The 56,920-nt window shown below is 40.2% G+C and carries 66 protein-coding genes (2 of these 66 running past the window's edge); 52 read left to right on the top strand and 14 right to left on the bottom strand.

Annotated features, from left to right (window positions below):
- The 3 genes from ACOSV2_RS04530 to ACOSV2_RS04540 form a co-directional block, all read left to right on the top strand.
- A protein-coding gene (locus ACOSV2_RS04530) for a hypothetical protein (RefSeq protein WP_428974089.1) crosses the window boundary here: on the top strand, positions 1-956 show its 3' portion. 166 nt of this gene lie to the left of the window's left edge; only the last 956 of its 1,122 coding nucleotides appear in the window; the start codon falls outside the window, past its left edge; it ends in the stop codon at positions 954-956.
- 112 nt (positions 957-1,068) lie between these two features.
- Complete coding sequence (locus tag ACOSV2_RS04535; RefSeq protein WP_113967737.1) at positions 1,069-1,275, top strand: hypothetical protein; 207 nt, start codon at positions 1,069-1,071, stop codon at positions 1,273-1,275.
- A gap of 158 nt (positions 1,276-1,433) precedes the next feature.
- Positions 1,434-1,622, top strand: a complete 189-nt coding sequence (locus ACOSV2_RS04540; protein ID WP_113967738.1) for a hypothetical protein — start codon at positions 1,434-1,436, stop codon at positions 1,620-1,622.
- A gap of 170 nt (positions 1,623-1,792) precedes the next feature.
- Here the strand turns inward: ACOSV2_RS04540 and ACOSV2_RS04545 are convergent, their stop codons facing one another.
- Positions 1,793-2,341, bottom strand: coding sequence for an RIO1 family regulatory kinase/ATPase domain-containing protein (locus ACOSV2_RS04545; RefSeq protein WP_428974090.1), 549 nt, complete (start codon positions 2,339-2,341; stop codon positions 1,793-1,795).
- Between the two features lie 586 nt (positions 2,342-2,927).
- Between ACOSV2_RS04545 and ACOSV2_RS04550 the strand changes: the two genes are divergently transcribed.
- The 6 genes from ACOSV2_RS04550 to ACOSV2_RS04575 all read left to right on the top strand — a co-directional run bounded on the left by ACOSV2_RS04550 (position 2,928) and on the right by ACOSV2_RS04575 (position 6,851).
- Complete coding sequence (locus ACOSV2_RS04550) at positions 2,928-3,599, top strand: hypothetical protein (protein ID WP_428974091.1); 672 nt, start codon at positions 2,928-2,930, stop codon at positions 3,597-3,599.
- A gap of 173 nt (positions 3,600-3,772) precedes the next feature.
- The gene (locus ACOSV2_RS04555; RefSeq protein WP_428974092.1) at positions 3,773-4,006 is read left to right on the top strand and encodes a hypothetical protein; all 234 of its coding nucleotides are present in this window, start codon (positions 3,773-3,775) and stop codon (positions 4,004-4,006) included.
- A 243-nt stretch (positions 4,007-4,249) separates the two neighbouring features.
- Positions 4,250-5,095: an aminoglycoside adenylyltransferase domain-containing protein gene (locus ACOSV2_RS04560; RefSeq protein ID WP_428974093.1), complete on the top strand. Its 846-nt coding sequence runs from the start codon at positions 4,250-4,252 to the stop codon at positions 5,093-5,095.
- A 61-nt stretch (positions 5,096-5,156) separates the two neighbouring features.
- On the top strand, positions 5,157-6,044 hold the full coding sequence (locus tag ACOSV2_RS04565; RefSeq protein WP_428974094.1) for a diacylglycerol/lipid kinase family protein: 888 nt from the start codon (positions 5,157-5,159) through the stop codon (positions 6,042-6,044).
- A gap of 12 nt (positions 6,045-6,056) precedes the next feature.
- Positions 6,057-6,368 carry an iron-sulfur cluster biosynthesis family protein gene (locus ACOSV2_RS04570; protein WP_428974095.1) on the top strand — a complete coding sequence of 104 codons (312 nt, stop codon included), beginning with the start codon at positions 6,057-6,059 and terminating at the stop codon, positions 6,366-6,368.
- 108 nt (positions 6,369-6,476) lie between these two features.
- A complete protein-coding gene (locus tag ACOSV2_RS04575; RefSeq protein ID WP_113967743.1) occupies positions 6,477-6,851 on the top strand; it encodes a nucleotide excision repair endonuclease in 375 nt (124 codons plus the stop codon).
- 90 nt (positions 6,852-6,941) lie between these two features.
- On the opposite strand, the gene ACOSV2_RS04580 is transcribed toward ACOSV2_RS04575, so the two are convergent.
- Positions 6,942-7,379 carry a hypothetical protein gene (locus ACOSV2_RS04580; protein ID WP_428974096.1) on the bottom strand — a complete coding sequence of 146 codons (438 nt, stop codon included), beginning with the start codon at positions 7,377-7,379 and terminating at the stop codon, positions 6,942-6,944.
- 238 nt (positions 7,380-7,617) lie between these two features.
- On the opposite strand from ACOSV2_RS04580, the gene ACOSV2_RS04585 reads away from it, so the two are divergent.
- Complete coding sequence (locus tag ACOSV2_RS04585) at positions 7,618-8,145, top strand: GNAT family N-acetyltransferase (protein WP_428974097.1); 528 nt, start codon at positions 7,618-7,620, stop codon at positions 8,143-8,145.
- A gap of 330 nt (positions 8,146-8,475) precedes the next feature.
- The gene (locus tag ACOSV2_RS04590; protein ID WP_428974098.1) at positions 8,476-9,177 is read left to right on the top strand and encodes a class I SAM-dependent methyltransferase; all 702 of its coding nucleotides are present in this window, start codon (positions 8,476-8,478) and stop codon (positions 9,175-9,177) included.
- A gap of 53 nt (positions 9,178-9,230) precedes the next feature.
- Here ACOSV2_RS04590 and ACOSV2_RS04595 read toward each other — a convergent pair whose 3' ends face one another.
- Positions 9,231-10,109: a LysR family transcriptional regulator gene (locus ACOSV2_RS04595; protein ID WP_428974099.1), complete on the bottom strand. Its 879-nt coding sequence runs from the start codon at positions 10,107-10,109 to the stop codon at positions 9,231-9,233.
- A gap of 115 nt (positions 10,110-10,224) precedes the next feature.
- Between ACOSV2_RS04595 and ACOSV2_RS04600 the strand changes: the two genes are divergently transcribed.
- The 3 genes from ACOSV2_RS04600 (at position 10,225) to ACOSV2_RS04610 (ending at position 12,434) form a co-directional block, all read left to right on the top strand.
- A complete protein-coding gene (locus tag ACOSV2_RS04600) occupies positions 10,225-11,310 on the top strand; it encodes a citrate synthase/methylcitrate synthase (protein WP_428974100.1) in 1,086 nt (361 codons plus the stop codon).
- A gap of 195 nt (positions 11,311-11,505) precedes the next feature.
- Entirely contained in the window at positions 11,506-11,862 is a 357-nt protein-coding gene (locus ACOSV2_RS04605) for a VOC family protein (RefSeq protein WP_428974101.1), read from the top strand.
- A 62-nt stretch (positions 11,863-11,924) separates the two neighbouring features.
- On the top strand, positions 11,925-12,434 hold the full coding sequence (locus ACOSV2_RS04610) for an NUDIX hydrolase (RefSeq protein WP_428974102.1): 510 nt from the start codon (positions 11,925-11,927) through the stop codon (positions 12,432-12,434).
- Positions 12,435-12,509: 75 nt separating this feature from the next.
- Here the strand turns inward: ACOSV2_RS04610 and ACOSV2_RS04615 are convergent, their stop codons facing one another.
- Positions 12,510-13,016, bottom strand: a complete 507-nt coding sequence (locus tag ACOSV2_RS04615) for a GNAT family N-acetyltransferase (RefSeq protein ID WP_428974103.1) — start codon at positions 13,014-13,016, stop codon at positions 12,510-12,512.
- 186 nt (positions 13,017-13,202) lie between these two features.
- On the opposite strand from ACOSV2_RS04615, the gene ACOSV2_RS04620 reads away from it, so the two are divergent.
- Together ACOSV2_RS04620 and ACOSV2_RS04625 are read left to right on the top strand one after the other, a co-directional pair.
- Positions 13,203-13,850 carry a pentapeptide repeat-containing protein gene (locus tag ACOSV2_RS04620; RefSeq protein WP_428974104.1) on the top strand — a complete coding sequence of 216 codons (648 nt, stop codon included), beginning with the start codon at positions 13,203-13,205 and terminating at the stop codon, positions 13,848-13,850.
- 230 nt (positions 13,851-14,080) lie between these two features.
- Entirely contained in the window at positions 14,081-14,530 is a 450-nt protein-coding gene (locus ACOSV2_RS04625) for a GNAT family N-acetyltransferase (protein WP_428974105.1), read from the top strand.
- A 106-nt stretch (positions 14,531-14,636) separates the two neighbouring features.
- Here ACOSV2_RS04625 and ACOSV2_RS04630 read toward each other — a convergent pair whose 3' ends face one another.
- Positions 14,637-15,122, bottom strand: coding sequence for a sigma-70 family RNA polymerase sigma factor (locus ACOSV2_RS04630; protein WP_428974106.1), 486 nt, complete (start codon positions 15,120-15,122; stop codon positions 14,637-14,639).
- Between the two features lie 332 nt (positions 15,123-15,454).
- Here ACOSV2_RS04630 and ACOSV2_RS04635 point away from each other — a divergent pair, with 332 nt between their 5' ends.
- The 3 genes from ACOSV2_RS04635 (at position 15,455) to ACOSV2_RS04645 (ending at position 16,529) form a co-directional block, all read left to right on the top strand.
- On the top strand, positions 15,455-15,754 hold the full coding sequence (locus tag ACOSV2_RS04635) for a hypothetical protein (protein WP_428974107.1): 300 nt from the start codon (positions 15,455-15,457) through the stop codon (positions 15,752-15,754).
- Between the two features lie 270 nt (positions 15,755-16,024).
- Positions 16,025-16,348, top strand: coding sequence for a DUF4181 domain-containing protein (locus tag ACOSV2_RS04640; protein ID WP_428974108.1), 324 nt, complete (start codon positions 16,025-16,027; stop codon positions 16,346-16,348).
- A gap of 13 nt (positions 16,349-16,361) precedes the next feature.
- Positions 16,362-16,529 carry a hypothetical protein gene (locus ACOSV2_RS04645; protein WP_428974109.1) on the top strand — a complete coding sequence of 56 codons (168 nt, stop codon included), beginning with the start codon at positions 16,362-16,364 and terminating at the stop codon, positions 16,527-16,529.
- A gap of 76 nt (positions 16,530-16,605) precedes the next feature.
- Here ACOSV2_RS04645 and ACOSV2_RS04650 read toward each other — a convergent pair whose 3' ends face one another.
- Positions 16,606-17,658 carry a serine hydrolase domain-containing protein gene (locus ACOSV2_RS04650; protein ID WP_428974110.1) on the bottom strand — a complete coding sequence of 351 codons (1,053 nt, stop codon included), beginning with the start codon at positions 17,656-17,658 and terminating at the stop codon, positions 16,606-16,608.
- 177 nt (positions 17,659-17,835) lie between these two features.
- On the opposite strand from ACOSV2_RS04650, the gene ACOSV2_RS04655 reads away from it, so the two are divergent.
- Positions 17,836-18,201 (top strand): VOC family protein, encoded by a 366-nt coding sequence (locus ACOSV2_RS04655; protein WP_428974111.1) that lies wholly within the window; start codon positions 17,836-17,838, stop codon positions 18,199-18,201.
- Positions 18,202-18,316: 115 nt separating this feature from the next.
- The gene (locus tag ACOSV2_RS04660; RefSeq protein WP_428974112.1) at positions 18,317-18,772 is read left to right on the top strand and encodes an NUDIX domain-containing protein; all 456 of its coding nucleotides are present in this window, start codon (positions 18,317-18,319) and stop codon (positions 18,770-18,772) included.
- Between the two features lie 143 nt (positions 18,773-18,915).
- Here the strand turns inward: ACOSV2_RS04660 and ACOSV2_RS04665 are convergent, their stop codons facing one another.
- Positions 18,916-19,098 (bottom strand): DUF1272 domain-containing protein, encoded by a 183-nt coding sequence (locus ACOSV2_RS04665; protein WP_428974113.1) that lies wholly within the window; start codon positions 19,096-19,098, stop codon positions 18,916-18,918.
- Between the two features lie 156 nt (positions 19,099-19,254).
- On the opposite strand from ACOSV2_RS04665, the gene ACOSV2_RS04670 reads away from it, so the two are divergent.
- The 5 genes from ACOSV2_RS04670 (at position 19,255) to ACOSV2_RS04690 (ending at position 24,439) form a co-directional block, all read left to right on the top strand.
- Positions 19,255-19,932, top strand: coding sequence for an HAD family hydrolase (locus ACOSV2_RS04670; protein WP_428974114.1), 678 nt, complete (start codon positions 19,255-19,257; stop codon positions 19,930-19,932).
- A gap of 174 nt (positions 19,933-20,106) precedes the next feature.
- On the top strand, positions 20,107-20,787 hold the full coding sequence (locus tag ACOSV2_RS04675) for a serine/threonine protein kinase (RefSeq protein WP_428974115.1): 681 nt from the start codon (positions 20,107-20,109) through the stop codon (positions 20,785-20,787).
- Positions 20,788-21,139: 352 nt separating this feature from the next.
- Complete coding sequence (locus tag ACOSV2_RS04680) at positions 21,140-22,351, top strand: MFS transporter (RefSeq protein ID WP_428974116.1); 1,212 nt, start codon at positions 21,140-21,142, stop codon at positions 22,349-22,351.
- Between the two features lie 143 nt (positions 22,352-22,494).
- Positions 22,495-23,568: an NAD(P)H-dependent flavin oxidoreductase gene (locus ACOSV2_RS04685; protein ID WP_428974117.1), complete on the top strand. Its 1,074-nt coding sequence runs from the start codon at positions 22,495-22,497 to the stop codon at positions 23,566-23,568.
- A gap of 181 nt (positions 23,569-23,749) precedes the next feature.
- Positions 23,750-24,439, top strand: a complete 690-nt coding sequence (locus tag ACOSV2_RS04690; RefSeq protein WP_428974118.1) for a hypothetical protein — start codon at positions 23,750-23,752, stop codon at positions 24,437-24,439.
- A gap of 35 nt (positions 24,440-24,474) precedes the next feature.
- Here ACOSV2_RS04690 and ACOSV2_RS04695 read toward each other — a convergent pair whose 3' ends face one another.
- Positions 24,475-24,954, bottom strand: a complete 480-nt coding sequence (locus tag ACOSV2_RS04695; RefSeq protein WP_428974119.1) for a hypothetical protein — start codon at positions 24,952-24,954, stop codon at positions 24,475-24,477.
- A gap of 94 nt (positions 24,955-25,048) precedes the next feature.
- Between ACOSV2_RS04695 and ACOSV2_RS04700 the strand changes: the two genes are divergently transcribed.
- From ACOSV2_RS04700 to ACOSV2_RS04775, 16 genes are all read left to right on the top strand, one after another.
- Positions 25,049-25,636 (top strand): vWA domain-containing protein, encoded by a 588-nt coding sequence (locus tag ACOSV2_RS04700; protein ID WP_428974120.1) that lies wholly within the window; start codon positions 25,049-25,051, stop codon positions 25,634-25,636.
- A gap of 324 nt (positions 25,637-25,960) precedes the next feature.
- Positions 25,961-27,139 (top strand): TraB/GumN family protein, encoded by a 1,179-nt coding sequence (locus ACOSV2_RS04705; protein ID WP_428974121.1) that lies wholly within the window; start codon positions 25,961-25,963, stop codon positions 27,137-27,139.
- Between the two features lie 337 nt (positions 27,140-27,476).
- Positions 27,477-27,788, top strand: coding sequence for a hypothetical protein (locus tag ACOSV2_RS04710; RefSeq protein ID WP_428974122.1), 312 nt, complete (start codon positions 27,477-27,479; stop codon positions 27,786-27,788).
- A gap of 69 nt (positions 27,789-27,857) precedes the next feature.
- On the top strand, positions 27,858-28,382 hold the full coding sequence (locus ACOSV2_RS04715; protein ID WP_428974123.1) for a histidine phosphatase family protein: 525 nt from the start codon (positions 27,858-27,860) through the stop codon (positions 28,380-28,382).
- A 206-nt stretch (positions 28,383-28,588) separates the two neighbouring features.
- Positions 28,589-28,774 (top strand): hypothetical protein, encoded by a 186-nt coding sequence (locus ACOSV2_RS04720; RefSeq protein ID WP_428974124.1) that lies wholly within the window; start codon positions 28,589-28,591, stop codon positions 28,772-28,774.
- Positions 28,775-28,944: 170 nt separating this feature from the next.
- Entirely contained in the window at positions 28,945-29,124 is a 180-nt protein-coding gene (locus ACOSV2_RS04725; RefSeq protein ID WP_044337098.1) for a hypothetical protein, read from the top strand.
- Positions 29,125-29,656: 532 nt separating this feature from the next.
- Positions 29,657-30,481, top strand: coding sequence for a M55 family metallopeptidase (locus tag ACOSV2_RS04730; protein WP_428974125.1), 825 nt, complete (start codon positions 29,657-29,659; stop codon positions 30,479-30,481).
- A 14-nt stretch (positions 30,482-30,495) separates the two neighbouring features.
- Positions 30,496-31,428: an ABC transporter permease gene (locus tag ACOSV2_RS04735; RefSeq protein WP_428974126.1), complete on the top strand. Its 933-nt coding sequence runs from the start codon at positions 30,496-30,498 to the stop codon at positions 31,426-31,428.
- Positions 31,428-32,381 (top strand): ABC transporter permease, encoded by a 954-nt coding sequence (locus ACOSV2_RS04740; protein WP_148969065.1) that lies wholly within the window; start codon positions 31,428-31,430, stop codon positions 32,379-32,381. The genes ACOSV2_RS04735 and ACOSV2_RS04740 overlap by 1 nt, the downstream gene beginning before the upstream one ends.
- Positions 32,382-32,386: 5 nt before the next feature.
- Entirely contained in the window at positions 32,387-33,397 is a 1,011-nt protein-coding gene (locus tag ACOSV2_RS04745; protein WP_428974127.1) for an ABC transporter ATP-binding protein, read from the top strand.
- A gap of 42 nt (positions 33,398-33,439) precedes the next feature.
- Positions 33,440-35,065 (top strand): peptide ABC transporter substrate-binding protein, encoded by a 1,626-nt coding sequence (locus ACOSV2_RS04750; RefSeq protein WP_428974128.1) that lies wholly within the window; start codon positions 33,440-33,442, stop codon positions 35,063-35,065.
- A gap of 91 nt (positions 35,066-35,156) precedes the next feature.
- Positions 35,157-36,095 (top strand): S66 peptidase family protein, encoded by a 939-nt coding sequence (locus tag ACOSV2_RS04755; protein WP_428974129.1) that lies wholly within the window; start codon positions 35,157-35,159, stop codon positions 36,093-36,095.
- On the top strand, positions 36,092-37,171 hold the full coding sequence (locus tag ACOSV2_RS04760) for a dipeptide epimerase (RefSeq protein ID WP_428974130.1): 1,080 nt from the start codon (positions 36,092-36,094) through the stop codon (positions 37,169-37,171). Before ACOSV2_RS04755 ends, ACOSV2_RS04760 begins: the two co-directional genes overlap by 4 nt.
- A 22-nt stretch (positions 37,172-37,193) precedes the next feature.
- Positions 37,194-38,117 (top strand): C40 family peptidase, encoded by a 924-nt coding sequence (locus ACOSV2_RS04765; RefSeq protein ID WP_428974131.1) that lies wholly within the window; start codon positions 37,194-37,196, stop codon positions 38,115-38,117.
- A complete protein-coding gene (locus ACOSV2_RS04770) occupies positions 38,114-39,118 on the top strand; it encodes an ABC transporter ATP-binding protein (RefSeq protein ID WP_428974132.1) in 1,005 nt (334 codons plus the stop codon). The genes ACOSV2_RS04765 and ACOSV2_RS04770 overlap by 4 nt, the downstream gene beginning before the upstream one ends.
- Before the next feature lie 14 nt (positions 39,119-39,132).
- Positions 39,133-39,942, top strand: a complete 810-nt coding sequence (locus ACOSV2_RS04775) for a serine hydrolase (RefSeq protein ID WP_428974133.1) — start codon at positions 39,133-39,135, stop codon at positions 39,940-39,942.
- Positions 39,943-39,990: 48 nt separating this feature from the next.
- On the opposite strand, the gene ACOSV2_RS04780 is transcribed toward ACOSV2_RS04775, so the two are convergent.
- Positions 39,991-40,815 (bottom strand): STAS domain-containing protein, encoded by an 825-nt coding sequence (locus ACOSV2_RS04780; RefSeq protein ID WP_428974134.1) that lies wholly within the window; start codon positions 40,813-40,815, stop codon positions 39,991-39,993.
- Between the two features lie 338 nt (positions 40,816-41,153).
- On the opposite strand from ACOSV2_RS04780, the gene ACOSV2_RS04785 reads away from it, so the two are divergent.
- The 4 genes from ACOSV2_RS04785 to ACOSV2_RS04800 all read left to right on the top strand — a co-directional run bounded on the left by ACOSV2_RS04785 (position 41,154) and on the right by ACOSV2_RS04800 (position 44,923).
- Positions 41,154-41,711, top strand: coding sequence for a helix-turn-helix domain-containing protein (locus tag ACOSV2_RS04785; protein ID WP_428974135.1), 558 nt, complete (start codon positions 41,154-41,156; stop codon positions 41,709-41,711).
- A gap of 188 nt (positions 41,712-41,899) precedes the next feature.
- Positions 41,900-42,211 carry a metal-sensitive transcriptional regulator gene (locus tag ACOSV2_RS04790; protein ID WP_428974283.1) on the top strand — a complete coding sequence of 104 codons (312 nt, stop codon included), beginning with the start codon at positions 41,900-41,902 and terminating at the stop codon, positions 42,209-42,211.
- 14 nt (positions 42,212-42,225) lie between these two features.
- On the top strand, positions 42,226-42,432 hold the full coding sequence (gene copZ, locus ACOSV2_RS04795) for a copper chaperone CopZ (protein WP_428974136.1): 207 nt from the start codon (positions 42,226-42,228) through the stop codon (positions 42,430-42,432).
- A gap of 73 nt (positions 42,433-42,505) precedes the next feature.
- Positions 42,506-44,923, top strand: a complete 2,418-nt coding sequence (locus tag ACOSV2_RS04800; protein ID WP_428974137.1) for a heavy metal translocating P-type ATPase — start codon at positions 42,506-42,508, stop codon at positions 44,921-44,923.
- Positions 44,924-45,527: 604 nt separating this feature from the next.
- On the opposite strand, the gene ACOSV2_RS04805 is transcribed toward ACOSV2_RS04800, so the two are convergent.
- A complete protein-coding gene (locus ACOSV2_RS04805; RefSeq protein WP_428974284.1) occupies positions 45,528-45,857 on the bottom strand; it encodes a DUF3889 domain-containing protein in 330 nt (109 codons plus the stop codon).
- A 282-nt stretch (positions 45,858-46,139) separates the two neighbouring features.
- Between ACOSV2_RS04805 and ACOSV2_RS04810 the strand changes: the two genes are divergently transcribed.
- Positions 46,140-49,217: a GNAT family N-acetyltransferase gene (locus ACOSV2_RS04810; protein ID WP_428974138.1), complete on the top strand. Its 3,078-nt coding sequence runs from the start codon at positions 46,140-46,142 to the stop codon at positions 49,215-49,217.
- A gap of 121 nt (positions 49,218-49,338) precedes the next feature.
- Here the strand turns inward: ACOSV2_RS04810 and ACOSV2_RS04815 are convergent, their stop codons facing one another.
- Both ACOSV2_RS04815 and ACOSV2_RS04820 read right to left on the bottom strand, forming a co-directional pair.
- A complete protein-coding gene (locus ACOSV2_RS04815; protein ID WP_428974139.1) occupies positions 49,339-49,530 on the bottom strand; it encodes a twin-arginine translocase TatA/TatE family subunit in 192 nt (63 codons plus the stop codon).
- A 377-nt stretch (positions 49,531-49,907) separates the two neighbouring features.
- The gene (locus ACOSV2_RS04820) at positions 49,908-50,234 is read right to left on the bottom strand and encodes a hypothetical protein (protein ID WP_428974140.1); all 327 of its coding nucleotides are present in this window, start codon (positions 50,232-50,234) and stop codon (positions 49,908-49,910) included.
- Positions 50,235-50,421: 187 nt separating this feature from the next.
- On the opposite strand from ACOSV2_RS04820, the gene ACOSV2_RS04825 reads away from it, so the two are divergent.
- Positions 50,422-51,003, top strand: coding sequence for an STM3941 family protein (locus ACOSV2_RS04825; RefSeq protein ID WP_428974141.1), 582 nt, complete (start codon positions 50,422-50,424; stop codon positions 51,001-51,003).
- 62 nt (positions 51,004-51,065) lie between these two features.
- Here ACOSV2_RS04825 and guaC read toward each other — a convergent pair whose 3' ends face one another.
- Positions 51,066-52,049: a GMP reductase gene (gene guaC, locus ACOSV2_RS04830; RefSeq protein ID WP_428974142.1), complete on the bottom strand. Its 984-nt coding sequence runs from the start codon at positions 52,047-52,049 to the stop codon at positions 51,066-51,068.
- A 267-nt stretch (positions 52,050-52,316) separates the two neighbouring features.
- Between guaC and ACOSV2_RS04835 the strand changes: the two genes are divergently transcribed.
- Positions 52,317-52,868 carry a 2'-5' RNA ligase family protein gene (locus ACOSV2_RS04835; RefSeq protein ID WP_428974143.1) on the top strand — a complete coding sequence of 184 codons (552 nt, stop codon included), beginning with the start codon at positions 52,317-52,319 and terminating at the stop codon, positions 52,866-52,868.
- A gap of 216 nt (positions 52,869-53,084) precedes the next feature.
- Here ACOSV2_RS04835 and ACOSV2_RS04840 read toward each other — a convergent pair whose 3' ends face one another.
- The gene (locus tag ACOSV2_RS04840; protein WP_428974285.1) at positions 53,085-54,044 is read right to left on the bottom strand and encodes a nucleoside hydrolase; all 960 of its coding nucleotides are present in this window, start codon (positions 54,042-54,044) and stop codon (positions 53,085-53,087) included.
- 173 nt (positions 54,045-54,217) lie between these two features.
- Between ACOSV2_RS04840 and ACOSV2_RS04845 the strand changes: the two genes are divergently transcribed.
- The 3 genes in view from ACOSV2_RS04845 to ACOSV2_RS04855 are tightly spaced (at most 2 nt apart) and all read left to right on the top strand, a layout consistent with a single transcriptional unit that may run on beyond the window.
- Complete coding sequence (locus ACOSV2_RS04845) at positions 54,218-54,598, top strand: MerR family transcriptional regulator (RefSeq protein WP_428974144.1); 381 nt, start codon at positions 54,218-54,220, stop codon at positions 54,596-54,598.
- 2 nt (positions 54,599-54,600) lie between these two features.
- On the top strand, positions 54,601-56,121 hold the full coding sequence (locus tag ACOSV2_RS04850; RefSeq protein WP_428974145.1) for a class I adenylate-forming enzyme family protein: 1,521 nt from the start codon (positions 54,601-54,603) through the stop codon (positions 56,119-56,121).
- Positions 56,118-56,920 carry the beginning of an acyl-CoA dehydrogenase family protein gene (locus ACOSV2_RS04855; protein WP_428974146.1) on the top strand. Its footprint extends 880 nt past the window's final position, so the window shows 803 of its 1,683 coding nt (coding positions 1-803); its start codon is at positions 56,118-56,120; its stop codon lies beyond the right edge, outside the window. Before ACOSV2_RS04850 ends, ACOSV2_RS04855 begins: the two co-directional genes overlap by 4 nt.

Consider the following 56,920-nt stretch of genomic DNA (forward strand, 5'->3'; position numbering starts at 1 on the left):
CGCATGAAAAGCAATGTTCAAATCAGGATTTTGACGACCTTCCGTGTCAATCAGTCGAAGGGGTGTTGAATTCAATGTTTCAGCTTGGAGATCATCTTGAAGTTTTCTTTGAAGATGAAATGATTGACAGCGGAGGAACATTTGTGGCAGTTTTCGACAATATTCTCATTTGGATGGATTATGATGCAAATGTCAATTTCACAGATTTATGCGGTCCGATCAGTGTAAGAAAAATAGGCTCCAAGAGAAAGAAAAACCAGAAACAAAACGAAAAAAACAAAAATTACCCTAAACATAAAGGCAATAACCAGATCGATAAGAAGAAAAAAGACAAACCGGATAAGAAAGAAAAAGGTCCCCGGAAAAAGGATGTAAAGAATGAACAGTCCGGCGTTAATGAAGAACTGCTGAACTTCGTAAAGCTTGAGAAAGAAGATCCTGAGACTGAGGGGATATCCCAGGAGACTCTAAATCTTCAACAAGTACACGAGGACTATGAAACCATTGAAAATGAGAGCAGCACTGTAGAAATTCTTGATTCCTCTGGTGGTGAAGATGAAAACTCCATACCCGATTCAGTTGATGAAAAAGAAGGGGTAATCCATTTGTACGTTGACGATTACTCTAACGATTCAGATGAAGAAGAAAAGGAAGAGGAATACACTCCGCAATTGGAACCAGGTGAAGATCAACCGGAGGAAAAAGAGGTAGACCCTGACATTGAAGAAAAAATTTCCGATAACGAAAGTGACTCTCAAGAGGTATTAGAGGAAGAACTAGCCATCAATATCCCAGAGGAGTACCTGGCTTCTTCATTAGTAGATGATGAAGGTAAAGATGTAGTTGATGAGTTCGAAAGCCAGGAGGAGACTTTATTCAGTTTGGAGGAAAGCTCTTCAGAAGATAGCACGGAACACCCACCAACCACCTCACTCCTTGAGGATAATAAAGAATAATTAATCTAGTAAATGACTAATTCGAAATATTTTTATGAAATCTAGTTATCTGCCTTTACGCATTTAACGGTTCAGCATAAAAATAGAGTAAACACCGAAAGGAGGAAACATAATGTCTAATTTGTTCAAAGATGGTAATATGGCTGATTTTCTTAATAAAATTTTATCTCTAGGTGATAAAATCGAGGTCCTATCTGGTGACGAAGAAATCGAAGAGGGTTCATATGTTTACGCAAGCGATAACTTCGTTGTATGGGCTGATGATAATGGCCATATGAACACGTCTAACTTAAATAATGTTACAGTTCGTAAAGTTTAGTTAACATTATTTAGAAACGAAAAAAATGACTGGACGCAATCCAGTCATTTTTTCTTTGAGGAAAAATAAAAATGATAGGTAATAGCCCTATCATTTTTCGTTTTTTTTAATATAAATATATAGACTGTTGAATGTTAAAAGAGAAAGGAGGAGGCATTATGGGATTTTCCGATAAACTTAATAAAGTACTCAAGCTTGGTGATAAAATCGAGGTTATTTCGGGAGCAGAAAAAATAGACTGCGACGGAACATTTATAAAAGCTGAAGATCACTATTTAGTGTGGTCTAATGGTAATGGTGACGTTTTATTCACTCACCTGGATAGGGTAACGGTGAAAAAAGTATAATCAATTTTAAAAAATTCTAGGGATAGTACTTTTACGGGAGTACTATCCTTTTTTTGATTTCAGGTGCTTGTCCTAAAAATTATTAATAAAACATTCTTTCCTTTTTGATTTTAGGAAAGAACGTTCTTGTTTCTATGATATTTTAGTGAGGAACTTCATCATGTATGGAACTACTTATATTTCTTCCAAGCATCATGGAGCTCAGGATTTAGATTCTTTACATGTTCCAGGAATTCGCCTGTTAAACCAAATTTCTTCATTCCTTTTAACAACTTTGTTGGAACAGGTGTGTCGGATGTAAATGCTCGCTTGTGATCAATCACTTTGAATTCGCCCTTTTCATCCATTAACATATGGCGAACCTCCGTATCCCATCGTGTGAAGCCTATCCGTTTAAATTCTTCTAAAACGAATAATATTTTTTGTGTCATTTCTTCATCAATATGGCCGTGTCGTTTCATATGACGGGCAAGGGATATCCCCTGAACAAACTCCATGACAATGTAATTGTCACCAAATTCATATAGACGAGGCATAATGGCCGAGTTCTGCCCTATTTTCATCGCTTCAAGTTCCCGTTGATGTGTTTCTTCCTTAAAGAAGTACTTAACAACTTTGTCCTCTGCTACCTTATAGATTTCACCATCTTTCCCATCACCAATCATTTCAAAGGCTTCCAGGTCTTTCTTTGAGATTTTCCCGTTAAAAAAGTTCTCCATTGATCATCACTCCTTTACATGGTAGACTTTCACTTTTTCTATATTGTATGGAAACAGTTTCATTTGTGTAACCGAGCCAAATGCTGAAATTTCATAGAACTTGGTTTAAAATAATGCTTTCTTACCAAAGTGTGTCGTGTTGTAACGCAAAATCCAGGGGTTCAGTCAATCAGTTTGTGCTTGAGATAAGAAATGTCTAAATTCAGCAAAGGGAGGCAGCAAGTTCATCAGCATTTACCCTGCCGCTATCTCATCAGAGGCTACTATACTATAGTATTCTTCCAATACTATAGACTATCGTTTATTTATAGAACCACAGGATGTTTGTCTACACGTACTATTCATAATTTTCATAAACTATAGTAATTCTGTTTAGTTATTCATCATTTGATTAATAGGATTAAAATATTGATATATGAAAAGTAGGTGAGTAAATTGGGATCTAAAAGAGGTCATGATAAGGAAGACAAGCATAAGAAATCAAAGAATGACGAATACGATGAAAAGCCTAAAGAGTGTAAGAAAAAAAGCGAGAAAAGCAAAAAACGAGGAAAGCGAGTAGCACAAGAAGAGTTGGAACCCCAAAATGTCCAAGTTATTCAAGGCGAACAAGGGCCCCAAGGCGAACAAGGACCTCGAGGTGAACAAGGGCTTCAAGGCGAACAAGGACCTCGAGGCGAACAAGGACCTCGAGGCGAACAAGGGCCTCAAGGCGAACAAGGGCCTCAAGGCGAACAAGGGCCTCAAGGCGAACAAGGACCTCGAGGCGAACAAGGACCTCGAGGTGAACATGGGACTCAAGGGGAACAAGGACTTCAAGGTGAACAAGGGCCTCAAGGCGAGCAAGGACTTCGTGGAGAACAAGGGTTTCAAGGTGAACAAGGCCCTCAAGGCGAACAAGGACCTCGAGGTGAACAAGGGCTTCAAGGCGAACAAGGGCCTCAAGGCGAACAAGGGCTTCAAGGCGAACAAGGGCTTCAAGGCGAACAAGGCCCTCAAGGCGAACAAGGACCTCAAGGTGAACAAGGCCCTCAAGGCGAAGAAGGACCTCAAGGCGAACAAGGACTTCAAGGTGAACAAGGCCCTCAAGGCGAACAAGGACCTCGAGGTGAACAAGGGCTTCAAGGCGAACAAGGACTTCAAGGCGAACCGGGTCCTCAAGGAGAGCGTGGAATTCAGGGTGTCAAAGGTTCTCAAGGGGAATGCACATGTAATCAGAGATATTGTAATGTGTATAGAATTGGCGGAGATCTTATAATACCTGACCAACCTGTTTCTTTTAACCATACTGGCATTAGTTCTGCCGGGGACTTTATTCACTTGGGGACCTCAATAATCGTAGTAAACGAAGGAGACTACAAAATAAACTATAACGTTATATTTACTAGTGGAAAAACAGGATTTAGTAGAGGAGGAGCATACGCATTATTCGTGAATGGTTTACTAGTAACATCCAGCAGGTATGGTAACCAACTAGGCATCTTCACAAGTGCCCCTGTGACCCTGGATTCCATTTTTCAAGTTAATGGAGAAGCGATTGTTACTATACCAGCAGGAGGAAAAGTAGAGCTTAGAAATATTGGGCATACGGCAGATAACCTCATTGGTAATGTGGATAATACCTCTATAAATAGTGCAGGATTAACAATGTTAAAGCTTAATTAATAAAAGAAATTAACTATCTAGAGGGCGCTGACCGGACATATGGAGGTCAGCGCTTTTTTTATACTGTTCCTTTTCCCTCACTGCTATCTTCCAATTCTTCATTAACCTTACACATTAATGGAATTAAATGTTAATATGTTTACTGAGTGATGATCTTTCACTCCTATTGATACGTAAAGCATAAATTAGAGACGGATAATAATGAGAATATCGTGTATTTAGTAATCTAAAGGAGGGAATTCAATGGCCAGGGTACCAAGGGTTGTCCAAACAGTATTAGATGACTACCTGATTTCATTTAATAAATACTTGCCAAATATGATAGAAGGCGTGTATTTACACGGTTCCATCTCGTTGGATGCGTATGTGAATAATTCCAGTGATATTGACTTTATCGCAGTTACCCGCCGCCGAATGACATCTAAAGATGCTGAGAGTTTATATCTTGTACATAATGAAATAGCGTTGACATACCCTAAGACGGAAATGGATGGGGTTTATATCATTCAAGAGGAGATAGGAAAACTTAGAACAACCGGCACAACCGAATATCAAGAAAATGCTTATTACAATAATGGTGAATTGAAATTTGGTGAGTATTTTAATTTCAACCCAATCACTTGGTATTTGTTTAAACATAAGGGGATTAGCTTGATGGGGCCGGCCACCGCTTCTTTTGATGTAAGCATTTCTTTACACCAATTAAGTTCCTATGTTCTTTCCAACATGAATGCGTATTGGACAGAAAGGATCCGTGGAATGGAAAATTCAATTGAGGACGTTATGAATTATCCGACGGAAATCATTGATAATGAGATAGAATGGTCCGTCCTTGGTTTGCTTCGTCAATACTACACATTAAGAGAATATGGAATTACCTCAAAGCAAGAAGCAGGGGAATATGGACTGCAACATCTTCATGATGAATGGCACAACATTATAAGGGAGGCCATGAATATTCGAAACGGTTTGAAAGTGAGTCTCTTCAACTCGAAAGAAGAACGGATTAAACATACCCTTGGGTTTGCAAAATATTTAATTACTTATTGTAATGATATGTTCTCTCCTGCCAATTTTAATCATACATAAGGTTCCAACGCTCTAAATCAGGGTAAAGAAACTGTATACATATTAAAAGGAGGATATCACTGTGAAACATGCCATGCTTATCGTTAACCCCTCTTCTGGGAAGGAAAAAGGGAAGGACTATAGTGAACATGCTCTTGAAACCATGTCAAAAATGGGGTATAAAACGGAATTGCGCATTACAGAAGGGGAAGGAGATGCCAGGGATTTCGCCAGGGAGGCATGTGAGCGAAAGTTTGATTTCGTCGCAGCCATGGGAGGGGACGGAACCATCAATGAAGCGATTAACGGAATAGCTGAGCAGGATCACCGTCCTCTATTTGGTCTGATCCCACTGGGAACAGTAAATGATTTCGCACGAGCTTTAAATATTCCTATGAAACCCGAAGATGCCATCGACATATTCAAGCATAATCATGTTCAGAAGACCGATGTTGGAAAGATCAATGACCGATACTTCATCAATATCGTCGCAGTAGGCGCGTTGGCAGAAGCATCGTTCTCAACACCCGTCGAACAGAAGTCGAAGCTTGGCCCCCTTGCCTATATAATAGAAGGAATGAAGAAAATGAAGGAGAAGCAGCCGTTCGAACTTAAGGTCCATTCCGACCATGACTGGGAAGGGGACGCGCTTCTCATGCTTGTTGCCCTGACCAATTCTGTCGGAGGCATGGAAACCATTGCACCCGAAGCCAAAGTAAATGACGGTAAGCTCCATGTCTTTATCATCAAAGACATTGCCCTTCCTCATTTTCTATTGCTCCTTCCAAAGATTCTTTCAGGAGAACTGGCAGAAAGTGAACATGTCCATTATATGAGAGTCACAAAGCTGGAAGCGTCATCGTCCTATAAGATGACTGCCAATGTTGATGGGGACGAGGGGGACGAGCTGCCAATCACAATAGAAAACCTGAAGCAGCATCTTGACATACTTGTTCCACTTACAGAATAGGAGGAACGTACAATGAAATTGGAAATCACCCAATCTGCAAAAGAAAAACTAAACGAAATCCCTGATGGGAAAATCATGCAGCTATCACTAGACCGCGGAAGCTGCGATATAGTGAACAATCTCTATGAAATAAAGGTAGTAGAAAATAGAGAACCTGATTCTAAAGAGAATATCATCCAATCCGATGATTTGACCTTCATTGTTGACGACGACTTCGAAGATTTATATGAACACGAACTCACGATTGATTTTAAAAATAATTTTTTTGTGTTTAAGAATAAGAATCAGACGTTTAATAATCGAATTGGACTCAGGTATGTATAAAAGGGCGAGGGGACCTCTCTTTTTTAATGGTAAGTGCTACGTTGTATAGTAATTGTATACTTTATGTGTTACCATTACCTCTTACAGCAAACAAAGGACGTGACATTCATGATAAAAATTGACATCCCACAAGCGGATATTTCCATTACCGAACGCAGACAACCAAGAGACTCAGAAGAACCGAAGATCAAAAGTATCCAAGGATTCATCGATCTTCACGAAATCCCAAGAGACAAAGGCGGTATCATCTTGTTTTACAACATCAACGACGAACTTCTCTTCGTTGGAAAAGCACGTAAACTAAGACAAAGAGTCAAGAAACATCTTGAAGATACCGTATCACCACTACGTAACCACAGAGGCGAAATCTATCGAATCGATGTTGCCATTGTTGAAGATGCGATGGATCGTGAGATTTACGAAACGTATATCATTAACAAGCTCCAATCGAAATATAACGTAGATAAAGTTTTCTATAAATAATATAAAAAGGAACCAGTGTCACAAAATAGACGCTGGTTTCTTTTGGGTTAAAAATTATTTGAACAGGTAGTAAAGGTCTTCTCATGTTTTTCACCTAATCACAAATTCAGGATTCCATCTAACAAGCAACTCTTCTCGAACCCCATAATATGTCGTATTAGTCCGATCCGTCACTCCATAAGACACTACATTTCCATCATCCGACCAGGCGATGTTGATTGTTACTATGACAGAAGGTCTCTTCACCCCTGCAATCTCAATATCCACTGACTGATTCAACTCAAAAATCGTCCGAAATCTAATCTCTTCCCGATGAATCGAAGGCGGGGAAGGAGCATCTTCTATATTTACGAACTTCTTATCTTGATCATGTATGTCATACGTAATAAATGATTTCCCTGGCTTTATCCAGTACGTTATTAATTCCACACGCCCTGCTCTTAAGGGTGTCCCCTTAAAAGTTTCGTGAAAAAGATCTTCATACTTGATGACTTCGTTCAGCTTAATGGGATTGATGGTTCCTTTCACAGGAGTACCTCCTTGGTATATGCTTATATATGGTCATAGTTATACATATTGGAGGTCGGGCTTCAATAGAACAGATAGTTAACTGCAGATATTCCCATAGCATAAGTCTATCCTGGGAAGTCGGCCAGGGAAAAGGTATAATTGAATGATGAGAACGAGTGACTAAATGAAAGTTACTTGTTGTAAATGATACTATTAATTCAGTGATTAAAATAAATGAGAAAAGAAAGGAAAAATAATGACTATTCATTTTATTAAGGTAATCGAACCAAATCCTATAATTATTGATGCCTTGAATCGTTGGGAAAACAATCCTGTCTTAATTCCATTAATTCGCCCTAATAAAAACAAGAAGGAACTGGAACAGGAGTGGCAGATAAATTTAGAAGAGTTCAAAAGCCGTTTAGACACTCAACATTTTTATCTTATTTACATAGATGACAAGCTTGTGGGAGAAATGAATTATATGGTGGATCCTAGTCATCTTCACAAAAGAGAACCCGGAACTGCCTGGATTGGTATTACAATAGGTGAAGAGGATGGACGTGGCAAGGGAATAGGTTTCAAGGCTATCCAATATTTAGAAGAAGAGATAAAAAAGCAAGGACTTACAAGAATTGAATTGGGTGTATTCGAGTTTAATACCCGGGCATATAAGCTTTATCAACAGTCGGGATATCAAGAAATTGCTAGAATTGCTGACTTCACCTATTGGAATCATACAATGTGGTCTGATATCAGGATGGAGAAGTATTTAGGAGAATGAGCGTAATAATGATGGTTGGTAGTAGTAAGTCACCAACTCTCTTTTGATATATTATTGAAATAAATGTAATGTTTTGTCATTATCATTTACTCTCACTACCCTCACTAACGCATTTAAAATAAGTCAAATTATCTCTAAATGCTTTTGTGTATCTCCCTATTAAAAGCGGGTTTAAGTATATCCTGAACCAACCTTGTCACTTCTCGGCGCATAATAATCATCGCTTTAACCTACCGTCACCATTCTAAAACACAAAATTGTAAAATCGTGGTAACCTTTCTTTCTTTGAAATCAAGTAAAATGAAATTAGCTTTAAAAGGGGGGAACCACATGCAAGAAAACATTCATAATTATGATGATTTACTGGAAATGCTGGATTCATTTCTAAGGGAACCTGCTCCATTTTGGGATGAGTTTTTTTCTGATCGTGACAGATCAGTACCCATATTTGTGAATGCACCTGACGAGAATTTAGTATCATACGTGGAAATGGGAAGGATTACACCTGGCAAAGTACTGGAACTCGGGTGTGGACCAGGCAGAAATTCAATTTATTTAGCGGAACAGGGTTTTGAGGTAGATGCAGTTGATTTATCGAAAACGTCCCTCGATTGGGCAAAGGAACGCGCAGATGAAAGGAATCTCACCATCAACTTTTTACACCAAAATATTTTCGACTTCAATAGTGAACAAGGGAAATATGATTTCATTTTCGATTCAGGTTGTTTTCATCATATAGCACCTCATAGAAGAATGAGTTACATAGAAATTATTGACAAATCGTTAAAGGAAGAGGGTTATTTCGGTATTACTTGTTTTCTACAAGGTGGAAGTCTAGGAGGCTCTGATATATCCGATTGGGAAGTATATCGAAAAGGCTCACTTATGGGTGGATTAGGTTATACAGAGGAACGGTTAAGGAAAATTTTTCATTCATTAAAACCTATTGAAATCAGGAGAATGATTGATAAAACACATTCAGAAAACCTATTTGGTGCCTCTGACTTATTGACTGGAATTTTTCAAAAATAGTAATCAATAAAAGGGACGACATGATCAGCAGATAATACATGTCATCCCTTTTTTCACACTCTGAATCGAGACAGGAAACGCAAAAACTCCTTATGTGTTTTATGTTGATATTTTGTAATGGCGAAGGTTTTAGCTTCCGGCATAGGAAAAGCATTTGTTTCAACCTCCAAGAGCCTTCCTTCCAATAGCTCTCTCCTGACTGTAGAGGAGGGAAGATAGGAAACCCCAAGCCCTTCTGCGATGAATCGTTTCGTAATATGTGTTTGTGAAACCCTCATCATCCTGGTTTTTGGATAGAGCTGCTTTATTGTATAACAGAGTTCATCCCAATAAGCAGGGTGATTGTGGGTCAATAAGTAATTCGATGCTAGTAAGTCCTCTTCTTCCAAAGGTGGGGCTGATTCGAAATCCCGTCCATCATGAGGAGCCACCAAAATGACTTTATCTGAAAACAATAGAGTATGTTCAAGTTCAGGACTAAAGCCAGGAAGGCAGGAAAGTCCAATATCGACTCTTTCCTCTAGAACAGCCTTCTCTATTTCAGCAGATTCAATAATTTCAACCGAAATCTCAACCTGAGGGTGAGTTTCTAAATATTGTTTTAAAACAAAAGGTAAAACATTATCAGCAATCAAGGGCGATATAGCCATTTTAAGTGTTGTCGTGTATCCCTGACTAAAGGATTGAAGAACAGAGATTCCTTCCTCATAGATCTCGATCAATCTTTTAGCATGCTGTAAATAGGATCTTCCCGCTTCTGTCTGTTTGATTTTCTTCCCAGCTCTCTCAAATAGGATAACTCCCAACTCTTTTTCAAGTTGTTTAATGTGTACCGTAACGGTCGGCTGTGATATAAATAATCGCTCCGCCGCTTTCCTGAAATGATTGAATTCAGCTGCTGTTATAAACGTTTTCACCACATTCAGATCCACTATTTCCACCCTACCCTTATTAATAAATGTAATCAATTGAATTAAAAATATTTAATTTTCATAATTATAAATCCATTATACAATAATTGTAACGAAGAAAAAGGGGATGATACGAATGTTTAGTGAAGGACTAAAAGGAATTATCGCAGCACAAACAATGATCAGTCATATCGATGGTAAGGAGGGTGTCCTCATCTATAGGGGATATGAAATCGGAGAACTCAGTCATCTGTCATTTGAAGAAGCTGCTTTCTTATTATGGTATGGGCATCTACCAACGGTGGAGGATGCAGTGGAGATCAAAAAGAAACTGGGCACCTACCGATTCCTGACACCTGTAATGAGGGACATCCTTCATTCGCTACCACAAGGAATGGACATGATGAGTGTATTAAGGACCGTCATCTCCTCTGAAGGAGGAACAGAATACAAATGGAAGCCAACTATTGAGCAGTCAATGCGATTGACGGCCGTCATTCCGACCATCATTGCCTACCGATTCAATATGATGATGGATAAACCTTTAATCGTTCCGGATACCCAGCTGAACCATGTGGAGAATTATCTCTATATGTTAACCGGAAACAATCCCTCAAAGACAGTTGCGGATGCGTTGGAAACGTATATGGTCTTGACCCTTGAGCATGGAATGAATGCTTCTGCTTTCTCGGCAAGAGTCACAGCCTCAACGGAATCCGATCTGGTTTCCGCCATCACTGCAGCCATCGGAACAATGAAAGGGCCACTTCACGGAGGAGCACCATCCGGGGTCATTGATTTACTGAACGAAATAGGCATGGCTGAAAAAGCCGAAAGTGTCATCAGAAGAAAATTGCTGAAAGGTGAGAAGCTGATGGGATTTGGACACCGTGTCTATAAGACTCATGATCCAAGAGCCATCGCTTTACGAAAGAAACTCTTAGAAAACATGGGGGATGATCACTCTCTGGATCTAGCACTCTATGTGGAGAAGAAGGCGATTGAACTTTTAGCTGAAATTAAGCCGGGTAGATCCCTATACACAAATGTAGAGTTTTATGCTGCTGCCATCATGAAATCGATGCATCTACCATCAGATCTCTTCACACCGACATTTACGGCCAGTCGAATCGTTGGGTGGACAGCTCATGTGATGGAGCAGGCTGAAAACAATACCATATACAGACCTCAATCCGAATATATAGGAAAACGAAACTGCTAGTGAGAAAAAACCTGCTTGACTACACATAAGGGGTTCTGTTTTGAAATACAAAATATGATTTAACATTTGGGAATCTTCATTTTAATGGAGGGTAATGGGAAATTTTGTCGAATTGAAATAATACGTATTTGTATAAGAGCAAATATATAAGAGTGCTCAATTTTTCATGAATAAAGGAATATGGAGGGAACGAACATGAAAAATCAAAATGGAAAAGTAGTTGGCTTTGAATTAAGTAGTCAGGATCCAGAAAAAGCAGCAGCATTTTACTCAAGCGTATTCGGCTGGGAAGTGGCCGAACCCCAATGGGACTACTGGGCAGTTTCAACGGGGCAAGGTGACGGAATGAGTGGGGGGCTAGGCAAAGGACCTCATGATCATCCACACGGTACACGTATTCAAATTGAAGTAAACTCCATTGAAAAAACCATTTCATCAGCTAAAGAAAATGGGGCGATGGTGGTCAGGGATAAGATGGAATTTGATGATTTTTTCCTTGCGTATTTAGTGGATCCTACCGGGGTGGGAATTGGGTTAATTGAAAAGAAATAGGGGAAGAAAATTTTAGTATGGCAAGGATAATGAAACTACTTATAGGAAGAGGAGCGTCAACTTTGTTTGAAACTGTTTTAGGAAAACCCAGAAGCGACATAACTGAATACAAAATGAAATATAGAACCGCCGTGAAAGCAGTCATCATTCAAAATAATAAGATTCTCCTTATACACTCAAACAGAGGAGATTATAAATTTCCTGGAGGCGGAGTTGAAGAAGGTGAAACCTTGCCTGGTGCCCTGATAAGGGAGGTCGCTGAAGAAACAGGCTTTATACATTGTGTTGTTAATGAGCCCCTTGGAATTGTGATTCAAAGACATTTGGATGTGTTTGAAGATGATGTCTTATTCGAAATGACTTCCCACTATTTCCAATGTGAATTAACAGACAGAGAAAGAATACCACAACAATTGGAAGGGTATGAATCGGAACTGAATATGATACCAAAATGGGTTACATTGGATGAAGCGATTGAGTGGAATGAAAAGTTGATGGACCAGTTTGATAACAACGGCTGGATTAAACGGGAGAACTATGTATTGGGAGAGTTGAAGAAGTTATATAAATAATGACAGGAACACTCTAGAAAAAAGAGCTGCGAATTCCAGATCTCAGCTCTTTTCAATATGAACATAGTTTTATACCTAGAAGTTCAGCCCGTACTTTTTCAGTTCTTCTGTATCATTGGGCAATGTCACATATCCTTCTAATTGCATATCAAGTTTTTCCAGAAGTTTAGATGAGGATTCATTGTCCTTCGTCGTAATCGCTACAATACGTTTTATTCCTATGTCCTTTGCAAGTTCCACTGTAGCTCGTGCTGCTTCAAATGCATATCCTTGAGATTGATAGGAAGAGAGAAAAGCAAAGCCAATATCTACATCTTCAAGTCCGTCGCGCTTAATCAATCCACACAATCCGATTGGAGTATGATCCTCTTTACGTTCTGTTAAGAACAAACCAAATCCTTCCCGTTCATACATTGCCCTGGGACCTTTCAGGATATAAGCATTTGCATCCTCAATTGTTCGAATTCCTTTGTCACCTATGTATTGCAGCCATCCAGGTTCATTTAATAATCTCATAATGAATTCTGCGTCTGCAGCCTCGACCCACCTCAGGGTGAGTCGATCCGTTTCTAGTACTTTCAAGTGGGACACCTCACTTATTATCATTACCCCTTAGTTTACCTCGAAAAATGAATTAGGAACACCAGCCATATAATTAACCACTAAAATCATTGCGAGACACACAGCCGAAAAAAATCCAAGACTACTATTCAAGTTTCTACATGCTATAGTTTCATTATACAAAAAGAACTTAGTAGAGGTGCAGTCATGACGTTAAAATTCAAAATAGAAGCTCCCAAAGTCCCAACTCGATTAGAGTCAGCTAATTTTCAAGATGTCTATTATGAAGAAGATCCATTCCTATCGAATTCTATCATAGAAAATGCAAGGCTGGATCACGAAGAAATCGATCAGCTCGTTTTATCAAAAATTGTCTTTAAAAATGTTTCCTTCATAGGTTCATCGTTTCCTCGAATCGATATGACCGATGTAGTATTTGAAAACTGTGACCTTTCGAATGCGAACTTCACCGAAGGCATCATTCACCGGGTAACGTTTAAGGAATGCAAATTAATGGGGGTGAATTTTTCCGAGGCGAATTTAGGCAATGTAAGTTTCTTAGAGTCCTTGGCGAATATGAGTGACTTTGTTGATGCACGGTTAAAGCAGGTGAAATTCAACCAAACCTCCTTACAAAATGCCAACTACTCAGACTGCAGGCTCGTGAAGGTACACTTTGATCAGTGCGATCTTAATGAGGTTGAATTCACCCAAACTAATCTAAAAGGAATCGATATTAGTTCATGTACGTTTACACGTATAAATGTATCCATAGAAAATCTATATGGATGTGAGGTTTCACAGGAGCAAGCGATCGGATTTGCAAGCTTATTGGGACTAAAGGTGAAGGAGTAAAATCAAAGACGTGAAGGGGTTGTTAACTCTACACGCTTTTTATGCATACTAAATATGAGGTTCTACATGAAAATAGTGGTATAATCAATAGTCTGAAAATTATATACTATATTTATCTGGATTTGAGGCAGCGTTCAATATGGTTAATTGAGAATGAACGACTTCAAGGAACTACAAGGAGATGCGGACGATTAACAAGCTGCCTCCTTACTTTCGAAAGGGGAAAATAAATGAATTCAAACAGTGTGAATATAGTAGAAGTAAATATAGATAATTGGTACGATTGCTGTCAGCTGGAAATTTCCGAAGATCAAAAGGCATTCATCGAATCAAATGCGATATCGATAGCCCAATCAAAATTTGAGCCTTCCCTAAAGCTCTTTGCCATCTATTATGAGGACAAAGTGGTCGGCTTTTTAATGTACAACACTATGCCAGAAGAACTCGATGCTTACTGGGTATACAGAATCATGGTGGATAAAAACTATCAGGGTAAGGGCATTGGAAAAGCAGCAACTGCCTTGATGATAGAAGGAATGGTTGATACCCTTGCTGCCGATAAGATTGTAGTGGGTTATCATCCTAAAAATGAAGGGGCACACCATTTATATACCAGTCTGGGATTTGTGGACCAGGGAGATAGATTCGGCAGGGAAATGGCTGTTGTGAAAAATTTGTAGTAGGAAAGGCCAAGTTCAGATACTTGGCCTTCATTAAGACTATTCTGCTTGGATCTCTCTGATTATTCTCAGCTTAAAAGTCAATCTCACTAATAATTTCCAACTATCATTTTACATCCAACAATCCCTTTAATCTCTCCTTTGCTCCCTTACGCCACTTCTTCACTGCGGAAATCGAAACATTCTCTACCTCTGCAATCTCACTCACTGTCAGCATGTGCATGCATGTATAAAGCACCCATTTCCTCTGATTTTCAGTTAAATCCTCACAGTAACTGTACAGTAACTCTTGTGCCAACCCATCATTCCCTTTTTCATCCTCGATGATTTCAAAAAAGTCCGCTTCTTTGAAAATACTTTTTTCTTCATTACGGTTTTCACTTGTTAATTGAGATAGTATTCTGCCACGTACAAATGAATAAGCATAAGCAGGGAAAGCCCCTTTTTCTGAATCGAAATTTTCATTTGCCTCCCAGAGTGCAATGAGACCTGTCTGATAATATTCATGTTTATTTTTGTATATGTGCAAAGAATGAATCACTTTATGAATCATTAAATCATATTGCTTATGAAGCTCTTCAAATTTCTCCAACGCAGATTCCTTCTGATTGACGCGCCTCTCTTTGTATTCCCAGGTAGCTTAACCATACAAAGAAAAAGGGGGAGGGACAAAAGGTGTAAGCGTGCGTAAACCTGAAGTAAACACAGAGTAACTTAATGACGCGGTAAACACCTTTTTCTCATTAAAAACGCATTGTTTACCTGAATTATCACCTTTCTAAAATAAATACAGAAATACGACTCAACATTGCCTCTATTATTCAAGATTTATTACATTAAGGACATACTAAGGTAGATTCGTTTACCAAATCACATCAATAGGCAATACTACATGTACCAAGTAAATGCTAAGGAGGGACTCACATGCCAAGGAAAGCTGAATCCTCAACTGAAGAAAATGATGAACCGGTACAGGAAAAAGAAAAAAACGAGATGCTTGAACGAATGTTAGCGGCTGTTCTCAACTATTTATCCGATGAGGAAATAGAAGAAATTGACCTTGAATATCTCCTGACAAATACAGAAGATCTTAAGCAATGGTGGGATCAATATCGGGAGAAAAACAAAAAGCAAATTGAGGATGAAATTAAAAAGTCTTTGAGCAATTTGACTCTTGAAGAACTAGAAAGTATTAGGGAACAAATAAAGGGAAAAATTGGCTAAGGCATGAATGACTTAGCCAATTTATATTGAATTTTATATATATATATTCTAGTTAGCGATTCATATTTTATATTCCATAATATTATTATGTATACTAAAGTGATAATTGTAATAAACAGGAATTGATCATTTAAAGGGCCACAAGCATCGGCTCAACTAGCTTATTAGGTAATTTATGTTAAAATAGAAAGAGATTTATAAGGGGGAATAATCATTCTTCATTGGTATCTTACCTCAGCATTCGCGTTAATCTTAATGGTCTTTAACTTTATGATTGAAAAAAAATTAAGAAAATCTTTTCATATTATCAAAGAGGGTATGAATGAATTAAGGCACCCGGTACATAAATGGGGGGAAAGAATACTATTAGTGCTCATGGTCGCCGGAGTTATCATAATTCTTTTCAATTATGAAAATATCATTAGCCCCGAATTGTATTTTCTGTTCTTCTTCATTGTTCATCACGTTTTCAAAGCTTTCATGGAATGGTTGTTTTACCGGAAAACAAAAGAATATGTATTAACGATTTCTACTATTGCTTCTGCCATCACTATGTTAATCCTCATGGCGATTCTTGAGCAGCTTTCAATATAGCAGAGGAGAATTTATGACAAAAGCAAACGTACTTTTAATAGGCGGATTATTTATTTTTATGCTGGGTGTATTCTTATCCATTCAGTGGATTGTTGTTGGAACCTTGTTTAGTGTCGCTGGTGGCTTGATAATGGGAAGCAGCTCATATTTTATGGGGAAGAAAGCCGTGAAAAGACAATAACACTAGTTAGTCTTTTGATCAATTATGAAAAAACGCTCAGTCTGAGCGTTTTTTCTTCATAATAGGCAACTCGAATTCAAATTCTCTTAGTGATTTCTCGAAACAACTGATCTGCAATCGCCACAACCCCGATTGGCATTTGATTCACGATAACGGTCAAATACATTTCACAGTCAGGATAATAAAGTGTCACTGATTCATAGCCATGTATGCCTCCCTGATGACCAACGGCCTGTCTTCCATCTTCAAAGGTATATTGTTGGATTCCTAAGCCATAGGAATGCTTCGGATCATCAGCTTCGAGGAAACACATCATTTCAGTCAAAGATTCCTCAGATAATAATTGACCGTTAAAAAGGGCCTTCATAAACGTTTGAATTTCAATGGGATTGGAAATAAGAGCCCCTGCAGTCCAGATAATCGATATGTTGAGATTCGTAATTTCTGATATTTCATCTGAAAAGTCTGTCAGGTCAGGAGTCGCTCTGGAACATCCTGTCGCATAAGGTTTTCTTAGATCATTCGTAATAGGAAAGTATGTCCTTTCCAAATGAAGCGGTTGAAAGATCCATTGATCCAATAGGTATTCGATCGATTTTCCGGAGAGTTTTTCCGCTATCATTCCAAGCAGGATATAACCTGTATTCGAGTAGTTAAATTCAGTACCAGGTTCAAATTCAAGATCAAGGTTGGCAACAAGTCTGATGAGGCTTTGTGGCGGAAATACATCTTGAAGGCTGGTTACAGCGTGCTGGATACATTTTGTTCCTGCAACATCCATCCATATGTAGTCCTTCAAGCCACTTCTGTGTTGAAGCAATTGACGGATGGTTATATGGATGCCATCTTTCAAGATACCGGGTAAGAGGGAATCCACGGTCTGTTCAAGAGACACAATGCCTGCATCCTTTAGTTTTAAAATAAGTGTGCTGATGAAAATCTTCGTAATGCTCCCGACCCGTAGATGATCATACGGGTCTAACTTTGTATCTGATGCAATGTGACGAACCCCGGCTGCCAAGGGAAAGTGCTCTCCAGTAGAATCTGTCAGGCACACTGAAATGCCTGGAAGCTGATATCTCTCGCGCAATGAACGTACGGTATCCTCTACCAATATGCGATCTATCAAAAAAATCATCCTTTCGAGTTGTAGTTAAGCTCAGTGTATCAATGGTTTATCTTAAAGGACTCAATCCGGAAACCGAGATCTCATACTCCTAAAGAAGAAATGGAAGAGTCAGGCAGGATATGCGAAGCCTTTTATTGAAACTTATTCTAGTACTTTAAAAGAATTGGAGGGAGCTCTATGATGAAGAGTCCGATCAAGAACAAAGTGAACCTGGTTTTTATTCCTGTAAGTAACATTGAAAAGTCTAAAGAATGGTACTCAAAAATCCTTGGGATCCAAAAAGGAGAAGAACATTTTGATCATCTATTCGTTGCCGACATGGACGGAGCAGGTATGATCCTTGACACCATGCCCATGTGGAAAGACGAAAATGGAAAACTGCCAAGGTTGAATTTCCCGGCCATTCAATTTGCCACTGATGATATCCATGATTCCTATCAATTTATGAAAGACAATGGTGTCGAATTGGTAACTGATGTTCAAAATGATCAATACTTTGTCTTTAAAGATCCTGATGGGAATGTATTGATGGTTTGCAAATAATCAACACTTAAAAGTTGGGAGACTCTTTTATTGTCTCCCGTCCCTCTAAATGATTGTTAGATAGCGATATTTTATACATATGAGAAATGAGAGTAATTAGAAGGAGAGATTATCCATGGCCATCCGAAATTCAGCTAAAGCCATCATAATAAGACATGACAAAATCCTGCTCACTAAGAATAAAGACGGGGATGGATTCTTTTATCTGTTTCCAGGTGGGGGCCAGGAACAAAGTGAGACACTTCATGAAGCGTTAAAAAGAGAATGCATCGAGGAAATCGGAAGAGAAGTAGAAGTAGGGGAACTCTTACACATCCGGGAGTATATCGGGCGGAATCATGAACATGCTTCCTTTGATTATGACGTACATCAGATGGAGTTTTATTTTAAGTGTTCAATGTTCAATGAAATGGACAAGGAGCCTGCACCTACCAATCCGGATAGTCATCAGGTAGGGGTCGAATGGATGGATTTGACTGAGTTAACGAAGTGTAGGTTATATCCTAAGAAAATCATTCCTTATCTAAATAAAGAACTAGCTCAGGTAGTATATCTGGGAGACATCAACTAATTAAACAAGCTCAGGGTTCAAACTCTGAGCTTGTTTCTATCTAGAGAAACAGAGTGTATCCTCTATGAATCGGTGGTTTCATTGAGAACATTCCATTCTGCACATCAATGATTCAGCAGTGTTTTCTTCAACCGATTCCCTCCTTAGTGCTCAATTCCCGTAGGTGGTTTCGGTCTTCTGACTAACTCTCCACTACAGTTCGGGCAGATAGAGTCATTTTTAGATGTACAGTCCTCACAAAAGGTACATTCATGGACACAGATGTACGCGTCTTCCGTCAAAGTACTCCGGCACGCCTGACAATCCGTCTTCATTTCTAATCCCATATGTATCTCCCTTTCTATTAATCTCTTTCCATTATATTCTAAGATGCGTTAATATAGTGAATATATGGAAAGTTTTTTTGATTCGGGGCGGATTTTATGGATTCTATATACGAAACATAGGGGACACCAAAACTGAGGAATGGAGGACACCACATCATGATTCAAGCGGCCATATTCGATCTGGACGGAACCCTGCTGAACAGAGACGCATCTGTTAATGAATTCATCACTAGCCAATATGAAAGATTGGATAAATGGCTAAGACATATACCAAAAGAATCGTACATAACCAGATTCATTGAATTAGACCAGCGCGGTTATGTCTGGAAAGATGAAGTGTACAAGCAGCTTATCGAGGAATTCATTATTCCTGAAATAACCTGGGAAGAACTGCTGGAGGATTACATCAGTGAATTCAAGCACAGCTGTGTACCTTTTCCACATTTACATAAGATGTTGGATGAATTAACAGAGAAAAATATCAAACTGGGAATGATCACAAATGGCTTTGGCCAGTTTCAAATGGACAACATCCTGTCTCTTGAAATAGAAGCATACTTTGATGAAATTCTAGTTTCAGAATGGGAAGGCTTGAAAAAGCCAGACCCTGAAATCTTCAAGAGAGCATTAGTAAGGTTGAGTTTAGAACCTCATGAATGCATCTTTATCGGGGATCACCCTGAGTATGATGTGTATGGTGCTCAGAAAGTCGGGATGAAAGGTATTTGGAAGAAAGACCCTCACTTGAGTCATGCGGAACGAGCAGATGGGGTGATTGTTGATTTGATGGAATTGCCGAAATATATTGATCATCTTAATAGCAATGGAAGGTGAAATAGACGTTAACTGTTCGAATTTATACAATTACGTACAGCTGCCTAAAATTTCTAGCAAATTACAAAGGTGCAAAATTGATATCAGGGTTTGGTAGGTGCTATATTATTCTGAATAAGGTATGAATTCCAATCATACCTTTAATAGAGTTCAATTCCAACGAAGGGAGAATATATGGATAATAAATGGGAAACAGCACTACCATCTCTATCCCAAGTTACCGTGTCTTCCAATCCCAATAATGAACCTGTCAGGATACATGGTGGGGATGATAGTCTAAGATGCATCGGTGTCGGGACGGATGCAGCGGTCTTTCAATCCATTTATGCTCCAGAGTTTGCGTTCAAATTGTACGCGGAGGATAAGGGATCGAAAATTACTATAGAAGAAAAAGTGTACAATGCCATTGGGAAATCACCTTTTTTCTCAACCTGCTATGTAGCTTACGATAAATTTCTCGTTTTAAGTTACGAAGAGGGACCAACGCTATTCGATTGTCTGCTCCAAGGAATTCATATTCCAGAACAAGTAATTCAAGATGTGGAGGATGCCAGACAATATGTTCGTGATCAGGGAATGAATCCCCGCGATATCCATTTAAAGAATATTTTACTTCAAAATGGAAGAGCGAAAATTATAGATGTGTCCGAATATGTGCTTCCTGGAAATGATTTCAGATGGGAGCATTTAAAGAAAGCATACGAAGAACATTACCACCTCATTGATGGAAGAGCCATTCCGTTTTGGTTACTTGAAACAATTCGAAAATGGTATAACTCATGGAATAAGCATTTCACTTCTTATGAGGAATTCATGAAAATTGTATTGAAGTTTACTTCATTTAAAAAAGACTGAAAAAGCGCTCAGAGCTAAAAGGCTCTGAGCGCTTTTTTCTATATGAAGGTACTTCAAGGTGCCTATATCACTTATAAGTACGTACTTCTCAACGTGTGTTGAAAGGTTCATAATCAACATTGATCTTTTTGGAGGTACGATGTGAAATCATTCTATCACCCGGAACATCAACTAGGGTACTTTTAGGTTCCTATACTACTATTAAGTATCTACAGAACTTTAAAGTGCGTACTTCCGTTTATATTTAATACCCACCATAATGATGGGTATAGAGAAAACAAGAAAGGCGCCTTCGTGTTTTCTCTATAAAATTTCATATTTCATTACTATTCAGTTAAGGAGGAATTCTTTAATGAGTTCTCATGCTAATACAATCAATCAATCTCACTCAAAAGCCAAAGGAGGTACCCTTGCCTTACTGGCTCTTGCCATTTCTGCATTTGGTATCGGAACGACTGAATTTGTTCCAGTCGGATTACTATCATCGATTGCTGATGATTTATCCATCTCTATTACGCTTGCCGGTTTATTAATTTCCGGATATGCCATCGGGGTTGCCATTGGTGCACCGGTCCTTACGGCTTTGACAAGTAAAATGAGCCGTAAATCGCTACTAATGTCCTTAATGGTAATCTTTATCATTGGTAACTCTGTCGCTGCCATATCTACAAGTTTTGGAATATTACTGGTAGCCCGTTTTATCACAGCTTTTTCACACGGTATTTTCTTTTCAATCGGTTCTACGATCGCGGCGGATTTGGTGCCCGCACATAAACGTGCAAGTGCTATCGCTTTTATGTTTACAGGATTGACTGTTGCAACCGTCACTGGAGTACCTCTGGGGACGTTTATTGGTCAAGCATTCGGATGGAGGGCAACCTTCTGGGGAGTAGCATTACTTGGAATCGTAGGGATTATCGCAAGTGCCATTCTTGTACCGAAAAATTTAAAGGAAGCTCCACCTGCAAAGTTTAGTGAACAATTGAAAATCTTACGCAACGGAAAATTATTATTAGCCTTTGCCATCACCGCTTTAGGGTATGGCGGAACGTTTGTAGCATTCACGTATTTAACGCCACTGTTAGAAAATGTTACTGGGTTTAGTTCCAAGTGGGTAAGTATGATCCTGCTTGCTTATGGAATTGCAGTTGCAATCGGAAATGTCTTCGGAGGTAAAGCTTCCGATAAAAGCCCTCTAAAAGCATTATTCTGGATGTTTATAGCTCAAGCCATTGTCTTATTCTTCCTGACATTCGCAGCTCCATTCAAAGTGGCCGGCTTAATTGCTATATTCCTAATGGGACTATTCGCATTCATGAACGTGCCGGGTTTGCAAATTTTAGTTGTCAACTTAGCTGAAAAATATGTACCCACTGCCGTAAACGTAGCATCTGCTTTAAATATTGCCGCCTTCAATGTCGGCATTGCCATCGGTTCATTCGTGGGTGGCCTTATTGTCGACAGTATCGGACTTATCCACACTCCGTGGATCGGAAGCATCATGGTTTTAGGAGCCGTGCTGCTAACTGCTTGGTTGCGTGGGTTAGAACGTAAATCTGCCTAATACCATTATTTCTTTTTGGGGCGGCAACATTTGCCGCCTCTTTCTATAGAAGAAAGAGAGAAATCAATTGTACATGAAGGATAAATTTGTCATAATTTATTTATACTTAATTTAAAGTACTTCAAGAAAAAGGAGGGGAAATCATGTGGAATCAAAATAGCGTTGCTAAAATACTGGGCACACATTATCCCATCATCCAAGCAGGAATGGCTGGTGGAGTCACTACTGCAAATCTGGTATCAGAGGTCTCAAATTCTGGAGGTTTGGGAACCTTGGGGGCAGGATATATGTCAGTTGATAATATGAAACTAGCAATCAAAGAAATAAAAGATCAAACGAATCAGCCTTTTGGGGTGAACCTTTTCATACCTGAAACTCCAATAGTAAATGAAGAACAAATAACCAACGCCAAAAGATTGTTGGAGCCTTATAAAAAAGAATTAAACCTAACGGACAACAGCTCGTTTTCAGAGCTGCAAACCGATTTTGAAAAGCAGGTAGAAGTCATCTTCAATGAAAAGATTTCCGTCTGCAGCTTTACGTTCGGCGCCCCGTCTAAAGAGCTTGTGAAAGAGTTAAAAAAGGAAGGAACCATCGTGATCGGTACCGCGACGACCGTTGAAGAGGCCGTTATCAATGAAGAGAACGGAGTAAACATCGTTGTCGCCCAAGGAAGTGAAGCTGGTGGGCATCGAGGCACGTTTCTAGATTCATTTCGACACTCAATGATCGGAACCTTTGCTCTCGTTCCCCAAGTGGTGGACGCGGTGAGCATACCTGTGATTGCTGCAGGAGGGATTATGGATGGAAGAGGCGTCATTGCAGCACTTGCTTTAGGGGCAAAAGGAGTCCAAATGGGAACTGCTTTTCTTACATGTAAAGAGAGTGGGGCTGGAGCGTCTCATAAAAGGGCTGTCTTAGAATCATCAGAAATTCATACGGTCATCACAGCTGCCTTTAGCGGGAAACCTGCCCGGGGAATTGAAAACAGATTTACCAGGGAAATGCAGGAATTCGAGAGCCAATTTCCTCCGTACCCCATACAACATGCGTTAACGAAAAGTCTGAGAAAAGAAGCGAGTAAACAGCGAATTCCAGAATTCTTGTCCTTGTGGTCTGGACAAAGCCCGAGACTCAGCAGGGATATATCTACTAAAGACCTCCTTATATCCATCGTAACTGAAGTGGAAGAAACGATAGGAAGGTTGAATGCATAACCAATTCACTCGTTCCATTCATAGTCCCAATCTCACAAATCCTATTTTCCAAATATTAAACCTTGTAATCATTTCTAGCAAAGGTATAATTTTGATATAAGGAAAGCGTTTTTTTATTTATCTTAAATTTTCTAAATAGTTAAAATCCATTTGCTATGTTGCTTTTTTTTAGGAGGTTCTAATGAGAGAAATATTACCTGGATCTGTACTGTCTCATATTCAGTATGGTTATCAAAAAGTTCCTAAGAAGGTCAAAAGTCAATGTCCAAGCTGCTCAAAGACAAGTGAATTTGTTTTGAAAGCCAATTTTTATCAAGTAAATAAAACAGGACTGTTTGCAGAAGCAAATTGTTCAGAGTGTAAGAAATCTGCTCTCTTTGTTATTATGCTAAATGATGATTCGGTCAATCGACGTGAGGAAGCGGGTCTGTATATTTATGATCCCCTGGCAACGAACGGACCGTTGGATCAGATTCAAGGGAATAAACGGATTCCACAGGACCTCGTCCGATCATTTCGATCCGCATTAAATGTCAGCCAGTCGAAGGATAACTCTGCTACAGCCGTTATGTCTAAGCGCGTACTCGAGAGTGTCCTGAAGAATTTTAATGGGGACAAAGTAAACGGGCAATCGTTATCGGAACAGTTCGACCAGTTACCCAAAAATGTCGACCTTACAAAGCCAATCCAGGCGCTGAGCCACCTTGTTCATCCCAACTCCCCATTCTATGAAATGCTGGAATTGGAAAGGGAAATTGACGATGAAACAGCGGCATTACTTATGGAATTATTAGAAGGCCTCATTGAATACTTATTCGTTCTTCCAGAAAAAATCGAAACGCTACAAGAGAAAATCGAAAAGAAATATTAGTAGAAGTAGAGTGCCGTTTCTAGCACTCTACTTTTTTATAGTGGTTTTAACTTAAGGGAATACAGTGCCTGATTCACGTCATCGATGTCATAGATTTTCTTCTCTAAACAAAACTGAATGACGAGATCGAATCGATCGCTGTCTGAAAGGGAGAAACCGGCGGCACTCAACATATCACCGGTTTCTTCCTCCGACAGTTCAAGAGAGAGACACAGGGCTACCACTGTCCGTTTACTCGGCTTGTAATCAGGAATAGACCTGATTTTCGAAAAGTGCTTGCGGTCGACTCCTGCTTTTTTGTAGATGGAAGCATCTGTCTGACCCTTGCCATCGATGTGCTGAAACAACCTCTCTGAAAAAGACGCTGATTGATGCAGCTCAATAAAATCTTCCAGCTCACTGGAATAAATCTTATCACTTAAGATGGGTTCTTCTTTTTGTATATCATATATCCGTATTTCTCTATTTGTTTCCACGAAATCATGAAGTTCCTGCAAAATCTGCTCATTAAGCATACTTTCACCTCCAAAATGTCGCTCTCTAAGCGACCCGTTTCATACTCTTAGTGTTTATGATTATATCAGAAACGATAAAGAGAGGATGAAAAAAATGAATACTGCATTAACTGAAATAATTTTCTTATTAGACAGAAGTGGATCAATGGGTGGACTTGAACATGACACGATTGGAGGCTTCAATGCTTTCATTGAAAAACAGAGTCGGTTACCAGGAAAAACCGTTGTAACAACCGTACTATTTGATGATAAATATGAGCAATTATGGACCGGAATTGAAGCAGACAAGGTAAGGCTCACCCCCGAGGATTATTATGTAAGGGGAATGACGGCTCTTATGGATGCAGTGGGAAAAACGATCCTCGATGTAGGTCATCGTTTGGCTATGCTTGAGGCAGCCAAACGGCCAGGGAAAGTCATCTTCGTTATCACAACCGATGGTATCGAAAATGCGAGCGTTGAGTTTTCTGCCAGTATGGTAAAGGACCTTATCAGTCATCAACAGGAGCGATACAATTGGGAGTTCATTTTTCTTGGAGCGAATATCAATGCTGCTGAAGAAGCCATGAAGATTGGGATTGACATGGAGAGCTCCTATCAATTTGAAGCTTCTGCTAAAGGTGTTGAAAAAATGTATGATATTGTGAGTGAGGCTGTGTTTGAGAAAAGGAGTGGCTATTGATATTTAATTTGGGATCTCATCTATCAATTGGATGAGATTTTTTTCATTATAGAAACATTCGATGTTCTTTATAATGAATTTGCCGTTATATCTTACATTTTGCGGATATAATTGAAATAGCGCCGTTAAATCGGACGAATACATATCTACACCCCAATTTTCCAGCCTTAATTCATACAAAACGTATAAAAATAACCTCAACAATCAATAACTTTCTTGATTCTAAATAGAATTTATTTAAATTTTGCCAAAACTAGTTTATCATTATGAGGTAGATTCAATTTAAACCATTTGGAAGTCAACGGAGTTAAAGGAAGGTACAATATGTCGACAGAAAACGAAAAGAATATTACCAGAATACATATGGATGGGAAGGAATACATTCTCATCGGAACTGCTCACGTATCGCGTCAGAGTGCAGAGCAGGTAAAAGAAGTGATCGAAGCCGAACAGCCGGACACGGTATGCGTCGAGCTGGACGAACCAAGGTATCAATCAATCGTCGAGGGAGATAAATGGAAAGATACAGACATCTTTCAAGTAATTAAAGACAAAAAAGCTACTTTGCTCCTTATGAATCTGGCCATTGGATCATTTCAGCGACGGATGGCCAAACAATTCGGCATCAAACCGGGTCAGGAAATGATTCAAGGAATTGAGTCGGCGAAAGAAACTGGCGCTGAACTCGTCTTGGCTGACCGGAATATCCAAATCACGTTTTCCCGTATTTGGAATAGTGTCGGATTCAGTGGCAAAGCGAAACTTATGACACAAATCATTTACAGTATCTTCAGTAACGATACCATTACAGAAGAAGAACTCGAGAAAATCAAATCTCAAGATATGCTTGATTCGATGCTAAATGAATTCACCCAAGTGTTTCCTAAATTGAAAACACCATTAATCGATGAACGGGATCAATACCTTGCCCAGAAAATCAAAGATGCCCCGGGGGAGAAAATTGTCGCGGTGTTAGGTGCTGCCCATGTTCCTGGTATCACTAAGGAGATTTATAAAGAACATAATTTGGACAAACTGAACGAACGGCCTGCTAAATCAAAATGGCCAAAGATTATAGGATGGGCTATTCCTGTAATGATACTTGCCGTGATTGCCTATACCTTCATTTCTAATCCAGCTGCCGGGATACAACAGGGGATTAGTTGGATACTATGGAACGGAGGATTCTCTGCACTTGGCGTAGCCATCGGACTAGGACATCCATTAGCGATATTGACAGCATTCGTAGCAGCACCATTTACGTCATTAAATCCGCTTCTGGCAGCAGGATGGTTTGCCGGATTCGTACAGGCGTATTTCCGCAGACCGAATGTCGGTGACTTTGACTCACTATCTGAAGACGTTCTAAGTGTAAAAGGATTCTGGAGAAACAAAGTAACGCGAATCCTCCTCATTGTCGTGCTTGCTAACTTAGGAAGTACACTTGGTACTGTAATTGGTGGGGCTGATGTTGTGCGACTGTTTCTTGAAAATTTAAAGTAAAGTGAAATAAGTTATCCTTTTGGGGGTAGCTTATTTTTTCATTAAAAGATGTTGGAATATTATGTTAAAATAAATAGAATAATGATATTTTGGAGGAATCTATTAAATGAACCACTTTATAAGCAGATATGCCCACTGGTTACTTCTTCTACTTGTAGGATCTAGTTTTATTATGGGATTCACACTCTTCACCCATTCTGTTCAAGGAATAATCGCTGGTGTTTTTGGGATCATTGGATTTAGTGGTGTGGCTTTCCTGGTTTTTCATACTGAGAGGCAGAGGAGGAAGGAAACTAAATAATAATACAGTGAGAAATGATTAAGTTCAGGAGGCTTTATGATGTATCCAGAATCACTATCAAACTTGATATCTATTAACAATGATGTTTTGTGGGGAATCATTTTAGTTATGGGACATTTAATCTCCACTACTCTGGCATTAGCCATATTTTCATCAATCGTGCTTCAAAATAAAAAGAACGGATTATTATTCCTTATTCTCTTAATTGTCATGGGTGTGCTGACCCTCTATCGAGTAATGACTTATTCTATAACATTAGGGCTAATCATTGGTTTTATGTATATCATATTATGTATTGTTACCTATTTCTCTTTGAAAAAGAAAATGAGCAGGGAAAATCAATTGTGACTTGGATTTATACCGGGAGTAAATAACTCGTTACATATGGAAGATAGAATGATAGAAAGGAGTGTCTATATGATATACGTTATCAGACACGGTCAAACCGCCTTGAACAAGGAAGGCAGATTACAAGGAAGAAAGGGACTCCCCTTAAATAAAGAAGGTGTCAGACAAGCTGAATACTTAAAGTACAAACGGTCACAGATTCCTTTTGATTATGTCTATTCCTCTCCACAAGAAAGAGCGATTCAGACGGCTGAAATTGCCACTGGAATAGAAGCCTGCATAGATCCAAGATTGGATGTTTATGATTTAGGTGAAGCGGATGGGCTGCTGAAAAGCGAGGTGAAAATGGCTGGGGTCCTCCCTGATGCCAGAATTTATAATGGACTTGAAGAAACTGATTGTTTCATAGAAAGAATTTTTTCGTTTATGACTGAACTGAAAAAAGAGCATGGAAATAATGAGAAGAATATCCTGATTTCAGGTCACCGTTGTACCACTGGGGCTATCGGCTCATATTTCACAGTAGGGTCCAAGGATGAGAATATCTTGAAGCACTCTTCTAATAATGGCGATTATAGATTATTTTCGTTCTGAACTATAGACAAACTGATTAGAGGGTAAGATGATTGAAAGAAAATTTGTTCCTCGTTGGGGGACAGGATTTCTATTCTGGATCAGTCCTGAAAATACACTAATTATAAATGCTCGTTATACGTTTTCAAAAAAGATCATTGGGTAAATAGTAAGTAGCCTTTACCCGCAACCTTGTGAGGAGAGAATAATAGGAGCTGTGACGATCGTTGTTCAATATACATGACAAATATTCCATTGTTTTGTATCAAACACATATGGCAAAATATCAAGCTTCTCGTAAATCTCAGAAAATTACGATCCAAATGCTTTCCCAGTATACAGGTTTCTCTGAGGAAATCATTCTCGAAGCACTTGAGTTTGGAAAGTTAGCACCTGATTTATCTATTAGATAATCACCTACGTGTAAAGGTCTAAGAATTATTTTCTCCTCCAAGGTTGACCATTAGGAAGCCTGTAATGTAGTTGATTCATTTTTGTTACATAATTAATTTTTTAAGAATATATTGAAAAAACAAGCCTATATTTATTATAATAACAGAAAGGATTTATAGAGGAGGATCTAATGGACACCCACAGGAGTAAAAGGATATCCAAGTTATACCGAAAGTTGATTACTTCTGATGCAACACAAGCTTTCCTTATTTATAAAGGCCTAGATGAGACAACGAAAGCAGAATTACTCGATTTAGTGGCAGAGATGGGCTCTCAGCACTCAGAAAAACTTTTGAATAAAATAAGCTAACATACATTAACCGAGTGTAAGACCTGGAGAGGTGATTTCTCCAGGTCTTTTCCTATGAAAAGGGTTATCAGTAAAAATGCAAAATTGAAAATAAGGATTTTTCGTTTATCAGCGAAATCCAGAATATATCAGCGAACCGTAATGAACCAGTAATGCACAGTATCCGATTTTCGCTGTGATCAATCAATCAAAAATAGTTCAATAAAATCAACCCGGGTCATTTCTCCTGCATCTGACGCTCAAACCCAATGATAGGTACCATCTACATAAACAAAAGACTGCGGTGTGATTTCGATTATGAAATCCATCGCATTTTTAGTTCTTCATTAAATTTGATGATTCTAATGAACTATTCATTGATTAAAAAGGTGGGAACTATTTCGGGGGGAATCTAAAAATAGTCCTATTTTCCTTATTTTATAAAAATAGGAATAAGTTCCTTTTTATTCAAAAAATTGTTGTAATTAGGAGGATTAATATTTATAATATTAAGAAAATTTAATAAATATTTCCTAGGAAAGGGGGTTACTGTATGAATGTATATATGTCGGTGGATATGGAAGGAATTACAGGCTTAGTTGATCATACACACGTAGATTCGAGCAAGCATAATTATGAGCGTGGGAGAGTTTTGATGACGGAGGAAGCGAATGCGGTAATATTTGCTGCCTTTGAGTCAGGTTGCGCCGAAGTACTGGTAAATGATAGTCATTCACAAATGAATAATCTATTAATTGAAAAGCTTCATCCAGAAACAAAGTTGATATCCGGTGGAGTGAAACCATATTCGATGGTTCAAGGACTGGATGCCACGTTTGATGGGGCTTTTTTTGTGGGTTATCACGCACGGGCTTCGACGAAAGGGGTGATGTCCCATTCGATGATCTTCGGCGTTCGCAACATGTATATCAATGATGTTGCCGTTGGTGAGCTGGGCTTTAATGCGTATGTTGCAGGATTTTACGAGGTTCCAGTGTTGATGGTTGCAGGAGATGACCAGGCAGCACTTGAGGCAGAAGCATTGATCCCTAATGTTACGACAGCCGTCGTGAAGGAAACGATTTCCCGTTCTGTGGCAAAAAGCCTGACACCTCAGAAATCAGCTCAATTATTAAAGGAGAAAACCGAAGTAGCGATACATAATAAAGATATCGTAAAACCTCTCACTCCACCTGACCATCCGACATTGCGAATCGAATTTGCGAATTATGGACAAGCGGAGTGGGCAAGTCTTATGCCGGGAACAGAACTGGAGGCAGGCAAAACCACTGTACGATTTGAGGCAAAAGATATCCTGGAAGCCTATAGAGCCATGCTTGTGATGACTGAACTGGCGATGCGAACAACATTCTGTTAGAAAGTGTGAGATCAATGGGTACATATTTGTTGAAACGGCTACTGGCCATGGTGATTACGTTATGGCTGATTGTGACATTAACATTTTTCTTAATGCATGCCATACCAGGGTCACCGTTTAATGAAGAGCGAAATACAAGTGAGATCGTACAGCAAAATTTAGAAGCTCATTATCATTTGAATGAGCCGTTGATGGTTCAATATCTTCTCTATTTAAAGTCCCTGGTTTCATTAGACTTTGGTCCATCTATTACACAACCATCACAAACCGTAAATGACTTATTGGGAAGGGGATTTCCAATTTCCTTTGAATTAGGAATGATTACTCTCGTGATTGCAGTATTGTCTGGCATTATTTTGGGGATATTGGCTGCTCTCAGACATAACCGAATGATAGATTACATGGCAATGACCTTCGCCGTACTTGGGATTTCGATTCCAAACTTTGTGATGGCGACATTACTTATTCAGGAATTGGCTGTAAACAGGGGAATCTTCCCTGTAGCCACATGGACGAGCTGGCATCACATGGTTCTTCCGACCTTGGCATTAGCGACAGGGCCAATGGCCATCATTGCCCGTCTGACTCGTTCGAGTATGTTGGAAGTGTTAACCCAGGATTATATTCGAACAGCCCGTGCCAAAGGGTTGTCACCAATCAAGATTGTGTTTAAGCATGCCCTGCGAAATGCCTTACTTCCGGTTGTAACTGTACTGGGTACTCTAGCAGCAGGAATATTAACAGGAACATTCGTCATTGAACAAATCTTTGCGATTCCGGGAATGGGGAAGTATTTCGTGGAAAGCATCAATCAGCGTGATTATCCCGTCATAATGGGAACAACTGTATTTTACAGTGCATTTCTCATACTTATGCTGTTTTTAGTAGATTTAGCTTATGGCTTCCTGGATCCCCGTATTAAGTTACATAAGAAGGAGGCGAAATAATGGGAGTTCCAAAGCACCAAGAACCAAATGTGACTCCAGATGTACTGGATGAGTGGTTTACACCCAAGAAGAGGAATAAAGATGATGCCGAAGCGGTGGTCCGACCGAGTCTTTCTTATTGGCAGGATGCGTGGAAGCGTCTTGTGAAAAATAAGCTGGCAATGCTTGGCTTTGTTTTTTTAATCGGATTAATTGTGATGGCAGTCATAGGCCCCATCATTTCTCCCCATGACGTAACGAAGCAAACACTTTCGAACCAAAACCTGCCGCCTTCCGGTGATCACTGGTTTGGTACCGACGATATGGGACGAGATGTATTTACCCGTACGTGGTACGGTGCACGCATATCCTTGTTTGTTGGCTTTATGGCAGCACTCATTGATTTTGTTATCGGAATTGTATATGGAGGCATAGCAGGTTATAAAGGTGGTAAAACCGATAACGTTATGATGCGTATTGTTGAAATTCTATACGGATTACCTTACCTATTAGTTGTGATTTTATTAATGGTCGTGATGGGACCGGGCCTGCTCACTATTATCGTTGCCTTAACCGTGACGGGCTGGATCGGCATGGCCAGAATCGTAAGGGGACAAGTGCTTCAAATTAAAAACTATGAGTTCATTCTTGCTTCCAAAACGTTTGGTACGAAAACAGCCCGTATCATTCGGAAGAATCTCCTGCCTAATACGATGGGACCGATTATCGTACAGATGACACTGACCGTACCCAGCGCTATTTTTGCGGAAGCATTCCTAAGCTTCCTTGGATTGGGCATTCAAGCTCCGTATGCGAGTTGGGGAGTCATGGCTAATGACGGCTTATCTACGATTCTATCAGGATATTGGTGGCGATTATTTTTCCCGGCTTTATTTATTTCACTAACTATGTTCTCATTCAACGTTTTAGGTGACGGACTGCAAGATGCACTTGATCCGAAGCTAAGGAGGTAATCATCATGAAGCAAGTATTATCTGTACAAGATTTACATGTACATTTCTCGACATATGGGGGAGAAGTCAAAGCGGTACGGGGAGTGAACTTTGATTTACATAAAGGGGAGACACTTGCCATTGTCGGCGAATCTGGATGCGGAAAGAGTGTAACGTCTCAAAGCATTATGAGGTTAATCCCGAGTCCTCCCGGGAAGGTGACGAACGGCAGGATACTATTTAAAGGAAAAGACCTTTTAAATGTAACCGAACCGCAAATGCGAAAGATTCGAGGGGCCGATATCTCGATGATCTTTCAGGATCCCATGACAGCTCTGAATCCGACCCTGACAATCGGGGAGCAAATAATAGAAGGAATTCTGCAACATAACGATGTTTCCAAGAAACAGGCCAGACAAAAAGCGATTGAGATGCTGACACTTGTCAGTATTCCAAACCCTGAAGAACGATTAAAGCAATACCCTCATCAATTTAGTGGGGGAATGAGGCAGCGGATTGTTATTGCCATGTCACTCGTATGCGAACCAGACGTAATAATCGCAGATGAGCCAACAACAGCTCTCGATGTAACCATTCAAGCGCAGATTTTGGAATTATTCAAAGAAATACAGCAGAAAACCGGGGTCTCGATTATTTTGATTACCCATGATTTGGGTGTAGTAGCTCAAGTTGCTGATCGTATTGCCGTCATGTATGCCGGTAAAATTGTAGAGGAAGGAAACAGAAGAGAGATTTTCTATCACCCTCAACATCCGTATACTCAAGGGTTACTAAAATCAGTTCCAAGGCTTGACCTTGATGGGGAAGAGCTGATCCCGATACCCGGTTCACCTCCTGATTTATTTTCACCACCAGTAGGATGTCCTTTCGTTCCCCGGTGTGAAAAGGCGATGGAAGTGTGCGAACGTGTATACCCAGCGAAAACACAACTATCAAACGATCACCACGTTGACTGCTGGCTTCAGGATAAACGCGCCAAAAAGATGCTTTCATCGATTAGCTTAACCTTCCGTTAAGTTAATTGTTTGATAGATAAAAAGAATAAAAGGGGGAAGAACATGAAGAAGCTATTATCAGTTTTTTTAGTAGGAATGCTCTTGTTTGTGTTGGCAGCTTGTACAGCTACAAAGGATGCAGGCAGTGAGTCAAGCAGTGGAGACAGTAAGAAAGAAAATGCAGGAAAGGTTCTTCACTTGAATAATGGTGCTGAACCAACGTCTTTTGATCCTCCTATTGGATTCGACTCCTATTCCTGGACAGCATTAAACAATTTAATGGAAGGGATGACGCGTTTAAACGCCAATCATGAACCAGAAGCGGCAATGGCAGAAAAATGGGATGTGTCTGAAGACGGAAAAGTATACACATTCCACATTCGTGATAATGCCAAATGGTCTAATGGCGATGATGTAACCGCTGGAGACTTCGTTTTTGCTTGGAAACGTCTGTTGAATCCGGAAACGGGATCACCGGCTGCCTTCTTAGGTTATTTCATTGAAGGTGGAGAAGCCTTCAATACGGGTAAAGGGTCCGCTGATGAAGTGAAGGTAGCGGCGAAGGACGAGAAAACATTTGAGGTCACTCTAACCAGTCCACAAGCGTATTTCTTAAGCGTCATTGCGAATCCAGCGTTCTTCCCAATCAATGAGAAGGTTGCTACTGAAAACCCTGAGTGGTTTGCAGAAGCTGATACATTCGTAGCAAATGGGCCGTTTAAGCTGACTGAATGGGAGCATGACAGCCACTTTGTTATGGAGAAGAATGATCAATATTGGGATAAAGATTCAGTAAAATTGGATAAAGTCCACTGGGCAATGGTGAACGATACAAACACCGATTATCAATTATTCAAAACAGGTGAGTTGGATACAGCCGATGTACCGGCTGATTTAAGTAAACAGTTATTCGAAGAAGGTAAAGTCAATGTAGAAGATCAAGCAGGAACCTACTTCTACCGTTTCAATTTAGAAAAAGAGCCTTTCCAAAACCAAAACATCCGTAAAGCATTTGCCATGGCGGTAGATCAACAGCAAATGGTCGACTACGTGACAAAGAACAAAGAAAAAGCAGCATACGGCTTCGTATCAAAAGGTTTTAAAGATCCTTCAGGAAAAGACTTCCGGGAAGCAAATGGAGATTTAGTGAATACAGATATCGAAGAAGCGAAAGCCCTTCTGAAAAAAGGAATGGAAGAAGAAGGATACGATAAACTACCTGAAGTAACCTTAACGTACAGCACTAGTGATACACATCAGAAAATCGCTGAAGCCCTTCAACAAATGTTCAAGGAACATTTAGAGGTAGACGTTAAATTGGCCAATATGGAATGGAACGTATTCCAGGACGAACAAAAAGCATTGAAGTTCCAATTATCACGAAGCTCATTCCTGGCAGACTACGCAGACCCGATCAACTTCCTGGAGAACTTCCAAACAGGGCATTCCATGAACCGAACAGGTTGGAGCAACGAAAAGTTTGACAGCTTAATCAAACAAGCCATGAATGAAGCAGATGAAGCGAAACGCTTCGAATTAATGTATGAAGCAGAGAAAATCTTAATGGATGAAATGCCGATCATTCCAATCCACTTCTACAACCACGTTTATTTACAAAATGAAGAAGTATCCGGCATCGTTCGCCATCCAGTTGGATATATGGAATTAAAATGGGCAGACAAGAAATAGGTGCTTAAACTAAGAGTGAGTGGAGAAGACGCAAGGCTGTTTGAAGCCTTGCGTTTGCTCCCTCTTTTTCTACGAAAGGGGTAGACAGCGTGTGGTGATAAAACCGTTAAGACTCAAAAAAGGGGATACAATAGGAGTCATTGCTCCTGCAAGCCCTCCGAAATCTGAACCATTAAAAAAAGCCTTTTCCTTTCTTGAAGAATTAGGTTTGGACATAAAACTGGGGAAATCCGTTCATAAGAAATATGGGTACCTGGCAGGTTATGATCAAGAACGAATAGAAGATATCCATATGATGTTCAGAGACCGTGACGTTAAAGCCATCATTTGTGCTTGCGGCGGTTTTGGCACAGGACGGATCGTATCCCGATTGGATTACAACTTAATAGGGGAAAACCCGAAAATCTTTTGGGGATATAGTGATATCACTTTTTTACATACAGCTATTCATCAACAAACAGGACTCGTTACGTTTCATGGTCCTATGTTAAGTTCAGATATCGGTCTTTCGGATGTACATGCATTAACGAAGAATTCCTTCCAACAGTTGTTTCGTCCGGAAGACATCGAATATACAAACAAACTTTCCATGTTGGAAACGGTTGTAGAAGGCGCAGCAAGCGGACCTGTAATAGGTGGAAACCTTACCTTATTGGTAAGCACATTAGGTACTCCTTTTGAAGTGGATACAAAAGGCAAAATCCTATTTATCGAGGATATCGATGAAGAACCTTATAAAGTGGACCGAATGATGAATCAGCTGAAAATGGCGGGGAAATTTCATGACGCATCCGGAATCATCATCGGGGATTTCAAAAACTGTGTGCCAGAAAAACGCGAACAATCCCTGACTCTCGATGAGGTGCTCAAAGAACATATTTCAGATGCAGGCAAACCGGCATTAAAAGGATTTCATATCGGTCATTCTTCCCCAAGTATCGCCATACCATTAGGAAGCATGGGACGAATGAATACGTATAACCAAACATTCATCGTAGAAACTGGCATAAGAGAGGATGAGATTAAGTGAAGATCCATCAACTGGAAACCTACCGAACAGCTGTCCCGTTGCATACCCCTTTTAAAACGGCGTTACGCACCGTTGAAGTGGCAGAAGGCATCGTTGTGAAATTAACGTGTGATGACGGGACTGTTGGATGGGGAGAAGCTCCCCCGACAGTCGTGATCACAGGGGATAGCCTATCAAGCATTGAATGGGCCATACAACAAGTGATCAAGCCGGCCATCCTAGGGAAGAGTCTCTTAAATTATGAACAGCTTTTTCAACAATTACATTCTCTACTTGTACGTAATTCAAGCGCAAAGGCCGCTGTAGATATGGCTTTATATGATTGCCTTTCACAGCATTGCAATCTTCCACTCTACCAATTTCTAGGCGGGTACCGTCATGAGCTGGAGACCGATTATACTGTGAGCGTTAATAGCCCAAAGGAAATGGGTGAGGATGCAGAAGCCTATGTGAAGCAAGGCTTTAACGTACTGAAAGTCAAAGTGGGAAAAGATGATATCGAGACGGATATTAAAAGAATTCATGAGATACGCCAACGAATCGGGTACGATATCAAAATTCGACTGGATGCTAATCAAGGCTGGGAATCGAAAGCGGCTGTCAAAGCGATTCGTAAACTGGAAGACCTTGATCTTAATATTGAATTAGTCGAGCAGCCAGTACCTGCTCATGACATTGAAGGGCTGAAGAGAGTCACTGATGGAGTGGATACACTGATTATGGCAGATGAGAGTGTTTTTACACCATATCAAGCATTTGAGGTGTTAAAAACCCGCAGCGCAGACCTGATCAATATTAAACTCATGAAAGCCGGGGGCATTTATTACGCTCAGAAAATTAACGACCTCGCGGAGGTTTGTGGTGTCGAATGTATGGTAGGGAGCATGATTGAAACCCGCCTCGGGATTACGGCCGCAGCTCATTTTGCAGCAAGCAAGAAAAATGTCACCCGATTTGATTTCGACGCCCCTCTTATGTTGGCAAAAGAAATAGTAGTGGGAGGCATTGAATATAACGGTCGAATGATAACGATGCCCCCCCAACCTGGATTAGGGATAGAGAGAGTTCTAGTTTAAATAACTACGAGGGGGAATTAATATGACGACAAAAGCGATAATAGCAGTACCCGTTTCAACCGTTTGGACATCCAAGGATTCAGCCCGTGATTTGGATTCACCTGCCGTTTCCAATCCCGTGCAAATCAACGAATGGTTAGATTCTTTGACACATGAAACCCGGTTGGCTCTTTGCGATGAAAACCGTATACAATCTCAAGCTTTATTCGGCCAGGAAGTATTGGTGATGGAAGAGAAGGACGGTTGGTCTCATGTGATCATTCCGGACCAGGCTACATCGAAAGACGATCAAGGATACCCTGGTTGGCTCCCCAGCACTCAGCTTTCACTTGGGGAGTTACCTCAAACGGATACATATGCCATAGTCACTAGCAAATTCACGAATTTAATCAACGAAGAGAATAAGGTGGAATTGGCACTCAGTTTCCAAACGATTTTACCCGTGGTGAAAGAGCATGATCATGTTATCGAAGTTATGACTCCGTTAGGTACACGCTTCTTAAAACAGAAAGATGTGATCATCTCAACCACAAAGGTTAACGATCAAAAGGGTAGCGGCCAAGACATCGTCAATTCCGGAAAAATATTTCTTGATCTTCCTTATTTATGGGGAGGGATGACGAGCTATGGGTTTGATTGCTCAGGCTTCAGCTATACCATGTGCAAGGCAAATGGTTATCTGATTCCCCGAGATGCAAATGACCAGGCAAGAGCCGGAAAAGAAGTAGCGCTGGATCAATTAGAGCCTGGTGATCTTTTATTTTTTGCTTATGAAGAAGGGAAGGGGAGCGTTCATCACGTTGGAATCTATCATGGTGACGGAAAGATGATCCACTCTCCCAATACTGGGAAAACCATTGAAATTCTTTCCCTGAAAGGCACCTACTACGTGAAAGAGCTATGTATGGCAAGACGTTACTGGGAGGAAACGGAGGAATCATCATGACGAATCACAAGCTACTGGAAGTTAAGGAATTAAAAAAATATTTTCAGCTTGAAAAAGGTAAAACCTTAAAGGCAGTGGATCGTATTTCATTTGATATCTATAAAGGTGAGACTTTCGGTCTAGTAGGGGAATCGGGTTGCGGGAAGTCGACTACAGGCCGCACCATTATCGGTTTGTATGACAGCACAGATGGGGAAGTCCTATATGACGGGAAGAATGTTCATACACTCTCTGAAAAACAAAAGCTGTCCTTTTATCGAAGTATGCAGATGATTTTCCAGGATCCGTACGCTTCACTTAATCCCCGTTCAACGGTACGTGAAATTATTGCAGAACCGATGGAGGCCCACAATTTATACCGGGATAAAAAAGAGCAGATGGAACGTATTTATCAGCTGCTGGAAGATGTCGGGCTGAATCGGGATCATGCTAATCGCTATCCCCACGAATTCAGTGGCGGACAGCGTCAGCGTATTGGCATAGCACGAGCTCTTGCCCTTAGTCCGGATTTCATAATCGCCGATGAACCAATTTCTGCTCTGGATGTTTCCGTTCAAGCTCAAATCGTAAACCTATTGAAAAAGCTTCAAAAAGAAAAGGGTTTGACCTTTTTATTCATTGCTCATGATCTTTCCATGGTCAAGCATATCAGTAACCGCATCGGAGTGATGTATCTGGGACATATGGTTGAATTAACCGAGAGTAAGGAGCTTTATAAAAAACCTCTTCACCCATATACCCAAGCCTTACTTTCAGCTATCCCCATCCCTGATCCCGATGTAGAGGATGAGCGTGAACGAATGATCATTCAAGGGGAAATCCCCAGCCCGATAAATCCACCAAGTGGCTGTGTATTCAGAACCCGTTGTCCTGTAGCCATGGAAGCGTGCGCCAGCCTGAAACCTAAATGGAAGGAAGTAGAAGAACAGCACTTTGTTGCTTGTCACTTGTACGACAATGAAATCACCAAGGATCATGACGAAGTAGCGGTCACAAAGTAAAGGATGAATAGTGGATGAATGGAAAATTATTAGAGGTAAAAATTCTGGACGCTATTGATAAATGTATGGGCAGGGTCAGTGTAGCCATTGACCTGCCATCACGCTCCATCCAAATCAATGATGATACTCCATATCCTGCCGCAAGTTTAATCAAGGTTCCGATCTTACTTGAAGGTTTTCGTCAGGCAGAGCAGGGGGGAATCGACTTAAATGAAATTGTACTAGTCCCCATAGAGGATAGAGTGGGAGGAGCAGGAGTGTTGTCAGCACTCTCCAAAAATATGTCGTTGACGGTAGAAGACCTCCTCACACTCATGATCATTGTGTCGGATAACACGGCGACGAATCTCATGATCGATCGTATAGGGGCAGAAGCAATCAATAACCTTTGTAATTCTTTGGCATTAAAACACACTAGGCTTAGTCGGAAATTGATGGATTTTCAATCAAAGGAACAAGGGTATGACAATTTGACTTCTGCTTCTGATATCATCACCTGCTTGCGGATACTGGACCAGAGCCCACTATTCAGTGAGCAGAGCCGTGAAAAGATGCTATCAATTTTGCATCAGCAGCAATTTGATACCAAGCTGCCGGCAAGAATGGACAGGGAAAGAGTCTTTATAGCAAACAAAACAGGGGAATTACCCGGGATTGATCATGATTGTGCCATTGTTCGATGTAATGAAAAAACTGCCTACATAGCTGTATTAATTGATGGTCTTGGGAAAAACGAATCTGCGCGAGGCACCATTGCGGAAATCGGTAAGCTTCTATATGATTATTTAACTAAACCTGATTTTTTAAAAAGCGGCTTAACCTGATTTGAATTTTCTTTATTCCTCAAAAACCATTACCATAAGAAAAGCATCCTAAAACTTCTGGATGCTTTTTGACTTTTGCAAATGTATAAGGGCTGTATGAAGACTGGCGAACATTGGAATATGCTTCATTACGATGCCCAGGTTGACCATGGTTTGAGCGATTTGTGGCCTAATGCCTGTTAGGATTGCTTGAATTCCAGCTAATTTAAGCGCAGCTACCACTTTGATGAGTTGATCGGCTACCATTGTATCCACAACCGACACTCCGGACAAATCAATAATCAGATAATGCAGCTCCAATGAAGCTCCCTCTGATAGTGCCCTTTCCATTAAATCCTTCGCACGTCCTGAATTTATATCTCCTATAAGAGGAAGAATGGCGATCGTCTTTGTCACTTTCACAATCGGTATAGAAACCTCAGAGCTGACCGTTCCTGCAAGGGAATGAGAATAGGAAACCGTAAGCCGAGAAATGGCTCGATCCACTCCAGAATGAAAAAGGGAAAGAATATCATAAAACGTTTCTAAGGACAGTTCATTCTTTATTGCATTAGTTTTTATTATTTTTCCAATTTCATGCCGAAAGTAATGAAGATCTTCCAGCGCTACTTCAAGTGAAATTTCCAACTGCTTAAATAAAGTAACAGAAGAACATGCCCATCCTTCAATAGATTGTTGAATATCATGAGAACGCAGGGACTCGGCTAAAAGCTCAATCGATTCTCCTCTCCATTTTCTCAGGGGTACATTTACAATATTAGGGTAAGGAGTATTTTCGTTTGTTCTTTCTTGAATCAATTTCACTTTAGAATCTATTATAGTGTGAATGAATTCAAGATACTTGTTTTCGTCATGAATTGCGTTCATCGACATCTGATAACCTCCTACTGGATCAAAACTGCGAGTTTCACAATTATGTAAATATATTTGGAAAAAGGATAGAGGAAACACTGGATATTATGTTATGCTTTTCAATAAGGAGTACATAAGCAATGATACTAAATGAGGACGTATAGAGTCTCACGAAGAGATCACTCTACAATAAGAAGATTCACAACATGATGAAGATTAAAGAGTAGGTCATTTGAATACTTTCCTACCATTCTATTATATCGAATAATACCATTTGGGAGTGTTTCTGTTTAGCCACCCTCTAATAGAGTTTATACATTGCTTTTCTGCCATTAAGGTTCAGAAAGGGGTACTTAGGATTGAATAAAAGAACTTGGCTTATTAAGTTGAGAAAAATGAAAAAGATGACCCAACAGGAAGTAGCTTCGAAAGCTTTCATTGAAAGGTCCTACTATGCCCAAATCGAGAATGGCATCCGCAAACCGAGCAGTGAGGTCACTGTAAAGTTGGGTGAAGTATTGGACTTCCACGCATCCAGCTTTAATCTCGAGGAAAATCCATTCTCGATTGCTTTAAAGAATGCACCTGTCGTACTCGCACATTGTGATACTCAATTACGCTATACCTGGATCTTCAATACTCCTGATCTTGTTCCAGACGATCATATTGGAAAAACCGACATAGAGCTTGATAATAATGAAGGGAATAGGGCATTAATGAAATTGAAAGAGGAAGTATTAGAAGAAAAGGCACCCATCAATCGAGTGATCTCGATTCCTTTAAAAACAGGAACGATTTCCTATAATGTATACGCCCACCCCTTGTTAAATGAAGAAGGCTCCCTTATCGGTGTCGCCACTGCTTCTACTGAAATACATATCTCCAACCCTAAAGATGGGCTCAACAAGCATCCATAATAAATGAATCGATACAAAAGGCGTGCATCCCAATGAGGAAATACGCTTTTTTTTATCAAATCAAATTTCTTTACATACCATAATGGGGTATAGTATATTAAGAGCGTGGAGGTGGGAAGATGACCACTGAAAAGAATGAAAAAGAACCTGAGATTAACCCATCTGTGATTCAAGAGGAAGAGCGTGTTATGGATCATGTTGCATGCTCAGACGAAGAAGTTCGGAAAAGCCATCATTCTGATAATGTTAAGAAAAACCTTGTAACTCGATTAAATCGGATTGAAGGTCAAATAAGAGGAATTAAAGGCTTGATTGAGCGAGATACGTATTGTGATGATGTTATTACACAAATATCCGCCACTCAATCCGCCCTCAACAGCGTAGCCAAAATTCTATTAGAGGGTCATATGAAAACATGTGTTCTTGATCGGATTCAAGAAGGTGACACAGAAGTATTAGATGAAGTCATGGTTACCATTCAAAAACTTATGAAAAAATAAAGGAGTGTTTACAGATGCAAAAAGAATCGTTAACAGTGGAAGGTATGTCTTGCGGACATTGTGTTAAGGCAATTGAAGGCAGTGTTGGGAAATTAGACGGTGTGAAATCGGTGCAAGTAAGTTTGGAAGACAAGAAAGTAGAAGTTGAATATGATGATTCACAAGTGAAGATTGATGACATCAAAGAAACAATCGATGATCAGGGATATGATGTCGTGTAAGGATACTGTGCTTTCTCAGCACGGTTTTCTTTTACAATAAAGGATACCCCGTATAGGTATGGAGGGCTGATAAATGGTTCAGCATAAAGAAATCAATATAGAAATAACAGGAATGACTTGCGCTGCTTGTGCGAATCGAATCGAAAAGGGTTTAAATAAAATGGACGGTGTAGAAAAGGCAGCGGTCAACTTCGCTTTGGAGAAAGCAGCAGTAAAATACAATTCGGAAGTAGTGAAGCCAATTGATCTTCAAAAAAGAATCCGGGATCTAGGTTATGACATACAACTCGAAAAAACCGAGTTTGATATTACCGGGATGACCTGTGCTGCTTGTTCTGCAAGAATCGAGAAAGTATTGAATAAGCAAGAGGGAATACAACATGCAACGGTTAACTTGGCATTAGAAAAGGCAACCATTGAGTATGCCCCTGGCACAATCTCGACAGATCAAATCATTAAAAAGGTTGATTCAATTGGCTACGGTGCAACAGTGAAAAATGATGAGAATCAAGAAGAACAAACCGATCATAAACTTCAAGAGATCCAGAAGCAAAAACGTAAATTCATATGGTCACTATTATTATCGCTCCCCCTATTGTGGTCAATGGTCAGTCATTTTGAATTTACATCGTTCATCCCATTACCGGATATCCTAATGAACCCTTGGGTGCAAATGTCATTAGCAACACCTGTACAGTTTATTATTGGGAAACAATTTTACGTAGGTGCTTATAAAGCATTAATAAATAAGAGTGCCAATATGGATGTTTTGGTCGCACTTGGTACATCTGCTGCTTACTTTTACAGTGTGTTTCTTGCCTATCAGTCCATTGGTTCTGGAATGCATATGGTTGAGCTGTATTTTGAAACAAGTGCTATCTTAATCACACTCATTATTCTCGGAAAATTGTTTGAAGCCAAGGCAAAGGGTCGTTCTTCTGAAGCCATAAAGAAGCTTATGGGACTACAGGCTAAAACCGCAACGGTAGAAAGAGATGGAAATGTTGTAGAGGTTCCTTTAGAAGATGTTATAACAGGAGACATCGTGTACATCAAACCAGGTGAAAAAGTTCCTGTAGATGGAGAAGTCATCGAAGGTCGTTCAGCACTTGATGAATCGATGATTACAGGCGAAAGCGTTCCGGTGGATAAATCTATAGGTGATACACTGATCGGTGCCACAATGAATAAAAACGGATTCCTTAAAATGAAAGCTACAAAGGTAGGAAAGGATACCGCCCTGGCACAGATTATCAAAGTGGTGGAGGATGCTCAAGGTTCCAAGGCTCCTATTCAACGATTAGCGGATACAATATCAGGTATATTTGTTCCTATTGTGGTAGGAATTGCAGTCCTCACATTTCTTGTCTGGTACATTTGGGTTGAACCGGGTAATTTTGCCGAAGCACTTGAGAAACTGATTGCCGTTCTTGTGATTGCCTGTCCATGTGCCCTTGGGTTAGCGACTCCGACTTCGATAATGGCAGGATCGGGTCGTGCAGCAGAATTCGGGATTCTCTTTAAAGGCGGAGAACATTTGGAATCGACCCATGGAATTACAACCGTTGTACTCGACAAAACGGGTACTGTTACAAACGGTGAGCCGGTATTAACAGATGTAAAAGTGGAAGCTGGTTTTGATGAAGAAGATTTCCTCGCTTTGGTTGGAGCGGTGGAACGGTCTTCGGAGCATCCACTAGCGATTTCGATTGTGAAAGGGATCAAAGAAAAAGGAATTACTATATGGGGTAATGAAGAATTTGATGCTATACCAGGGTATGGTGTAAAAGCAAAAGTTCGAAATAATGAAGTGGTCATCGGTACCACGAAACTTATGGAACAAAATGGTGTCCCGATGAATCATGTGTTAGAAACCAAACAAACCCTTGAGACTGAAGGAAAGACGGTTATGCTCGTTTCAATTAATGGAAGCTATGCCGGCCTAGTCGCTGTAGCGGACACTATAAAAGATACTTCTAAACAAGTCATTCAGAGATTATATGATATGGGCTTAGAAGTCATCATGATCACTGGTGACAATCAGCGGACCGCTGAATCAATTGCAAAAGAAGCTCAAATCCATCATGTAATTGCGGAAGTATTACCTGAAGGAAAAGCAAAGGAAGTTCAAAAACTGCAGAAGGTAGGAAAGAAAGTCGCAATGGTGGGAGATGGAATCAATGATGCCCCTGCAATTGCCATGGCGGATATCGGAATGGCGATCGGAACAGGTACAGACGTAGCCATGGAAGCTGCCGATATCACCCTCATCCGGGGTGACTTGAACAGCATTGCCGATGCTATCTTCATGAGTAAGAAAACCATTCGTAATATTAAACAAAACCTGTTTTGGGCCCTCGCCTATAACTCACTCGGCATTCCCATTGCCGCAATGGGATTCTTAGCACCATGGCTTGCCGGAGCTGCAATGGCATTTAGTTCTGTGTCAGTTGTCTTAAATGCATTGCGTTTGCAGAGAGTGAAGTTTTAAACTAAAAGGCTCTTTTCGTATAGTTTGTTGCTATTGTAGAGGAGAAAGTAATAGTTGATTTCCGCTCCAGGATGCTCGCTTTCCGCGGGGCTGGCGGTGAGCCTCCTCGGCTGCGCCTCCGGGGTCTCACCTGTCCAGCTATTCCCGCAGGAGTCGAGCCTCCTTCCGCTCCAATCAACTTTCTGAGCATGAATCCTAAATCGAAAACAATTTAAACAAGCTTTTTAGCAAACAATCTTATTAAAGGTGAGTAAAGTTTGAATTTCCTTTTAAGGAAGTAGAATTATTTTTTTCTATTTATATTGTTTTCTTGCACACCTTGAAGCTCTGTCATGAAAAAAACTGTAAAGATGGTGAGGGGAACTGCGCAGACTCCGGCGGATTTTGGTCGTGCCGAGACCCCGTTCGGATAAGCTGAGGAGGCTCGGCCGAACGCTAGCTGCAAGCGGAGCAGTTCCCCTCACCATCCAGCATAAACATGGTTGACAGAGCCCTGGCAGATTCTATGCTAGAAAACAACAATCTTTGCGAAAAGAGCCAACTAAAAAGAGATCAAAGGGAGTTAAAATCCTTTGATCTCTTTTTATTGTTCAAAACCTATTATTTACCGATCCGTTTCCGTGAATTTGATATCAATCAGCTTTTCAGTTTCCGACTCAAACTGAATGTCCACAAACACACCAAATTCTTTCCCGCCACGTTTTAACCAGAGCTTAAACTTCTCAGTCGATACTTTCGATCCGTTTTCCTTTCCGATATGAAGATAGTCAACGATCGCCGCATCAGGATATTTTTCTTTAGTCTTTTTCACTGCCAGACTTCCCCATTTCGCATTGGAGGGAATCTCTTGTTGAGCGTGTACGGGTTTCTGGTCAACTAGTGCCGCGTTGGCAATAAAAATCATGCATAGAACAATTGGAATATGTCGTTTCATTTTCAATACCATATCCTTCTTTTTACCTTGTAGGTTTGTCTAGTCTTGCTGAAATTATTCTGCATTTTCCATTCAACTTACAATTAAAGGAGTAAATGAAATCTTTTTTTTAGTTAGAATATTCTTTACTTACTCATCATAAAATCTTAAACTGTGGATGAGGAAGAAAATCTTTCCAACTAAATGAAAGGAGGCGATGACGATGATTAAAATCGTCGATGCAAAGCAAAAAATCAATAAGTATGAGGTTATATATATTAAAACCTAGCGTAGGAGGACATTATGAAGACTACTGTAGAGCAAGTGAAAATCGTAGAATATCATGAAAGTCTAGCAAAAGGAATCGCGAAAATGTGGAATGAAAGCCGTGAAAACTGGGGTGGAGATTCCGTTGTCACCACTGAACAAGATGTAAAAGATAAGGAAGCTAACTCCACAAATCTCCATCTTTTTTTGGCAATGGTGGGAGATGAAGTGGCAGGCTACTGCGGATTGTCTGAATACCGTGAGGACGAAGGTGCCCTCTATATTCCTCTTCTGAATGTGCACCCCAAGTATCAGGGCTTAAAGATCGGCAAACAACTCGTACTGAAAGCGGTAGAGAAGACTGTGGAATTAAAATGGCCAAGACTGGATTTATTTACGTGGGCAGGTAATACAAAAGCCGTACCTCTATACAAAAAATGCGGATTCTTCTGGGAAGAGCGCGATGACACGGTTCATCTGATGAATTTCATTCCGATGGTGCTCCAAATTGACTGGCTGAAGCCGTTTTTTGAGAAGCATGATTGGTATACAACGAGTCAGCGTTCAATTGAAATCAAACCAGATGGCCTGAAAGAACGAGATCATACTTATTATGAATACAAATGGGAAGCAGGAAATGAGTTCGTCCGTATTCAATTCGAACGAACGGGGAGAGGCATTCGCTTAATTGAAACGCAGGATTTTTTAGCGGAAATGAGGCTGCCTGACTTTAAGTTGCTCGAGAAAAAAGAACACGACGTGACTTATCATGTAGAGAATCGCAAAGAGAATCCGGTTGAAATCGCCCTAAGAGGAATATCATCTTCTCAAGTAAAGCATGAATTCCATGAGACTGTTTTAGTGGGGAAGAACTGGATTGGAGAATTCCCTGTCAGTGTCGACATGCCAACTAGTCAACCAAGTCCCTGGAAGACTCACCCGACTGTCGGGGTGACAGTTGAGGTGGACGGTCATTCAATCCCATTTGCACTAGGGGTGTTTCCTAAACAAGCGGGGAAGCTTCATTTAAGATCGGTAATAAAGAATTGGAGATCCCATGGTAAAGGAATGCTCTATCTTGATTTGGAAAGCCAATTAGAAGAAGAAACTACCTGGACGATCAAACTGCCTGTAAATAAGGTAGTAAAGTGGGAAACTTCAGAAATGATGGCAAAAATCGAAGGTAAAAAGAGAATTTCGATTCCACTTCCGATCCAGCTATTGAAAAATGGCTTTTTGTCAGAAGAGGTGAATGTAGAGGTTCAACGGAAAAATGGGGACGTGACTACTTTTTCCACTAGGCTGTCATTGGCTCTACCGGGATTTGGGGCGAAATTTGGTGGCGAGACAGAAGAGCATTGGATCGGGTTTAACGGTCCCCACTACGTAGAAATTGAAAAACGAAACCATATCGTTAAAGTAGGCTCTATCCATTCAATCCAAGATCCGATAACTTTCTTCACTCCTAAATTCGGAAAACCCTATAGTGAGGAATTTTCTAAGAAAGAAGCATCTTCTGTAGAATATATTGAGCTTCCTGAAGCTTTTGTGATGAAAACAACACTAAAGTCGGATGCATTTTCCTCCATGCTTCTGAACACCTATTTTAAGATTTACGGTGATGGCTTAGTGGAAATCAAACATGAAGTCGTGAACCCCGGAGAAGATGACAGGAAGCATCTTTCCCTAATTCAGCCTGTTTTCATTAACTTTGAAGGAATGGCTATCCCACAAAGGAATGGGGTCTTAATCGGGAATGAGTCACTGGTTCCTTTCATGGAGTATATTAATGATAAAGATATGGCTGAACGTTGGATATTCACAAGGTCTTCAATTGGAGATACTCTCGGTCTCGCTTGGCCGGAGGAAGCTCTTGGAAGAAAAGATGATTGGCGAATGGCTCTTGAATATGAGATCGACCTGGTACAGTCCCAGGAAGAAATATGTTTAGGTCCCATCCAGGTCGGGATCAATACTTCCAACCACTGGTCTAAGTGGCGGGAGTTGGTGTTAGGTGAAGAAGGGAACATGAAAGAGCTGCCCCTCTATACTTTGGATAAAACAGGAGGAGATATTATTTCTTCTGTTGGTGAAAGGGAAGACTATTCATTCCAATCCATGCTTACTCCTTATATTCATGGTAAATTAACCGTTCATTCAGAAAATGAAAAGTTGGTTAAAGAAGTGGATAAAGCTGAGTCAGTAACCCGTTTGAATCTTGGATTAGAGCATTCTTCACCAGGTGTCAAATGGATAGAAGGGGAATTCGAGTCCAAAAGTCACTTCGGAAAAGTAGAAGTTATGCAACTTGTAAAGTCTAAGAGAGAAGTAAAGGTTGAGAGGAACGAAGATGTCTGGTCTGTAGATAATGGCTTCATTTCGTTTAAAGCGTCATCTGTTTATTATCCTGGTATCTATTCCTTATCGATTGACGGGAAGGAAACGTTGGATCATCAATATCCAAACCCGGGTCCACGGGCATGGTGGAATCCGTGGGGTGGAGGTATCAGATACTCTTTCCAATCCGTTAGTTCCTATTCAATGTTGAAAGAGAAAACGGCCATCGGATCTGTAACAAAGTTGGATCAACACGGTCATCAGTGGGCAGGGATTTGTTTGACAACAGAATTTAAGGAGCATGAAAAGATGAAGGGGGTTGTTCTTCGTCAATATGCGTTAACACTTCCAGAAGTGCCGGTCCTGGCTTTATTCGCAGAGATTCAGCAGGATTCAGGAAGAACGTATACGAACGAATTAGTGGATGTGGAGGCTTTCTTCAAGACTGGTGAAACGTTAACATCCAGTTTCGTTAAACTTCCAACACAAGGGATGGTCCATAAATACTATGCAGGTGTTGAAGAATTTGTATTGAGAGATACACCATTTATTACGGTTGGATCGGATGATCACCCAGAATCTGTGACATTTGTTCACCCAAGTACCAAAAAACGGTCAGAAGCATACTTAAATCAAGATGTTCTTCTAGTAGCATCAACAAACGAGTGGTCTGCAGCAACGGGAGAAACCATCGTAATTGAACCAACCATTCTATTCCATGGTGAAACTCGATCAGCACAAGCAATCAAGCCACTACAAAACATTCGATTCACCTAAAAACTCCGCGAACCTGCCTCTGTCGTAGGTTCGTGTTTTTAATTGGGAGGGACGGACCTCCAATTGCGCCAAATTGAGAGATTCGGTCTGTTGGAGGTCCGTCCCCAACTGTTAAGCCATACTATTGATCTTGCTTGATATTCTTTTCACCCTTATGTTTGGTATCCTCATCCTCCATCAATCCACTGACCGCCTGTTTAAATTCTCTCAAAGAAACACCGGCAGCTTTTCCGAGCTCTGGAAGTTTGCTTGGTCCAAAGAATAGGAGTGCTACGAACAAGATAATCGCTATTTCACCGAAACCCAGATTCATTTTTATTTCCTCGCTTTATTATAGAAGTAGTTTCAGTACGTAACTTTGCTTTAACTTGCTTTTAAGTCGAATATTTCAACTATATCTTTCCACTTAATCATCATATCCCAAGAGAATCGAGGGACGGATGAGATGATGCTATTTCCGCTCATTTCTCCAGATACAAGTATCGTTCCAACAAAGCTAAGAAGGAATGAGAACAGAAGACATAACAAGCAAAAGATTCCTTACGATATTCATAATTTTTCATATGAATGCACCTCAGTTTAATAGAATTTTCAATGACCAATGTTTATTTTAAATAGGCACTGCAAAAAAACTCTTAACTGCAAGAGAAAAAAGGGTTTACGTCACATGTTGTTTATGAGTATAAGGAATCAGAGGTAATTTGAATAGGACATGACTACTTCAAGAAAGCCCAGTGAATCTGGAAAAATCTCAGTGCTAAATAGACATCCAGACAAAGGGATTAATTTGAAGTGTAATGTTGGAAGAATGGAAGTTTTATTAGAAGGCATACCATCTTGTTTCTGAACCAGTGAAGGGACCACGTCGAGAATCATGTCTGCATCGGTTAAAAACACATGGTCAGAAATAGTAGCTACATCATCAAAACTTAAGAATACCGGGCTTTGATTCTGTTGTTGAACAGGAACTGTCCCTAACACCATGCTCAATACCATCAATAACAACAATCTCATCACAGTCACTTCACCTCCCAAGACAATATTAAAACTAATTATAGCTTAATTTCCCCCGGTGTCTATAACAAATTAAGAGGGACGGACCTATACCTATAAAGGAATGGACACGGAGCGTGATTTTCACCTTTTTGAGGTCCGTCCCTCAAGAGAGTTTAGCTTTTGTTTTAGCGGGTATAGGAGATTGAATATGTATATTTATGGAAGGGGGTTGGAGATGGAAGAGAAGGCTGTTCATTTTTATGAATCTAAGAAAAGGTTAAGTTTGTTAGCGATTGGTTGTATATTATTTGTCCTTGTGTGTTTGTATTTATCGTTTGAATTCTTCTTTGTTGATGTTAACTACTTTATGGGGACCGTTGGTGCGTTAGGAGGGTTGTTTTTTCTCTTTTGCTTGATTCAGATCTTTAAAAAGCTCACCTATAATGTGCCCCATGTAAGCCTGACAGAGGAATATCTTATTTTATATGTGCTACCGGAACATCCCGTTCACATCAGCTGGGAAGATATTGAAAGCTATATTCCTTATGAGATTTACCGGAATGCTTTTATTGGGCTGATTCTTTCCAATGAAGAGAACTACCGCGAGAAAATGCCGGATAAGTTAAAACACATGTCTAAGGTCAATGTGAAAATGGGGTATCCACAATACAATATTGTAAAAAGCAATCTTAAAGAGCCCCAACAATTGCTTGATGAATTAAGCCTTCGTATCCCTCACACAAAAATGGTTTCTGAAGGCAAAGGTATTTCTCATACTACTCCATTATGAAATGAATATTTCCACACAAAAAAAGGTGAGCATCAATTGCCCACCTTTTCAACATTTCACTATTAATATACTTTATCACCATTAAAGATTGAATTCTTTACTACTACATAATCCACTGTTCGGATCGCTTCAAGCTTCGTACCACCAGCATAGGAGATAGAGGATTGAAGGTCTTGTTCCATTTCGGTCAGTGTATGTTCCAGTGATCCTTTATGTTCAACAAACATTTTTTTACCTTCTACATTTTTCTTTTCGCCTTTTTGGAACTCTGAAGCTGAACCAAAGTATTCTTTGAAGAGTTTGCCGTCTTTTTCAATTGTATCTCCTGGAGACTCTTCATGGCCAGCAAATAGGGACCCGATCATCACCATGGACGCACCGAAACGAATGGATTTTGCAATATCTCCGTGTGTACGGATACCACCATCAGCGATGATTGGTTTTGTAGCGGCTTTTGCACACCAGCGTAGTGCAGCCAGCTGCCATCCACCTGTGCCAAAACCGGTTTTGATTTTCGTAATACATACTTTTCCTGGTCCGATTCCCACCTTTGTAGCATCAGCACCCGCATGTTCCAATTCTCTTACAGCTTCTGGAGTACCGACGTTTCCGGCAATCACAAAGCTCTCAGGTACGTGTTTTTTAATATGTTGGATCATGCTGATTACCGCATTTGAATGACCATGGGCAATATCGATTGTTATAAATTCAGGTATCAGCTTTTCTTCAGCTAATTGCTCTACAAATGCATACTCTTCATCCTTGACACCTACAGAAATAGAAGAAATCAGGCCGCGGGACTTCATATCTTTAATAAAAGAAATTCTTTTTTCAGGCTCGAAGCGATGCATGATATAGAAATAATTATTTTCAGCTAAATATACAGCGATTTTTTCATCAATAATGGTTTGCATATTGGCAGGTACGACAGGCAACTTAAATGTATGTCCACCCAGGGTAACACTCGTATCACATTCAGAACGACTATTAACCACACATTTTGCAGGAATTAATTGAATATCTTCGTAATCAAATACATTTTCCATTATTACACCCCTAAACACGAATATTAAAGTTTGGTTGTTTTATAATTGTTCGTCCATAAGGTAATTTACATCATTTTCTTATCAATGTCAAAGATTTTTATCATTTTATGAAGAAAGGCTTTAGATCTTAGCACAAAGACTTGATCTAACAAGTATTTAAGCGTTTGCAATTAAGAGTTTATGAACCCACTGAAAGAGAGACTATGTTACAGTATAAGGAAGAAGGGCTTTTGAATTAATCCGTATATTAGGAGAGGTGGTTAAGCCATGTACTGGGTAATCGCTCTGTTCGATGAAAAGACTGAAGAGCTGATACAAGAAATATGGAAGGAACTAACCGTTAAAGATATTTCTTACTATGAGGAAGAAATCAACGATGCACGTCCCCATATCACAATAGGAAGTTATAACGAATTAGATAAGCAAAAATACATAAAAGCATTAGAGGAGTATTATGAACATAAAAAACCTATCGATATCACCTTTAACACTGTAGGTTCATTTCTAAACTTCGGAACTCTATTTTTCTCCCCGACCATCACAAGAGAATTACTAAACTTTCATTCGGATCATCATGATTTCTTTCACGATTTCAATGAATCAGCTAATCCACTCTATCTTCCTGACAAATGGATTCCACACTGCACTTTAGCCAATAAGCTTTCGCCGGAAAAATTATCTCAGGGCTTTAAGCATTGTTTAGAAAGAGGAGACACCATTAAAGCGAAGATAACTGGTATTGCTTTAATTGAATTAGTTGATGATTCAAAGGATTGCATAGACGCTCCGATCGTTTATTCAAAATCATTAATGGATTAAACTGCACCATCTGCAGGGTTGATTTCTGGTTAATTACTAGGAAAGAAAGACTTTCTGAAGGGATACACCAATAAAGCGCAATGGAGAAATTTCTCCATTGCGCTTTATTATGGGGTTATTCAAACTGGTCCCTGGTATAAAAGTTTGCTTTCTTCCGGGACGGACTATTCTATTCTAACCAACCCAACAAAGTGGAGGCAATCCTCATTGCAGAGATCATTCCTTTTCTCTTTCAAATGATTCCCCGGTCATCACAGTCATAAATCGTTCGAAAAACATCCCATACTCGAACGAAAAGGCAATCCGATGCTTTTTGGCTGTTTCTTCAAACTGAATATACGGTCTGATATCAGCAATGCTTTGTCCGCGGTGGATTCCAGTGCTCGAAGTCACTACGTGAACGGGTAGATTTCGAAACGTAAACATGTCTTCATGGACTGCTGACATGAGGGTGATCGCATCATGTACTGGGCTTCCTTTAATCAGTGGATTTCGCTTCTTATAAAAATCATAGTAATAGTCCAAAAGGGGCTTAACAAGCTTCGACCGGCCTTTATACTCGATGTAATCAACCATTTCAGGTGTTACTATGGCATGGTCAGTGACATTTAGAGGGATGATGGTAAGGTTACTCGCATATGTCAGAACAATCTTAACGGCAATCGGATCAGAGTGAAAGTTTGCTTCAGATACCGCCGTTACATTTCCCGGCACCCAGAACGCTCCGCCCATAATATAAATCTTTTTAACTTTGTTCATAAGAGTCTGGTATAAGATAAACATATTCGCAAGGGACGTCAGCCTTCCAACATTTACAATGATCAGTTCATCCCCATATATCTCAATCAATCTAATAATCTCAAAGAAATTTTCAATAATTCCTTCATACAGACCAGGCTTAATTGGCCCTAGTCCATATTCTCCGTGTATTTCAGGATAGAATTTAGGCTGCTCTGCTGTCATCGGAACCTCTGCCCCACCAATAATGGGTATCTGATCTTTAAGGTTCAACAATTTCATAAGGTAGTGAACACTTGCCACAGCACGGGATCTTGGGACATTTCCATAATCAGCTACTACCCCGACCAGTTCAATCTCTTCACTCAGATAAGAATAGATCAAGGCAATGGTATCATCGATTCCTATATCCGCAAATAACAATACCTTCTGCAGGATTCACTCACCACCTTTTCAATATGTATTACTAGTATATGGAAAAAAGTATTCAAGTTATGTGTAAAGGGACCCCTACAAAAGAACCAAAAACATTTATAAAATAGGTTGAACTTTACGTTAACGTCAATGGTAAACTTGAAGTATCAAAATTTTCTAATAAAGAGATGATCACTATGACATACACGATAACTCAGCTGGCTAAGGAATTTAACGTAACGACCCGCACGATAAGGTACTATGAGGAACTCAATCTATTGCAACCGGCAAGGAGCGAGTCAGGGAGGAGAATCTATTTCAAGAGTGATATCACGAAACTGAAATTGATTTTCAGGGGAAAACGCTTCGGCTTCTCTTTGGATGAAATCAAAGAAATGGTCCTATTATTTGATCAGGACAGAACCGGAAGGAAGCAGTTAGAACGCACGATTGAATATGGAACCAAACGAATCGAGGAGGTGACAACCTTTATTGAAGAGCTTGAAGCCATGAGAACGGAAATGGAAGAACTAAGGAATGAGTTTATCAAAAAATTAAATGAGACAGGGGAGACTTAAGATTGAATATTTCACGTTTATTGTCACGAAATGCCCGTAAATATCCAACACATCAAGCCATAGTAACAGAGGGAGAAGTGATGACGTACCAAGAACTCAATGAAGCAGTTAATCAATTTGCTTCTAGTTTACATCATCGCGGCATCGGCCTTGGAGATAAAGTGGTGTTATTTATGCCAAACACGAAGGAATTTGTAATCAGTTATTTTGCCGTTCTCCGTCTAGGCGCGATCATTGTCCCTGTCAACGCGAAGCTGACACTGGAAGAACTGGGGTATATAGTGGATCACAGCGATGCGAAAGCCATTCTCGTTCATGAATGGTTGTGGGAGACCTGTAGGGATCTAAAAACCGATGAGCTATTGTGCGTGAAAACAGGAAATGCCCAAGACTCTTGGAAATCCTTTGAAACCTTATTAAAAGAAGGAAGAACAGATGAAATCGATTGTCGATTAACTGAAGATGATGAAGCGACAATCCTTTATACATCAGGCACTACGGGTCAGCCCAAAGGCGTCCTGTTCACGTATCGAAACATACTTACTGTATCCACGATGATGTGTGTTGAATTTGAAATGAAGCCAGAGAGTAGAATACTTCATATGATGCCTCTCAGTCACTCTGCACCACTTCACCTTTTCCTAGTTGCAGGCACATATGTGGGAAGTACCCATATCCTATCACCAACCTTCACACCAGAGAGCTTGCTCAAGCTTGTCGATCAAGAGCGGATTACCCACTTCTTCGGAGCACCGGTTGCCTACCTATTCACTGCCAAAATACCAAACATCAACACCCATAACCTCACCTCAATGAAATACTGGGTCTACGGAGGAGCCCCCGTATCATCCGAAGAGATAAATATTATTAAAGAAAAATTAGGGACGGACTTCCTCAATTGTGTATACGGACTAACTGAAGCTGGCCCCAGCGGGACTTTATTAACCGCGGATGAACACCTTGAAAAAGGGGGAAGCATCGGCAAGAGAGGAGCCCTGGGGACCGACATCATCATCGCCAATGAAAATGGAGAACCGGCCGGGGTCAATGAGGTAGGTGAAATACTCCTTTACGGGGAAGGAAATATGAAAGAATATTACAAAGACCCGGAAAAGACAAAAGAGACTTACATGAACGGCTGGCTGAAAACGGGTGATCTCGCAAAGATGGATGAAGACGGATACATCTGGGTGGTCGACCGGAAGAAGGACATGATTATTTCAGGTGGCGTTAATGTCTATCCTAAAGAGATTGAAGAGCAATTGGTCCAGCATCCAGCTATTTCAGAGGTGGCAGTAGTCGGTGTCCCTCATCCAGAGTGGGGGGAGACCGTAAAAGCATATGTTGTAAGTTCCCTGGATGGAGACAAACTTGCCCAGGAATGTAAAGCTTATCTAGCTGGAAAACTGGCAAGCTACAAAATTCCTAAACTGTATGAAGGAATTACAACACTACCGCGTAATGCAACAGGTAAGATTTTGAAACAAGTATTGCGCGATGAAATACAGGAGGTGAAATCATGAAAAAAATTGAAAACTTCTATCGTGAAGACCCTCATTTCAACGAACTCATGAAGCATTATCTGGACAAAGATTTTTTCGGCTGGGCTGACCAAGAGCTGGACGCTTTCGGTGAATTGTGTGCAGGGGAAATTGATGATCGAGCCGTACACACTGATCGTGAAGGACAGCCAAGGCTCATCAAATACAACCGATTAGGAGAAGAAATCTCTGAAATCTGGGTGAATGAAGGCTATAAGAAAACGGTTGAACAAACATATAACAGGGGGATTGTCGGATATATCCATAAAGACATTCCGGCACTCGGTCACAAAGGGAACTATGTGTATTCCTATGCACAAGGCTATCTCTTATCTCAAACAGAGCCTGGATTTTATTGTCCGGTCACTTTATCCATGGCTACTGCTTTGCTTCTTGAAAAGTATGGTTCGGATCAGGTAAAAAAAAGATTTCTGCCCCATGTGCTCTCAACAGGAGAAGTGGAATTATATGAGGGAGCTACATTCTTAACGGAACGGCAAGGAGGGTCAGATGTTGGCGCAAATGATACAAAAGCGATTAAAAATGGTGATTCCTATCAGCTCTGGGGTGAAAAGTACTTTGCCTCTAACTCAGGAATGTGCGGAGTGACCATGGTGCTTGCCCGAATAGAAGGGGCTGGCAACGGAACAAAAGGACTCAGCTTATTTGCGGTTCCATGGAGAAAAAATAATGGCTCACTGAACGGAATTCGTATTCGAAGATTGAAAGATAAATTAGGTGTCCGTGCGGTGCCGTCAGCTGAAGTAGAATTTGAAGGAGC

This window comes from Rossellomorea sp. DUT-2, assembly GCF_052665285.1.

Bases quoted from the DNA above. Each gene is read 5' to 3' on its own strand.
- ACOSV2_RS04750 (WP_428974128.1), top strand. From the start codon at position 33,440: ATGAAGAAGCTATTATCAGTTTTTTTAGTAGGAATGCTCTTGTTTGTG.
- ACOSV2_RS04790 (WP_428974283.1), top strand. From the start codon at position 41,900: ATGGATCATGTTGCATGCTCAGACGAAGAAGTTCGGAAAAGCCATCAT.
- ACOSV2_RS04675 (WP_428974115.1), top strand. From the start codon at position 20,107: ATGGATAATAAATGGGAAACAGCACTACCATCTCTATCCCAAGTTACC.
- ACOSV2_RS04640 (WP_428974108.1), top strand. From the start codon at position 16,025: ATGATTGAAAAAAAATTAAGAAAATCTTTTCATATTATCAAAGAGGGT.
- ACOSV2_RS04715 (WP_428974123.1), top strand. From the start codon at position 27,858: ATGATATACGTTATCAGACACGGTCAAACCGCCTTGAACAAGGAAGGC.
- ACOSV2_RS04605 (WP_428974101.1), top strand. From the start codon at position 11,506: ATGAAAAATCAAAATGGAAAAGTAGTTGGCTTTGAATTAAGTAGTCAG.
- ACOSV2_RS04775 (WP_428974133.1), top strand. From the start codon at position 39,133: ATGAATGGAAAATTATTAGAGGTAAAAATTCTGGACGCTATTGATAAA.
- ACOSV2_RS04800 (WP_428974137.1), top strand. From the start codon at position 42,506: ATGGTTCAGCATAAAGAAATCAATATAGAAATAACAGGAATGACTTGC.
- guaC (WP_428974142.1), bottom strand. From the start codon at position 52,049: ATGGAAAATGTATTTGATTACGAAGATATTCAATTAATTCCTGCAAAA.
- ACOSV2_RS04765 (WP_428974131.1), top strand. From the start codon at position 37,194: ATGACGACAAAAGCGATAATAGCAGTACCCGTTTCAACCGTTTGGACA.
- ACOSV2_RS04685 (WP_428974117.1), top strand. From the start codon at position 22,495: ATGTGGAATCAAAATAGCGTTGCTAAAATACTGGGCACACATTATCCC.
- ACOSV2_RS04730 (WP_428974125.1), top strand. From the start codon at position 29,657: ATGAATGTATATATGTCGGTGGATATGGAAGGAATTACAGGCTTAGTT.
- ACOSV2_RS04710 (WP_428974122.1), top strand. From the start codon at position 27,477: ATGATGTATCCAGAATCACTATCAAACTTGATATCTATTAACAATGAT.
- copZ (WP_428974136.1), top strand. From the start codon at position 42,226: ATGCAAAAAGAATCGTTAACAGTGGAAGGTATGTCTTGCGGACATTGT.
- ACOSV2_RS04600 (WP_428974100.1), top strand. From the start codon at position 10,225: ATGTTTAGTGAAGGACTAAAAGGAATTATCGCAGCACAAACAATGATC.
- ACOSV2_RS04585 (WP_428974097.1), top strand. From the start codon at position 7,618: ATGACTATTCATTTTATTAAGGTAATCGAACCAAATCCTATAATTATT.
- ACOSV2_RS04625 (WP_428974105.1), top strand. From the start codon at position 14,081: ATGAATTCAAACAGTGTGAATATAGTAGAAGTAAATATAGATAATTGG.
- ACOSV2_RS04680 (WP_428974116.1), top strand. From the start codon at position 21,140: ATGAGTTCTCATGCTAATACAATCAATCAATCTCACTCAAAAGCCAAA.
- ACOSV2_RS04725 (WP_044337098.1), top strand. From the start codon at position 28,945: ATGGACACCCACAGGAGTAAAAGGATATCCAAGTTATACCGAAAGTTG.
- ACOSV2_RS04690 (WP_428974118.1), top strand. From the start codon at position 23,750: ATGAGAGAAATATTACCTGGATCTGTACTGTCTCATATTCAGTATGGT.
- ACOSV2_RS04660 (WP_428974112.1), top strand. From the start codon at position 18,317: ATGGCCATCCGAAATTCAGCTAAAGCCATCATAATAAGACATGACAAA.
- ACOSV2_RS04780 (WP_428974134.1), bottom strand. From the start codon at position 40,815: ATGTCGATGAACGCAATTCATGACGAAAACAAGTATCTTGAATTCATT.
- ACOSV2_RS04700 (WP_428974120.1), top strand. From the start codon at position 25,049: ATGAATACTGCATTAACTGAAATAATTTTCTTATTAGACAGAAGTGGA.
- ACOSV2_RS04665 (WP_428974113.1), bottom strand. From the start codon at position 19,098: ATGGGATTAGAAATGAAGACGGATTGTCAGGCGTGCCGGAGTACTTTG.
- ACOSV2_RS04805 (WP_428974284.1), bottom strand. From the start codon at position 45,857: ATGAAACGACATATTCCAATTGTTCTATGCATGATTTTTATTGCCAAC.
- ACOSV2_RS04590 (WP_428974098.1), top strand. From the start codon at position 8,476: ATGCAAGAAAACATTCATAATTATGATGATTTACTGGAAATGCTGGAT.
- ACOSV2_RS04620 (WP_428974104.1), top strand. From the start codon at position 13,203: ATGACGTTAAAATTCAAAATAGAAGCTCCCAAAGTCCCAACTCGATTA.
- ACOSV2_RS04550 (WP_428974091.1), top strand. From the start codon at position 2,928: ATGTCCAAGTTATTCAAGGCGAACAAGGGCCCCAAGGCGAACAAGGAC.
- ACOSV2_RS04545 (WP_428974090.1), bottom strand. From the start codon at position 2,341: ATGGAGAACTTTTTTAACGGGAAAATCTCAAAGAAAGACCTGGAAGCC.
- ACOSV2_RS04570 (WP_428974095.1), top strand. From the start codon at position 6,057: ATGAAATTGGAAATCACCCAATCTGCAAAAGAAAAACTAAACGAAATC.
- ACOSV2_RS04845 (WP_428974144.1), top strand. From the start codon at position 54,218: ATGACATACACGATAACTCAGCTGGCTAAGGAATTTAACGTAACGACC.
- ACOSV2_RS04835 (WP_428974143.1), top strand. From the start codon at position 52,317: ATGTACTGGGTAATCGCTCTGTTCGATGAAAAGACTGAAGAGCTGATA.
- ACOSV2_RS04695 (WP_428974119.1), bottom strand. From the start codon at position 24,954: ATGCTTAATGAGCAGATTTTGCAGGAACTTCATGATTTCGTGGAAACA.
- ACOSV2_RS04535 (WP_113967737.1), top strand. From the start codon at position 1,069: ATGTCTAATTTGTTCAAAGATGGTAATATGGCTGATTTTCTTAATAAA.
- ACOSV2_RS04670 (WP_428974114.1), top strand. From the start codon at position 19,255: ATGATTCAAGCGGCCATATTCGATCTGGACGGAACCCTGCTGAACAGA.
- ACOSV2_RS04770 (WP_428974132.1), top strand. From the start codon at position 38,114: ATGACGAATCACAAGCTACTGGAAGTTAAGGAATTAAAAAAATATTTT.
- ACOSV2_RS04825 (WP_428974141.1), top strand. From the start codon at position 50,422: ATGTATATTTATGGAAGGGGGTTGGAGATGGAAGAGAAGGCTGTTCAT.
- ACOSV2_RS04705 (WP_428974121.1), top strand. From the start codon at position 25,961: ATGTCGACAGAAAACGAAAAGAATATTACCAGAATACATATGGATGGG.
- ACOSV2_RS04575 (WP_113967743.1), top strand. From the start codon at position 6,477: ATGATAAAAATTGACATCCCACAAGCGGATATTTCCATTACCGAACGC.
- ACOSV2_RS04655 (WP_428974111.1), top strand. From the start codon at position 17,836: ATGATGAAGAGTCCGATCAAGAACAAAGTGAACCTGGTTTTTATTCCT.
- ACOSV2_RS04815 (WP_428974139.1), bottom strand. From the start codon at position 49,530: ATGAATCTGGGTTTCGGTGAAATAGCGATTATCTTGTTCGTAGCACTC.
- ACOSV2_RS04560 (WP_428974093.1), top strand. From the start codon at position 4,250: ATGGCCAGGGTACCAAGGGTTGTCCAAACAGTATTAGATGACTACCTG.
- ACOSV2_RS04645 (WP_428974109.1), top strand. From the start codon at position 16,362: ATGACAAAAGCAAACGTACTTTTAATAGGCGGATTATTTATTTTTATG.
- ACOSV2_RS04635 (WP_428974107.1), top strand. From the start codon at position 15,455: ATGCCAAGGAAAGCTGAATCCTCAACTGAAGAAAATGATGAACCGGTA.
- ACOSV2_RS04810 (WP_428974138.1), top strand. From the start codon at position 46,140: ATGAAGACTACTGTAGAGCAAGTGAAAATCGTAGAATATCATGAAAGT.
- ACOSV2_RS04740 (WP_148969065.1), top strand. From the start codon at position 31,428: ATGGGAGTTCCAAAGCACCAAGAACCAAATGTGACTCCAGATGTACTG.
- ACOSV2_RS04540 (WP_113967738.1), top strand. From the start codon at position 1,434: ATGGGATTTTCCGATAAACTTAATAAAGTACTCAAGCTTGGTGATAAA.
- ACOSV2_RS04735 (WP_428974126.1), top strand. From the start codon at position 30,496: ATGGGTACATATTTGTTGAAACGGCTACTGGCCATGGTGATTACGTTA.
- ACOSV2_RS04745 (WP_428974127.1), top strand. From the start codon at position 32,387: ATGAAGCAAGTATTATCTGTACAAGATTTACATGTACATTTCTCGACA.